The organism is Pseudidiomarina atlantica (genome assembly GCF_000753735.1).
Classification (GTDB): Bacteria; Pseudomonadota; Gammaproteobacteria; order Enterobacterales; family Alteromonadaceae; genus Pseudidiomarina; species Pseudidiomarina atlantica.
The window spans coordinates 229,703-286,074 of record NZ_JPIN01000005.1 but is presented as its reverse complement, the minus strand read 5'-3'; the positions used below and the strand labels follow the sequence as shown (position 1 = coordinate 286,074).

Below are 56,372 nucleotides of genomic sequence, written 5' to 3'. Positions count from 1 at the left end.
TTTTGGACAACTCGGTTGAAAAACACCGAAATGTGTCGGCTACACCGTGGGGCGTTCGGATTTTTCTTCTTGGATGCGCAAATATATTTCTTTGCGGTGTACGCCGACGTCGCGCGGCGCGATTACGCCGATTCGAACTTGGTTACCTTTTACACCAAGGATGGTGACCTTGATATCATCACCGATCATCATGGTTTCGCCGACTCGTCTTGCAAGAATTAACATAATAAGTCCCTTAGTTTAGAGCAAAAACCTAATGTGACGGATTGAATGCAAAAATCCAACTTTTTTTTAAGCTACTTACTAAAATTTTCATTTAATTCAGTTAATTGACCTCTTTTGGAGTCAAAAGATGAAGAAAATATCCTCTTTAGTTCAAACGACACAAAGCAGGGTCATTTGAACGAAAAAAGGAGTCAAATGACTCCTTTTTATTTAAGTTGCCCGTAGTTCTACTACGGGCCTAACCATCTACCGGCTGGGTGTTAGGTACGGCCGCACAATGTATACGCGCACTCCCCCGTACTAGAACCACGGGCTACCAAGCATCAGCGCGCGCTAGCGAGGAAATCGCAGATACGGGCGCAGGCGTGGCCGTCGCCATAAGGATTGTGGGCGCGGGACATGGAGGCATAAGCGTCACCATCAGTCAGCAGCGACGACACCGACGAGACGATGGCATCGACGGCGGTGCCGACCAGGCGCACGGTGCCGGCTTCGACGGCTTCGGGGCGCTCGGTGGTGTCGCGCATGACGAGTACGGGTTTGCCAAGGCCTGGGGCTTCTTCTTGCACGCCGCCGCTGTCGGTTAGGACTAAATGGCAGCCCTGCATGAGCCACACGAACGGCTCGTAGCCGAGCGGCTCAATCAAGTGCACATTGGTCAAGCCGCCGAGTAACGAGCGCACTGGCTTTTGTACATTCGGGTTCAAGTGCACTGGGTAAACGAAGTGCACGTCGGGGTGCGCAACCGCCAATGAACGCAGCGCCGCACAGATATTCTCGAAGCCTTGTCCGAAGTTTTCGCGGCGATGTCCGGTGATCAGCACATAACGCGACGATGACAAATCTATCGACAAACCTGCTGCTGTCAATGCATCGGCAATCGACGCACGTAACGCATCAGAAGAAGCAATCTTCGAGGTGACCCACTGCAACGCATCAATAACCGTGTTGCCGGTGACCAAAATCGACCCTTCATCAACGCCCTCGGTCAGCAAATCACGACGGTTCCGCTCGGTCGGCGCAAAATGCCATTTCGCTAAGCGGCCGGTTAACTGACGATTCGCTTCTTCCGGCCACGGCGAATATAAATCGTGTGTACGCAGGCCTGCCTCGACATGCCCTACCGGGATCCGCGCATAAAAAGCTGCTAACGATGCAGCAAAAGTCGTTGCCGTGTCACCATGCACCAGCACGAGATCGGGTTGAGATTCGGCCAGTACTGAGCGCATGCCCAAAAGCACCGACGAGGTCACGTCGTACAAGTCTTGTCCGGCCTTCATGATATTCAAATCATAATCCGGCGTGATCTCAAATAAGGCCAACACTTGGTCGAGCATCTCGCGATGCTGAGCGGTTACCGCGACGACGACTTCGAAGCGCGCATCCGCTTGCAGGGCTTTCACCAACGGCGCCATTTTGATCGCTTCCGGGCGCGTACCAAAGGCTAATAGAACTTTCATGAGCAACTACCTATTTGAATACAGTTAGACGCGGGTTACGCCACAGAAATCGAGAACCTGACCACTTACGGTTAAGTGCTTAAACTCATTATGTGCAACTAGATACACAACAATGTCGGCGCTCTGCGCAACTTCATGGTAGTCATTCAATACGATACTTTGATGACGCTTCAGGTTTGGCTCAACGGCCAAAGCATCAATCCCTTCGAGCACGAGCGACTGGAATACCGCCAAGGCTGGCGACTCACGCAGATCATCAATGTTCGGTTTAAAGGCTAAGCCCATGCAGGCAACTGACGGAGCACGGCCATGTTCACTTTCGAAAGCTTTGACGTCGGCAAGAATGCGTTCAACCACCCAATCCGTTTTGTAGTCGTTGATTTCACGTGCGGCACGAATGATACGTGCGTCTTCGCCACCGGCATGCACAATAAACCAAGGGTCGACAGCAATACAATGACCGCCAACGCCAGTTCCCGGCTGCAAAATATTTACCCGAGGATGGCGATTCGCCAAGCGAATGAGTTCCCACACATCGATGCCGAATTTGTCACACAAAATCGACAGTTCGTTGGCGAACGCGATGTTCACGTCACGGAAGCTGTTCTCAGTCAGTTTGGCCATTTCTGCAGTGCGCGCGTCGGTGGTCAGGACTTCACCAGAGACAAACGAGCGATAAAAGTCTGCGACAATTTCTGTCGCTTCAGGGGTGATGCCGCCGACGATACGATCGTTCTCAACCAACTCACGCATAATGTGGCCCGGCAACACCCGCTCAGGACAGTGCGCGATATGAAGCGAGTCGATATCAACGCCCTCTTCACGGAGCACTTCTGCGACACGTTCTGTCGTACCTACCGGTGACGTCGATTCCAAGATGACCATGTCGCCGGCTTTCACCACAGGCGCAATGGAGCGCGTGGCCGCTACAACGTAATCAATATTCGGTACGTGGCCGTCATGGAACGGTGTAGGCACAGCCAACACAAACACATCCGCTGGTGCAGGCTTCAGGGCTGCAGTCAGCGTCTTCTCTTTTACTGCTTTTGCCACATAGGCATCAAGCTCAGGCTCAACAATGTGAATATCACCGTTATTGACGGTATTCACTACGTCTTCTGAGACGTCGATACCGAGAACTTGATAACCTTGATTGGCGAGAAGTGCGGCGGTGGGTAGGCCGATGTAACCTAGGCCGATGATGCAAATTTCCTTTGTCATACTACAATCCTTACAACTTTATTTTTGCGCCAACGCCAGTACTTCGCGAATAACAGCGCAGGTCTTTTCAATTTCGGCATCCGTCAACGTCGGATGCACCAAAAACATCAACGACGTCTCACCCAGTTCGTGGGCGACTGGTAATGGTTCAGCCGGACGCCAGCCGGTGCCGTCAAACGCTTTCTCGAGATAGACTTCTGAGCATGATCCTTGGAAGCAAGGTACGCCGCGCGCAACAATCTCGGAGACGATGCGATCACGTGTCCAGCCGTCGGCCAACTGCGATGGTTCAACGAAGCAGTAATGTTTGTAGCAGGCGTGTTCCATGTGGTCTGGTACAGAAGGTGTGCGTACAACAGAAAACGAAGAACAAGCTTCAGTGATGGCTGCAGTGTTTTGCTGACGAGCGGCCGTCCATGCAGGCATACGTTTTAACTGGATGCGGCCGATGACGGCTTGCATTTCGAGCATGCGCCAGTTTGTGCCGAAGCTTTCGTGCAACCAGCGGAAGCCTGGTGGATGCTCGCGCTCGTAAACGGCTTCGTAGCTCTTGCCGTGATCCTTAAAAGACCACATTTTACGCCATAGCGCTTCATCGTTGGTGGTAACCATACCGCCCTCACCGCCGGTGGTCATGATTTTGTCTTGGCAAAATGACCATGCCCCGATGTGGCCTATGCTCCCCACTGAGCGGCCTTTGTAGCGCGCTCCGTGTGCTTGTGCACAGTCTTCGATAACGTACAAGCCGTGCTTTTTGGCCAAGGCCATAATGGCGTCCATTTCGGCAGGACGTCCAGCCAAGTGCACCACAATAATGGCTTTGGTGCGTGGCGTAATGACTGGCTCAATGGTATGCGCTTCGATATTCTGTGTGTCACGATCGATGTCAGCAAAAACCGGCGTAGCACCTGCGTTCACCACGGTAGAAATCGATGCAATAAAGGTACGTGGAGTTACGATAACTTCATCGCCCCCACCTACACCTAAAGCCTGCAATGCGACATCAAGCGCTAAAGTACCGTTACCCAATGCGACTGCATAGGACGCATCAGCCCATGCAGCGAATTCTTTTTCAAGCTCGCGGCATTCAGAGCCAGTCCAATAATTGACGCGATTTGATAAAACAACATCGTGAACAGCCTTGGCTTCTTCATCTGTGAATGACGGCCAGGGAGAAAATGGGGTGTTTAGCATTTACTTCTTCTCTAACGGTTTTGCTGGGTTACCTACAACAACTTCTCCCGGAGCAACACTTTTTGTTACCACGGCTCCCATCCCTATCACCGCGCCTTTACCAATAACTAACGGTTTTTCCGGAGTGCCCTGTTTGATTACCGCCCCTGTACCGATGTATGCATGATCTTCAATATGCACGTTGCCATTACATTTAGCCGAGGGCGCAAACGTAACAAAGTCGCCAATCACGCAATCATGAGCAACATAGCTGTAAATGTTGGCATGGAAGGATTTACCAATTTTGATATTCGAGGTAAGGGTCACGAAGGGGCATAGAATCGCGCCAGGGGCCATGTTAACTGCATCGAGGATGACTGAATTTCCAGCGACAATATTAATCTCTTCAATACTCTCACTGCGTAATTTCTCTGCTAGCTTTTCGCGCACTGTGCTGTTTGCGATGGCAATCGATACTTTTTTGTCATTCGCTTGATATTCGCAAAACTTCGCAAATGACAAAATTGGATAGCCATTTAGCTCTTTGTCATTTGCGCCATCATCGACAAATACACACTCTGCGTCAGGGTACTGAGCTCGTGCTAAAGGCATGACTTCGCGCCCGAAACCACTCGCCCCATATACACCTATTAACTTAGTCATGTTTCGTTCCTTCAAATTTTGACATTGTTGCTTCGCCCTCTGCTGATATGCCTTCACGTACGATTACTTTTTTAACAGTCATAAATAGTATTTTGATATCAAGCCACAACGAACGATTATCGACATACCAGACGTCGAGTTTAAATTTTTCTTCCCAACTGATGGCATTGCGACCGTTCACTTGTGCCCAACCAGTAACACCGGGGCGGACTTCGTGGCGACGTGCTTGCTCTGGGGTATACAAATCGAGATATTCCATCAACAACGGGCGGGGTCCGACGAGGCTCATATCGCCGCGCAATACGTTCCATAGTTCGGGGAGCTCATCGAGACTGGTTGCTCGCAAAAACGCTCCGAATCTTGTTATGCGCTCTGAATCTGGCAACGAATCCCCGTTGTTATCAACAGCATCACGCATAGTTCTAAATTTGACCATTCTAAAAGGCCGGCCATCCTTACCAGGTCGCACTTGCGTAAACAAAATTGGAGAACCCAAGGTTAGTCGCGACATCGCTGCAAGTATGATTAATACTGGTAAACATAAAATCAAAACGCATAGTGAACAAATCAAATCAAAAGCACGTTTCATCATCAAAAGTCATCACCACGAAGATTTGTTGGCTTTAAAATAGAAACTATGCGATTGACGAACTGAGCAATGGTATATTGCTCAGACTCTTTATTCGGATTTTCTACATGAACTTCATCTAGCTGAATTTGCCACAAAACAGTGACGATCTGGTCAACTTCAGGTGCTACCGAAATTCCATGACCATTTTCAGTAATCCATCGAGCAAGACTCGTATCTGGACCGCAAATACCGAGTATTCGACAGTTTGCGATCAGATAGGATGTTGACTTACTTGGAAACGCATATTTCGTTACCTCATCTTTAAGAGGCAAGAGAGCCCATCTATGCTCGGCAACAATTCTACTAGCCTTATCTGGTTGTAAGTAACCCAGATAACTAACTTGCTCATACTTTAACGCAAGTTCTCGAAGCTTATCTGCATTCACCCCCGAACCTACAAAAGTAAATGTCAAATTTCCTCCTTGCTCCAAAAACTTAGCTATGGCCTCAACCAGAGTGGGAATAAGTTGTAACCGACCTGCATTGCCGCAGAAGACTATATCCGATTTTTTTTCTAGGTTAGTAGCAGGCTCACCTAAATCAAAAGCGGGGTTAGTAATAAGATGTATTGGTATCTTTGCCTTTGAACGAAGCCGAATGAAATGAGCCATATCCTCTGATAGAGTTATGATTTCTCGTGCATTTCTGATTGCAATGTTATCGATTTTTCGCAGTAAGCCAAAAAGAAGCTTATTTATAGGGATAATTATGTTAGTAATTTCAGGGTGGATGTCCTGTAAATGATAGGTGTATTCTGCACGAAAGATAAAACAATATAGAAACGCGATAAAAGGCACAACGACAGGTGGATTTGTCGATACATAAACATGTTTGGGACGCGCTCGACACAAAGAAAGAAACACATAAGGGCTAAAAACAAACGCATCCGCTATACGTAAGAGCAAATGACTCGAAGAATTTGAACGACTTTTAGAGCTAAAAAAGCGTATGCCTTTCCCCCTGTTTTTATCTCGTGCCTCCTGCTGAAGATTCAGAGCTGACTGCGCTATAACACAGACACGATAATTCCTGCTCATTTCTTCGGCGAGTCTAAGCTTAGCCTCGCCTAAAATTTTGTTGTCGGGCCAAAACGAACGATTAATAATCGCTAAATCATACTTCTTCTTGAACATCACCAATCATACCTAGAAAAACTATCCATATTCTTCCAATGCGGCGTTAACTTTGCCGTTCCAGTGATCAGACGTACTACGCGCTCAGATGTATTGCGAATCTTATACTCTTCTGGAATCTCACGCTCTGTGCCTGAGAATACATCACGATTTGCAACTGCAATTCGAACGCCTGCGATAAGCGTATCAACATCAAGTCCAGTAAGTGCAATCGCGCCAGTATCCAAAGCTTCTGGACGTTCAATCGAACGACGCAAGGTTACTGCAGGGAAGTTAAGAATTGATGATTCTTCACTGATGGTTCCGCTGTCAGAAATGGCACAAAATGCTTCCATTTGTAGCTTGTTGTAGTCGAAAAAGCCGAAGGGTTTTAAGAATTGAATGCCTTCACTCGAATCCGCAAGTCCGAGTTTCTCAAGGCGATTACGCGTGCGCGGATGGGTCGAAACAACTACAGGGTAGCCATATTCCTGATGGAGCGCATTGAGAGCTTCAACAACTTTGTGCAGGTTCTCTTTGCTATCGACATTCTCTTCACGATGCACACTTACGATAAAGAATTTTTTAGCTTCTAGATTTAACTGTTCAAGCACGTTTGACGCTTCAATTGATGGCAGTACATGCTCCAAGACTTCACGCATCGGTGAGCCAGTTAAATAAATAAAGCGATGCGACAAACCTTCGCTGAGCAAATGACGACGTGCGTGCTCGGTGTAAACCAAGTTAAAGTCAGCAAGGTGGTCAACCAATTTGCGGTTGATCTCTTCTGGTACGTTGGCATCAAAGCTGCGGTTACCTGCTTCCATATGATAGGTTGGCACCTTCATTCGCTTGGCCATCATTGTGGCCACTGCACTATTGGTATCGCCTAATACCAGCACGGCATCTGGTTTTTCTTCGAGGATCACCTGCTCGGTCTTGATTAAAATCTCACCAAGACTTTTACCTAAGCTTGAGGTGTCGACATTCAAGAAATGATCAGGCTGGCGTACGCCAAGCTCTTCAAAAAAAACATCGTTCAGTTCGTAGTCATAATTTTGGCCCGTGTGGACAATTTTATGCTCAACAACTTGGTCTAACGCTGCCATTACGCGCGATAGACGAATGATTTCAGGACGCGTCCCTAAAATCGTCATTACCTTTAGCTTTTTCATGCCGAATTACTCTTAATTAGATGCTTACTGTTGAAGTTCTGGTGGCTGCACAGGCGCTGCATAAGTATCAGGATTTTCGCGGTCAAATATTTCATTGGCCCAGAGCATCACGACCATTTCCTCGTCACCCACGTTAGTAATATCGTGGCTCCAGCCTGGCGCGGTCTCAACGATTTCTGGTGTATCGCCATCAGTAAATAGTTCGTAAAACTCACCTGTGACCATGTGACGAAAACAGAAGCGTGCCTTCCCCTTAATCACCAAGAACTTTTCATTTTTGGTGTGGTGATAATGACCGCCACGCGTAATGCCAGGATGTGCTGTGAAAAACGAAAACTGTCCGGAGTCTTTGGTTTTAAGCATTTCGACAAATACGCCCCGCTCGTCACCATATTTAGGTACTTTGTACGAGAAGCTTTCAGTCGGTAAATAGCTAATATACGTGGCATAGAGCTTACGCATAAAGCCCTCACCAACACGTTCTGTTATCAGCGTATTTCGACTTTCCTTGAACGTTCTCAATGCTTCGGCAACTTCACCAACTGTGCTCGTATATTCAGGTTGAACCTGAGCCATTGATGTACTCGTGCTCGCGCGGTAAACGGCCAGATCAGAGGCCATTTTGATAAACTCAGCGCAGACGTCATCTACATACACCAAACGTACTTCGGCGTTTTCGTCGTTGATTTGTATCGGCAAGTCTCGTGCAACGTTATGGCAAAACGTGGCTACCATCGAATTGTAGTTAGGCTTGCACCACTTACCGAAAACATTAGCTAAGCGATAGTTGCGAACCGGAACGCTGTGGCGTTTCCCATACTCAGTGACTGCTTGTTCCGCTAGATACTTCGACATACCGTAAGGATTGAGTCGATCCGCCTGAATCGAGGAGGCATAAATAACCGGTAAAGCCATACCCGATGATTCAATTCCGGCCAATAGGGCTTTTGTAAGCTCTACATTCCCCTCTTTAAACTCAGCTTCTGTCTCTGGTCGATTGACACCTGCAAGATGCACTATGCAATGAACACCGTCGAGTAACCGTGGTAGATCTTCAACAACGTTGTCTCGGGTGAAGACTACGTATTCGACGTCTTTCATTTCATCGATGTGAGCTCTTAAGTTTTGACCTACAAAACCATTCGCACCGGTGATAAGTAATTTAAGCATGGTAATGCGTTAACCTTCTGGGTTTATATACTCGCCTTTTGCAAAAGCGCGCATAAAATCGAGTTTCATCAATAACTTTTTCATACCCTCGACATTGAGCCGCTCAGTATTGTGAGAGTTGTAGTCTTCAATATGGTCGATACGGGTATCACCCTGGTCAACATATTTCGAGTAATTGAGATCTCGCAAATCAGGGGGTACGCGATAGTATTCACCCATGTCTTCAGCACAAACCATTTCTTCGCGTGACAGTAGCGCTTCAAACAACTTTTCACCGTGGCGCGTACCGAGAATTTGAATCGGATGGTCTTCTTTACCTGCGACCGATAAAACCGCTTTAGCGAGTGTTTCAATAGTCGCGGCTGGCGCTTTCTGCACAAAAATATCACCGTTTGTGCCATGCTCGAATGCGTAGAGAACCAAATCGACAGCGTCATCGAGCGTCATCATGAAGCGTGTCATATTTGGATCGGTAATCGTCAGAGGTTTTCCGGCTCTGAGCTGGTCTACAAACAGAGGAATAACTGACCCTCTGGATGCCATGACGTTTCCGTACCGAGTGCCACAAATAACGGTTTTTGTATCGTCGACATTACGCGATTTAGCAACCATTACCTTTTCCATCATGGCTTTTGAAATACCCATCGCGTTGATTGGATAAACGGCTTTATCGGTGCTCAAGCAAACAACTCGTTTAACACCGTTTTGGATGGCTGCCTCTAAAACGTTTTCCGTTCCAAGTACGTTGGTTTTTACGGCTTCCATTGGGTGGAATTCGCATGATGGAACTTGCTTAAGAGCTGCAGCGTGGTAGATAAAATCAACACCACGCGTTGCATTCAATACACTTTGATAGTCACGAACATCACCGATATAGAATTTAAGCTTCGGATGATTGTATGCCTTGCGCATATCGTCTTGTTTTTTTTCATCGCGGCTGAAAATACGGATTTCAGCGATACCAGTATCGAGAAATCGACGGAGTACTGTATTACCGAAAGAGCCTGTACCACCGGTGATCAAAAGCGTGTTTCCTAAAAACTGCATTTTCATTGACCTATTTAAATTGTTGGATCAAGGATTCATCAAGCTCTTCTAGTGGCTTGTTAAACAAATTTAACTTGGTTTGCAAAACGCGAGGCTCAATCTCCCACCACTGTAGTTCAAGTAATTGTTCTATCGTTCTACTGGTGAATCGTTGACCTATTTTCTTCGCTGGCACTCCACCATAAATCATATAGTCGGGCACATCCTTGGTGACGACACTTCCAGCGGCGATGATTGCTCCATTACCGATTTTCACCCCTCCGATAATAGTAACACTGGAGCCGATCCAAACATCGTGACCGATAACAGTTCGTTTGGGACTCGCATTATACGAGTCCTCTACCACCCAAGACGCTCCAGTACCATTGTTAATAGCGAAAAAAATTGGAGATGTTGAGATGAAATCTTTTGGATGTGTAGGCAAACCTATTTTCACATTGTCTGCAATAGAACAAAACTTTCCAATTTCACAGTTAACAATTCGTGATGACGCACCAATGTAACTAAAGGCACCGATTTTACTGCGTGACAATCGAGTTAGTCGACCCAACTTAACTGGATGCGCAATCTTGCTTCTGCCATCAATTAGAACAAAAAAAGAATTTCGATTAATAAAAAAGAGTCTTCTAAACAAAAAGAATTGAATCACGAAAGTGAACAGTATCCTCACGAGTCCCCCCTCGCTGTTGCTCGTTTTACAGCTTCTTTAATTGTCTCAACGGTCATCATTGGCTGTCGGTACTTCCAGTAAAACTCTTGCGCATTTCTGCCCATTTGTAAAAGTTCGCTCCTGTGTTTCTGTATCCACATGAAAAACTCCTCGATACTGCAAGAGACTTTATCTATGTATATTCCATTTTCTAAGTGCTTAATGTTAAAAATCTCGCCACCGGTAAACGCATCAGTTTGAGTTGCAAACGGAACCCCCATTCCCATCGATGAAAGGACAGAAAGTCCTGCTTGATTTGGAGAAATACAGACTAACGCTCGGTTAAACAAATGCGCAAGCTGACTTCGATCATAAATAGCCCCGTGGAGAATTACCTTGTGACCCAGCTCTTTTTCCTCTACAAAACATTTAACTTTAGAGAATTCATCACCGTCACCTACGATTTCGAAAACTGGAAGATCCTCACACCTTTTTGACGCCTGATAATAAGAATGCAGTAACTCGAGAATTCCTTTTTGCCTATAAAGTGAACCAACGAATAAAATAGAGTTTCGCGAAACGCCAAGTGCTGGCATGATTTGTCCAACATCAGTTGTGTTGTGGCAGACCCAAATTTTACTGGCTGACATTCCAAGATTTAGATGCTTCCTAACGGGATAGTCACTGTACAAAAGAACCCCTGCGCTTCTTTTTGCAAAGAAAATCCGCACAGAATCCCAACGGGATTTACTGTCAAATTTATTTTCATATGAAGCTGTAACACCAATACCCCAAAAAAGAAAAGGAGTCGAAGATATGAGCGAAGTCAACATCAAGCGTAGCCAACGTATGTCGTATAGACCAATAACACAATCAAACTTCTTAACAAAATTGCTCAAATTATCAGTGTGCCATTCAAAAGGACCTATTTTCCGAGTTGGCAAGTAAATGACATTAAAACCGTATTCCCGATCCAGTGAATTGACATCATTTACCGCTACGGTCAGTTCATACTCATCAGAAAGGGCGTTAAAAATACAGAGTCGATAAGACCATATTTTGTTATAAATGATTAGCAACTTTTTCTTTTTCACTGTCACACCGTTCATTGGAGTAATATATTCTATGAATTTACGTTGATTTTTTTGAACACTTAGTCATTGCAAAAGGCTTTTTTCGTAAATATATGCATAAAATGCTTTATCTCTCTTAACATTCTTTTCATTACGAAATGCGTTTTATTAGTAATGACGAAATAACACTGTTGTTCGACCTATATGCATATTGGGTAGTCGCCTAGAAAGCGCTAACCAGTAAACACTTTGCCCCCGCAAATATCAATATTTACGAGAGGTTATCAATCTTAAACCAAACAACCTACAAACGAAATTGATATAGTTGCAACAATATTCAATGGCCTGAGCATCATCCTAAGAATCGTACTAGATATAATGCTTGTCGGTACCTTTCTCATATATCTCGAGGACTAAGCTAATAATCGATGATTACGATATTTTCTATGAATTACCATGAACGAAATGCAGAAAATAAATATGGCCGTATGAAGATATGTTCCACTAAACATTGTCATAACAAACGGATAGAGGAAAAGCGAAAAGATCCAGATTGTATACTGATCCCTATTCTTAAACGTTTTGAGCAATAGAGCTGCTCCCACCATGAGGAATATAAATACGCCAATAATTCCAAATTGTAACCAAATCTCAAGAAATAAGTTGTGTGGGTGGAGTGTCTTATCCCGAAATCCAAAGGGTCCATAACCTATAATCGGTTGCTGCTGTATGTATTCTAACGCCCAACTATAAACCACATCGCGTCCAGAACTCCCTCTTTCTAAATCGATTGCACCATCGTCACCAATAAATTGAGTGGCGCGATCAAAGCCGGCTTGAACGAAATCATTTTCTCCAAATGTGGTTACAAAAATTATTGCAACCACAATAATCGACATTAATTTAAAGACGGTGCTCGTTAACCTTCTTGTGGTCCGAAAGTTCGTCTTGTCAGAAAAAAACAACAACACGCCCATTATAAAATATGCACCCAACAGCAAAAAAGCTCCACGACCTCCTCCGAGGATGCACGCAGTTAGACATCCGATCATTAAACAATAATTAGCTAATCTGTACCAGCTCTGAGAACTAACCCTAAACCTAAGTTGATTCGGTAAATGAAAGTTGTATATCAATAACATACCGAATGCAAAGGCACCGTAGTATGAGAGTGTTTGGTAACTCGCGCCTGCTAGACTTGCTACTCTAATCCCAGCTAAAGAAGGAAGGACTGAAAATGAAATAATACCCACCGACATAACTACGATCAAAATTTCAGATACTCTGATTAAATCTGGGAGTAAGCCAAGTTTAAGTGTTGCTGCGGCGCTTAAAAAACCTGGGAGCCCGAATAAGAGAAAGAAGATAAAAATTTCAGGAAACAATATTGTGTTAAGTGGATCGAATAAAACCCAAATCTTATGCACGGCTAAGAAAATTATTATGATTCCTAGTAGCAATGCTTCACCTTTGAGAACGCCATGCTTTACAGTCGAAAAAATATATATAATTAGACTCGACCCAGCGATTGACATGACATATATTACATAAGCCATGCTCGAATCTGAACTTTCATGTTCCAAGCCTAATAATCCCATTACAGAAAAAAATAACGGCTGCATAAAAATAGACAGCGATAAAATAACTACAACGATTCCATTTACCAAAATCTACCTCATGCGCTTGACAGTTGAGAGCTGTTTAAAGCAATAGAGTAAATGACTTTCATGAAGACAAACTTTTCAATGCAGTCATTTACGTTACACGTATTTATACACGTGATTTCTTAACCGCAGAAGAGTTCTTTGCATCCAGCCCAATCTTAATTTTGAAACTGATCTCACAAAATTTTCACTCTCTTTGTTAGAGCTTATCATTAACAATAAAGCCTCTATTATTTTCGCTTCATTATGAAATGATTTTACATGCTCTCTACATCGAACGCCATCTTCCGCTCCATTTCTTATAAGCATTCTTATGGAATGCTCAAATGATATTGTTTTATTCTTGTGTTTTTTTTCAACAGCTACATCGCAACCATCGACCATATATAAAGGGAGATATCGATTCGATGTATTAGAATAATAACTATATTCGTCCATGCTTGGAATTAAAAATGTCACGATTCCCAGCGCTGCTATTTCAAGCGCAGCTGTTCCTACTCCGTAACTGCAATTTATAGAACTGATAGCAAAGCGCCACAGTTCTTCTTTACAGAGGACTCCATAATACTTAACCTCTGTGTGTTTAGTGGTTCTAATAAAACTTTTTGCCTTACCATCTCCTATAATGTGCAAGACAACTTTGCTCTCGGGACTTTTGCGATTGAAATCTTCTACATCCTCTATTAATAGATTTAATATCTTCACCTTATCAATATCGAGCCTTGAAACCCAAAGTATATTAATTACTCCCCCGTAATCACGAATGGGCTTAGAAATTAGCGGAACATCTATCGGTATAGGAATAAATAGAGGGCGAGCATTAAGGTTGAATGCAAATTCGTTTAATTCATAATTTTTAGCACACAAAAATGAGATACACCTTGCTTTGATGCCTTCTTGTATTATATTCCTTGTTTGACTAATTGTAGGATAAAAGAGCAGATAAGGCATAACTCTACTCAATACAAAGTTTTTATATCTAAACAGAAAACCAAGCGGGAGCTGCCCAATTACATTCGATGGATGCAAATCAAAAAATATGACTTTTTGACAACGTGATAAGTCAATTTTTGTAGCTATGCTATATAAATAGCTAAATGATGTAAGGAGGATAAAATCGTCTTCATTAATGAACCTTTCAGTTTCATTATCGGTCGTACAACATCGATTAACTTTTATTCCGCTTTCGACTAAAACTTTTTCTATATATTCTTTTGTATTGGAAAATATACCTATTTGGTATCCCATTTTATCGAGAATCTTGGCAATCTTTTCAAAGAAAATTTGAGCTCCGCCAATGTGTTGTGACGGATAGTAAATAAATATTTTTTTCATTTTTTAGTCGAGTCGTGCTCTAAACACATTTCAGATTGTTATCAAAACGACTTATTATCCTTTATTGGCCAGTGAATCAACTTGAAAAAGGCAAAAAACTTCGATGCCAACTTACCATTAGATTCTATTTTTCTTAAAACTACTCTTATGCTAAAAAGCGCTGAAATTAGACTCAATAGCGGTGCTAGATAAAAAGAAACAGTTGGGCTAACTGTACTTACCCATAACAAAATAAAGCTAAGCAAGGAGAAATACCCTATCAATTCATATGATAATAGTTGGAATTTAAAGGATATTAGTTTTCGGACTGCTAAGAATGAAACTGCAAAATATATGATATAGCCGAAGAGAAATCCAATGCCGGTAATTTCTATTCCAACACTTGGCAGTAGCAACCAAACAATAGCAACAAATGTCAGACTAAAACAAACCTCAATTAATACAAAAACTCGAGCATGAGCACCAGCAATCACAGCATAGCTTAATGACCAACTAGCAATTTTAAAAATATTTCCTGCGGTCTGCCACTGTAGAAGTTCCACAGCTGGGGTGAAATCTGATGCATAAAGTAACGAAATAACCCACGGAGCCCAACCGATCAGTAAGATAAGTACGGGACCACCAATTGCGAGGCTTAATTGAGCTTGATCGTTAATCAATCTTGTTGCCGTTTCATTATTATAAATAACTTCGCTTAACCTTGGATAATAGTCCGCTCCCATCGCTCCTAGCAAAAAGCCAACATACGTAAATGATACCCCCCAAGATGCAGCAAAATAACCAGCAGCATCGAGACCTAATTCATTTGTTACAAAACCTCTGACCAAGAATACGCACCCTACGGTTGTGAGAGTTCCGACCATGAAAGCTGCCCCCATCCGAGCCATTGGCTTCCAATATGCCCAGGCATCTTTAGTATTCAACGCCAGCTTGTAAGTGTTCCCTCGATTTAGTTTGGTGGTGTAGTAGACTGCGACTACTAGGTTTGTTCCTGCTTGGATTATCAAAAACCAAACGAGTCCGTTCATGCCGATATACCAAACTGCAACTACACCGAAAAATGTGGAAGCACAGGCCCCTATCACCGTGACACGACCAAGCATGGAGATTTCTCTCATTCCTTGTAGCAAGGCGGTGTGAGCTGTCGCCAACAAAGCAAACAACGCAGAACATCCAACTATGCCTATCTCAGTAGAGTATGTATTATCCCCTGTGAACCAGATCGCTATGTACTCTCGCAACAACCAAACAATTACTAATGCAACTGTGCCTTGTATCAAATGTGCTGATAACAACACTCTACAAATTAGATACCTTCTTTCAATATCCTTTCGATTTGCTGCAATTTGACGTACGCCGCTAGAACTCATACCCAAACTAGCACCATTCACAATAATTTGCTGTAGGTTTGTAAATATTCCCAAAAGTCCGATCCCTGCAGGTCCCAACAGAAGGGCTAATATTTTTAACCTTAAAATTGACAAAAGAATATTAACTGACTGAGCAGATCCTATTATCAACATAGAGCGAAGAAGCCCTCTGGAATTTGATGAATCTTGCATCATTATTCAAACTTGTTTAGAGCACTTGCTATGCGTTCAGCTTCTTCAACTGTTAATTGGGGTCCCATTGGGATACTTAAGACTTCTTTATGAATACTCTCTGTAATAGGAAGCTCAATATTTTGGTAATATTTCATAGCTTCCTGCTTGTGCGGTGGAATAGGATAGTGAATCATCGTATTCACTCCCTCCCTCTTTAGATGAGCCTGAATCGCTGTCCTGCTCTTCGAGCGAATCACAAATAAATGCCACACATGAGATTCCTGATTTCCAGAGTATGGTAAGTCTACAAATTGGTTATTAATATTTTGAAGATAATATTGAGCGATTTTTCGGCGGCGCTCAACTTCATCGTTCAAATGTTGTAACTTCACTCTTAAAATAGCAGCTTGCATTTCATCTAATCTGCTATTAATACCTTGATATAAATTTTCATACTTTTTGTGACTCCCATAATTACCGAGCGCGCGAATAGTCTGACTCAAATCATCATCATTCGTCGAAACAGCACCAGCATCACCTAATGCACCCAAGTTCTTTCCTGGATAGAAACTGAAGCCTGCGGCGTGTCCCCAACTACCAGCTTTTCGACCATCTATACTTGCACCATGAGCTTGTGCTGCGTCTTCTAAAAGCAATAAATTAAATTCGTTGGCTAGGTTCATTAATTCCGGCATCGGACACATTTGTCCATATAGATGCACCGCCACGATAGCCTTTGTTTTGTTAGTTATGGCTCGTCTTGTTTTGTGCGGACATAAATTGAAAGTATTTTCACTAGGCTCAACTAAAACTGGTTTCAATCTATTTTCGATAATAGCGAGAATACTAGCGATATACGTGTTCGCCGGCACAATAACCTCATCGCCATCTGTCAACTTACCCATCTCTTTCCAAGCTCTAAGGGTAAGAATAAGTGCATCGAGACCATTTGCGACACCTACGCAATGACGTGTGCCACAATAGGCCGCAAACTCTTGTTCAAAAGCTGTAACTTCACTACCTTGAATGTACCATCCCGAGTCTAAAACTCGTGTCATCGCATCTATTAATTCATGTCGATAAGAGGAATTAATTTGCCTAAGATCTAAAAATGGAATCATTAATCTATATACCTCAAAATTCGCGCTGGATTACCAATTACTATGGCTTTAGGGGGAACGTTCTCGGTCACTACAGCACCAGCTCCGACCATTGCTTCACATCCAATCGTTAATCCCGGAAGAATAGTTGCATTTGCGCCGATACTAGCTTTTTTGCAGACTTTAATTCCTGAAAATTGATCAGGATACTGCTTTGAACGGGGGAATCTATCATTTGTAAATGTTACATTTGGCCCAATAAAAACATCATCTTCAATTTCTGTACCATTCCATAATTGAACTCCTGATTTGACAGTAACTCTATCGCCAATTTTTACATCTCCTTCAATCAGAGTTTGAGCACAAATATTACAGTTTCTACCTATAATGGCACCATTCATTATAACGACAAATTGCCAAATATTTGTGCCATCACCAATTTCACATTCTGCAATGTCTGCTAATGGATGAATAAACATCAAAAACTTACCTGTTTGATAAAGTTATCATAATCACGTACGTAATCTGACTCGTCATAATAGTCATCTGCAAGAACCAGTAAAACGCAATCGTCACTAAAGTCATGCATTTCGTGCCAAACCAATTGGTCTATCATTATGCCTACGGTTGGCTGACTGAGCCAAAATTCGTCACGTATTTTTCCATCATCTAGTACCATTCGGCACTTACCGGCAACACAAATTGCTACTTGTCTCAGCTTCTTGTGTGCATGATAACCTCGACTTTCACCAGAATTAGTTCCGAACAAGTAATAAACACGTTTGACATGAAACGGTATGTTTCTTTCAGACTCTAAAGCAACCAAATCACCTCTTGCATCGCCGAGAGACTTGAAATTAATAAGATTCTTAGTAGTCATTTAGTTTTCACCTACTAGTTCTAACAGATATTGACCATAGCTATTCTTACTTAACCGTTGTCCGATGGCGTATATAGCATTTTTGGTTAACCACCCTTGATTGAACGCAATCTCTTCTAAGCAAGCAACTTTGTACCCCTGCCTCTTTTCCAAAGTCTCCACGAACTGCGCAGCTTCCAGTAGGCTTTCATGTGTTCCTGTATCCAACCATGCGAATCCTCGGCCTAGAACTTCCACGTTCAGGCTTCCGAGTTCTAGATAAGCTTGGTTGACACAGGTTATTTCTAACTCACCTCTCTCTGAAGGCTTCACACGCTTGGCAATTTCTACAACATCGTTGTCGTAAAAATATAGCCCCGTTACCGCATATTGAGACTTAGGGTTTTTAGGCTTTTCTTCAATAGAAATAGCACGTTGATGGTCATCAAACTCAACGACACCAAAACGTTCTGGGTCTCGCACTGGGTATCCAAAAACAGTCGCACCTTTCTCAAGTTGTGCAGCCTTTTTTAACTTTGGACTAAACCCTTGACCATAGAAAATATTGTCACCTAAAACCAAGCAAACGCTATCATCACCAATGAATTCTTCGCCAATAATGAACGCTTGCGCTAAACCATCAGGGCTTGGTTGTTCTGCATAAGAAAGCTGAATACCAAATTGTGATCCATCACCAAGAAGCTTCTTAAAATTAGGTAAATCTTCCGGCGTCGAAATAACCAAAATTTCATGAATACCCGCAAGCATCAGCACCGATAACGGGTAATAGATCATCGGTTTGTCGTAGATCGGGAGTAGCTGCTTCGACACCCCCATGGTAATCGGATAAAGGCGTGTACCTGAGCCACCCGCCAAGACGATTCCTTTCATACGCTTTCTCCAGATAAGGCACCTAAACGTTCACGTTGATAACTGCCGTCTTGTACATGCTGACACCATTCTTGATTGGTAAGATACCATTCAACGGTCTTCCGAATCCCGGATTCAAACGTTTCTTCTGGCGTCCAATTCAATTCATTTTTAATCTTTGTCGCATCAATGGCATAACGCAGATCATGTCCTGGTCGGTCTGTTACGAAGGTAATCAAGTCTTCATAGGCATTAACGCCACTTGGCTTATTGGGCACCAATTCTTCGAGTAAGCTACAAATGGTGCGTACAACCTCGATGTTCTGCTTTTCGTTGTGACCGCCAATATTGTAGGTTTCTCCAACTTGACCCTCGGTAATTACCTTGTAAAGCGCCCGCGCGTGGTCTTCGACAAATAGCCAATCGCGTACTTGATTGCCCTTGCCATAAACCGGCAACGGTTTGCCATCAAGTGCGTTGAGTATCATTAATGGGATCAATTTCTCGGGGAAGTGATACGGCCCATAGTTGTTTGAGCAGTTCGTTACAAGCGTAGGTAAGCCGTACGTTCGCTGCCACGCTCTGACTAAGTGATCAGAGCTCGCTTTGCTCGCTGAGTAAGGAGAACTGGGTGCGTATGCTGTAGTTTCGGTAAACAGGGCATCGGTATCATCGAGATCACCGTAAACTTCATCGGTGGAAATATGATGAAAACGGAACTTAGCTTTCCGTTGCTCATCGAGCTGCGCCCAATATTTGCGAGCGACTTCTAGCAAGGTGTAGGTACCGATGATATTCGTCTCGATAAACGCAGCAGGTCCGTCAATAGACCGGTCCACGTGGCTTTCTGCTGCCAAATGCATCACTGCATCGGGTTGATGCTCGTTAAACACACGCTCAAGCGCAACAGTATCGCAAATATCGACTTGTTCGAATGCGTAACGCCCAGAGTTCGCAACATCACTCAAGCTTTCAAGGTTACCTGCGTAGGTAAGTTTATCGACATTAACAACGCTATCGTTTGTGTTCTGAATGATGTGCCGGATGACGGCGGAGCCGATGAAACCGGCACCACCAGTAACTAGTATTTTCATAGTTGGAGTTCTACTACCTTGTTAAAACTTTAGTGAAATGAGATTTCACCCAGCGCGATTGTAGGAGTTTTTATAGTGCGCTGGGGTTGGAGATATTTATATCGGATCGTCGGTGTTGCCCCGTACCAAAGGTACGAGCTACCGTTAGGCGTTATCGGATTTGTACGAATACCCGTAACTATACCCATATCCATAGCCATAATACCCACTAGCACGGCGCTCAACACCATTTAGAATCACACCACGAATATCCACACCATTCTGCGCAAAGCGCTTCACAGTGGCTTCTACTTCTTTCGCTGGGGTGTCGCCAAAGCGCGCGACCAGTAATGACGTACCTGAGTAACGACCGATAATGGCAGCGTCAGTCACCGCCAAAATCGGTGGCGTATCAATCAATACGTAGTCGTAGTATTCGTTTAGTTTGCCGAGCATTTTTTCCATGCGTGGGTGCATGAGTAGCTCCGATGGGTTCGGTGCAGCGGTACCACGTGGAATAAAGTGTAGGTTCGGTACTTTGGTTTTCTGAATAATGGTCGACAGGTTGTTTTTGTCAACGACGCCGCCGTCTGGGGTTTTATCCACGCTTGCCAAAAAGTCTGACAAGCCATAGTTGTTCTCGCCACCTAACTGGGCGTGCATGTAGCCACGGCGAATGTCACCGTCAATCACTAAGACTTTTTGCCCTGCCTGTGCCAGTACTGCGGCAAAGTTGGCGGTCACGAAACTTTTACCGACGCCTGGCGACGGGCCAGAAATCATAATCACTTTGTTTTGCGCTTCCAGCATGGCGAAGTGCAAACTAGTGCGTAAGCCACGTAAGGCTTCAATAGCGAGGTCCGACGGATCTTCCAGCGCCAAGAACGGAATATCACGCGTCGTAGCGTTCTTGCTCATCATTTTGGCAAGCTTACTGTTCATATCTTCTTGTACCGGCGACAATGGCACCGAGGCATATACGTTAATGCCAATTTCTTCGAGCTGCTCTGGCGATTCAATACCGCGATTGAGTGCTGCCATCAAGAATACATAGCCGACGCTCACCATGCCACCCAGCATGGTAGCGAGCACCACAATCAGGCTTTTCTTCGGCGCGACTGGCTGCGGATTGATTACTGCTTCGTCAAGAATACGTACGTTCCCCACGGTACCGGCTTTCAGTACGTTCAGCTCTTGCATACGATTCAACAGTTGCACGTAAATCTCTTGCGAAACTTCGACGTCACGCGCTAAGCGCAAAACTTCTTGCTGAGTTTCGGGCAAGTCGCCAACTTGGGCGTTGATTTGCTCTTGCTCTTGCAACAACTGCGCTTTTTGCTCAAGTAACGACTGGTAGGTCGGGTGCTCGCGCGTATAAAGGCGCGACAGCTCTTTCTCTTTTAGTTCTAGTTCGTTGAGGCGCTTTTCGATTTCGACCACGCGTTCCAATAACGATGCGGTTTCGATAGACAAATCCACCGATTGGCTCTGCAAACGGTAGCTATTGAGCTTGTCTTCGGCCTGCGTCAAATTCTGTCGCACGCTAGGCAACTCACGTTCAATAAATTGCAAGCTGTTCTCTGCTTCGGCGGCGTTACGACGAATATTTTGCAGCATGTATTCCTGCGCAATGGCTTGCAGAACTTGTTGCGCATAGGCGCGGTCAGGGTGTTGAATGCTGGCTGACAAAATACCGGTTTGCTTGCCACGCTCGCTGACCGACAAAGAGCCTTGCACGCTACGAATCACACCTAGGCGATTGGCTTTCACCAAGGTAAATTCTTGCGTATCGGTTAACACTGCATCGGCAATATTTAAGCTAAAACCCTTTTCAGAAGCCAAACTTCCGATGGTACCAGTAAGTAATTGCTCACCTTCGGCATCAAATAATTCGTACGCGGTGCCGTTGTCAGCAAACTCAAGCGTCAGCGGTTGTCCCTCATATCTACTTGGCACCACAAACTGACTCAGCACAACTTCGTCTCTACCCGCACTGCGACGCGCCAACCAACCGCCAATCACCGGCATGTAGTTCGGAGTGACTTTATTGGTCAACTGCAGCTGATCAACCACCGAGCCAATCACCATGCGCGACTTCATAATTTCGATTTCGGTGGCGGCTTCGCTGTCGCTGGTAAACATTTCACCGAACTCTTCGCCTAGCGCAGGCAAGCCGCTCGATTTCTTCTCGACCTGTAGCAAGGCATCAGCTTGGTAAATCGGCGTCGAGAGCACGGCGTACAATACGCCAAACACCATAAATACGAATGTGACACCGATGATCAGCCAGCGCTTGTCAATCAACAAGCCAAACAGCCGGCCGAGATCGATCTCGTCGCTGTCGCGCTCGCTGCGGATAGGAGGAGTTGGCGTGTTCACAGTTTGCTTTTCCATTCGTTACAGCTCTTCTCGATGAGTTCAAAAACGTGTTGATAAACTTCGTCACTACGACGATACGGGTCTGGAATTTCTTTACCCTGCTTGGCTGGAGCCAACCAATGGCCGAGCAGCATGGTCTTCGCCATGGCTTCGGGGTAACGTTTGCCAATGTACTGGCGGTGCTCTTGTTCCATTACGAGGATTAAGTCGTGCTGGTTTACTAATTCGCGCGTCAGTTGCTGTGCCTCGTGGCTGCCGAACTCATGGCCATTTTGTTTGGCGATCTGACGCGCTTTGGCGTCCATGTCCCAGCCCTTACCTTCGCTGTGTAGCATCGCGGTAATACCGGCGCTATCGATCTGTTTTGCAGGCAGCGCGTGTTGCAGCAGGAATTTGGCTGTGGGGCTGCGGCAGATGTTGCCGAGGCAGACGACGAGGATTCTGTTAAACATAGAGTCGTTTTTCGTTAATCGTTATTCGTTAGGGGGTGCGCGCACGCACTATCGCGTCGTTATTCGCTGTCCGTGCGGTACGCAAAATACCCACCCCGAATAACGAACAACGAATAACGAGTAACGATTTTAGTTGCTTATATCATCCGAGAAACGGCCGATGCTGTACAGGCCGGTGATCGACGGTAACAACTGGTTGATCACGCGGTTCCAGCGGCTGACTGGCGCAGCGGTGACGTACACGATATCGCGTTGCTGTAGCTCGAACTGCTCGGCCATGACTAAGGCAATGGCGTTATCGGCGTTCAGGCGATAGACCTGGGCGATTTTGCCTGAATCTGGCTCGGCTTCACGAATCACGAAAATGCCTGAGGCATCGGCGGTTGCTTCAAACAGGCCACCGGCGTCAGCTAGGGCTTCGGCTAGGGTAATGCCGCTTTGGCCAATCATGTACGATTTTGGCTGACGCACTTCGCCGAGTACGAAGACTTTGTTGTCGTCGTTGCGAGCTACGTGCACTACGTCGTTTGGTTGCAGCAAGATGTTCTGGTCGGTGTTGCCCGACTGGTACAGCTCGCGCATGTTGAAGGTTTGCGTGGTGTTACCGCGGGTCAAGGTCACTTGATTCCAGTTCGCGGCTTCGTTCATGCCACCGGCGGCGCTCACGGCTTCAATCAGGGTCATGGGTACGTTGGTCACCGGCACTGTGCCCGGCTGCTGCACCGCGCCCGTTACGTACACGCGCTGGCTACGGAAGGCCGCAACGGTCACGTCCACTTGCGGGCTTTCGATGTACTTGGCGAGGCGCTTGGTGATTTCGTCGCGGATTTCGGTCACACGCTTACCGGCCACTTCGACGGTGCCGATGTACGGGTAGAAAATGGTGCCATCGCTGTGTACCCAGTTACCCGCCTCTTCGGCGCTTCGCATGGAACCGGCTGGAATGGTCAGCTCTGGGTGATTCCACACGGTCACGTTAAGAATATCGCCACGGCCAACAATGTAGTCGTAGCTGTTGCGCGCTTGCTCAAGCGCGCTATTGAATTCTGGCTTGGTCGGTGCGGTTTGCAGCTCAGCCAATAGCATTGGCGAGATGTTGTACACGTCGACCAGCTTCATCAGCTCAGCTTCGCTGAACTCTTGCTCGTAGGCGTTGCGGTTGTCGTCGCTAAATAAGCCGCCGCTGCTGTCGTCTGGAATATGGCCGCCAGGGGCTAAGGCACAGCCACCTAGCGTGAGTGCCAGCAGTGCGACTGCGGTCAATTTGGTGTGCATGTTGTTCATGTTGTTGTTCCCCACTTAATCCTTGCCAACCGCGAAGCCACGCGCTTCGGTGGTGTCGTACAGGTTTACGCTTCGGTTCAGCATCTGCCCGCCGTCGCGAGTGATTGGATTCCAGCCGATGGTGCCGCGCGACAAGGTGTTGCGCACAAAGAACAGATCGAATGGAATGCTGATGTAGAAGCCTTTGGTAAAGCCGCCCTCGCCGTACTCCTCGCGAGAAACGTTGGTAAATGCGGCGTAAGCGCCGGCGCGCACGCCCGAATCAAATTGATGCGAGACGTCTACTTGCACGCCTTCATCGCCAGCTAAGAAGCGTCCAGCTTGTAACTTGATCAGCGTGTCCGCTATCAGTTTCGGCTGCCAGTACAAGCTGGCGTGGCCGGTTAACACGTCGTAGTCTTCAAAGCTGAAGCTGTTGTCTGGATCGCGTTGCTGCACATAGTTCAGGTCAAACCCAACCGCCCAGCGCGAATTCAATGGGCGGTAGAGGATTTCGCCACCGACGCCACCAAACATGCGCTCAAGATAACCGCCATAAAGGCTGTAATACCAGTTGGTGTCGGCTTGGTCGATGTAGGTTAGCTGGGCGTTTTGCAACCACAAGTCTTGGTTGTCAGCGTATTCCCGAATGCGGGTGCGCACGCGCGGCAATGGATTCGGCATGTCGTCAATCAGGTAGTTGAACTCATCGTAGTTGTTGATGATGTTCAAACCGACGGTGCCGTTCAGTTTCAGCTTGTTCGAGAAGTTGTAGTGGCCGTTAGCCATCAACGCCAGTTGGTAGATGTAGAAGTTTTCGGCGCCGCCGAAGGCTTGAGACAGGCTTGGCGTCAAATTGTATCCGTACCGGCGATTGGTGCCAACGCCTGTCGCGTACGCTGCGCTGTTCGTCGTTCGTACGCTGCGCTGTTCGTCGTTCGGGGTGTTGTATGCGCGATCGGTGGTGCGGTACACATTGCTAAGGGTGATGGCGTCATCTTCTTCGCGGTAGAAGCGTTCGGCGCGGGCGGCGGATTTGTAGTACGGTGCGTTGATGTTGTACTGCACGATGTCGACTCCGTCATTGGTTTCGGCAATCGCATAACGCTGGATGTTCTCGGGCAGCTCATTACTTAAAATCCGGGCGGCTTTTGCGACGGCTTCTTCGCGGTCGCGATAGCGCGTTTGCTCGGCGTACAAAGTGACTTCTTGTTCATTCGCCTGCACTTCTTGCACGCGGAAGCCGGTTTCGTTCAGCAAGTCTTGGCTTAAGCGCTGTAAGTCTACGTCGTTGAAGTTGCCAGCAGTGCTGTAGCGCGCGTCTCTGAGCGGTGGCTCGGTTTTCACCTGATACGCGGTGGCAAGGTTATAGCGGAAGCTAAATCCAAAGGTCATGGTGTTGCCGCGCTGATAACCCAGCTTCAAATTCAAGAAATCGTTGAGCTCGTACTCGGCACCGAAGTTCCAGAAGCTGTCTTGCACGATGACGCGTGGATTCTCTGGGTCAATCGGATTCGGGTTGCGTTCGCGGCTGTAATCGTTCGGGTCGTATTCGGCTTTAATACGCAGGCCATCAAGTGGCGTCTGCCATTCCACACCACCAAAGGTTGCCGCAGGGCCTTTGAACATTTTGTCCCATTCGACGTCACCGCCACCTGGGGTGCTGCCGCGCTTACGCACACAGAACTCGTCGGTGATTTCGCAGAACGGGTTGTAGGCGTTGTCGCGTACGCCCAGGTAGCCAAAGCCGAGGCCTAAATGGAAGTCGAAGGTGCCTAAATGTTCCGTGGTCAATGCTTTGCTGGCGACAAAGTATTCACCACCGAACAATCCGGTGCCGCCTAAGTCTCGTAATCCGACCGCGACTTCAGGTAACCACTTGGATTCTTCATAAAGGCGGAATTTTAAGTCGAAGCCTTTATCTTTTAGGGTTTGGTCGCCACTGAATTCTTCGACGTCACTGTAGAAGTTGTAACGCAAGTCGGTGTAACGCGCGGTCGCTTCCAGCCAGTCGAACACTTGCAAAGTGATGCTGGTGCGGCGGTAATCGTCAGTGTCGGAATAACCGATCGTAATGTGCCCTTCACTATTCATCCGCGCAGTTGGCGTTTGCAACAAGCCGACGCCACCGAAATCGCTGGTGGTGTATGGGTCGGGATCGCTTGAGTTCGCAAAGTAAGCATCTTGCGCGTTGGCTTGCACGCTGTAAGTTGCAACTATGGCAGCAATGGTTAGCGCAAGGTGTTTTTGTTTAACCATCATTGCGTCCCTGCCTGTTGCTCGGCTTGCGCGGCGCGCGAATAATCCCAGTGCTGCAAAAACATCGCCAGTTGGCTGTTGATGCTCCGAAAGCCCGGCGGCAACAAGTCTTGCTGAATGCCGGTAAAGACAATGCCCGGCTGGCCATCGGTCAACTGCTCGTGCGGCAATAACTGGCGGATATCGCCATTCGGTTGAATCAACCAACGCTCGCTTTGCGTGGCGTCGAGGCCACTCACGCCTAATTCATTGCGCTGTGCTGCGGCGACCACAATTTGATAGTCGGCTTCGGCGTCATAGCCGTTCAGCATCGGATTCTCTGCCAAGGTCAAACGCATCTGCGCCGGGTCAATGCCGTGCACGTAACTGGCGCGCAGCGGCCACTGCTGAAATTGTTGCACCAACTGGTCGGCGGCGTTGGCCAGCTCGGTGTGTTGGTCATGGCGATAAGTTTCGGCGAGCATGCGTAAATGCTTGAGCATACCGGCATGGCGCTTGGCAAAGCGTTCATCGAGATTGTCGCTGTGAATGCGCAGACCTGGCCAATAGCTATCGGGGTAGAATTCTTGCGGCATCGCTTCGACGAATTGACGCAAGCGCGGTGCTTGGCCGTTGCTGAGCGTCTGCACCGGTAGATTCAAGCGCGTGGTCTGCGGTGCGGTTGAAGGCTCATTCGGCTGCGCTAGATTGACCATTTCGAGTTCGACATATCCCAGTGCTGGGCTGACCCACTGGCGACTGCTGATCACGTACTTACCGTCGCTGCTGAGGCGATAGCTATTATTGAATTCGTAGGTTGCTCGTGGCTCACCTAAGTCAGAACCTGCGACATATTCTGTCGCAAGTCCGGTTTCGCTGATATCACGCCCACTGCGCGTCAAAGTCGATCGCAATTGTAAGCTGACGATTTCGTGCTGCGGTTTGAGTGGGTTGAAATTGCGAACGGGGCGTTCAATTTGGATGCTGCGTTGCCATTCGCGGTCGCAGTCATTTTGCTGAGACTGCTGTTGATGCAGATAACAGGCTAATGGGTCGTTACTGAGGTTATCAGTGTGGATGCGGTTCTCGCCTTCGAGGCGACTGGTGCGGATCACCCGCCCTTGCCACAAGGTCAAGGCTTCGTTGCTTGCCGAAACCCAATATTGCCCATGCGGCTGGGTGGCGGCTAAGCCAAGAATAGTACGTGGTGCATCGCCTATCTGCACGTAGGTGACCGGAAAGCGGACCTGCTGCAAAGTGGCTAAATCTGGGGCTTCGGCTGCGTCAGCAAACAAAAACTGCAACGACTCGGTCGCTGCAGTTGTTCTTGAGTCTTCTTGTGAGCTGAAAACCGAACAGCCCGACAGCCCAAGCAGGGCTGCCGTGATTAACAATCCACGCATTGGAGTGCGTGTCACTCGGCTAGGTTTTAGTTAGCTGGAGCGTTGGTAACTGTTACTACGTTGTCGTCGTCATCGCTAGCTACAACTACAACGATCATGCCGATGGCTGCGGCTGCGGCAACAGCGGCTGCGTAAGTCATTTGTACGCCACCGATGCTTACCATTTGGTCAGCTGCCATTTCGTCTTGCATTACTGGGGCTGGAGCTGGTTTTGGTTCTGGCTTCGGCTCTGGGTTAGCTGCTGCAGTTGCGCTGAATGCGAAAGCTGCTGCGGCTGCGATTGCGGTGAATTTGTTCATGGGTAACTCCTTGTTACGAGATTGTATGGTCAAATAGTAGCCCGTAGTTCTACTACGGGTCAAATTATCATTCGGATATTTACATTTGTGGGACAACCATCACCGTCCAGGCACGCTACCGCCCCTAGGGTTGCCGCTCCTAAATGCGCCCGCGCCTGCGGTTAAACTGATTTTATGCGCGAATTATCGCACTTATGGGTACAAGACTCCACGTTTGCTTAACGTTTTTCTAGCGTCTTATGTCTGACAGCTCAAATTCTGCGCGAATCTGCTTATTCAAGAAGTCGAGCAGAACGATGCAACGTGACGGTCCATCAAGTTTGATGATCTCGGCGAACAGCCCAGCGAATGGGCCTGCAGCGATTTCGACTTTATCACCCACCTGCGGCACAGCCTGTCGCATAGCCTCTTGTACTGCCGGCGACTGGTCGTCAATGTTTAACATTTGCGTAACAAGTGCATCTGAAATCCGAGCAGGTGCGTCACCAAATTTGACGATTTTGCTCACACCAAAGGTACTACGGATTCTATGAAAGTTTTGTGAATAATCCCCAGCCTTTACGAAAATATAACCTGGGAACATGGGTTCGGTGACGGGTGTGCGTTTGCCGCGCCGAATTCGCTCGAGGTTGAGCATCGGCAGCGCTACTTCCAGCGCTTGATTTTCGAGGTTGGCTCGTGCCCGTAGCTCCTGCTTCGGTTTGGTCTGCACAAGATACCAACTATGCGGCGTCGGTTCTGACATTCGAATCCCTGAATCTACTAATGACTGCGTACGCAGCTATTGTGCATCAACGCGCAAGCGCGTTCAACCGTTGGTTATATGCGCGTGGTGAAGGGTTGGATGGCTAGGTAGTGGATTTGGCGCAACATGCGCAATTCGCCGGGCGAGGCGCCGGCAGCTTCAACTTCAGCGATAAGCGTCAAGGAGTGCTCGCCAATGCTCGCAGCGAGCCGGTCGATTTCGCGCGCAGCAATAGCGCGAGAAAGTCCCAGCTTTTCGCCCGCCGCAAGTAAATCGGCGCGGGTCACATCACCGAAGTAACGCGCGTTCCCCAGCGGCTGCGAGAGCTCAGCGTGCTCATGCTCTCCCACCCGCTCGTAAATCACCGTTGATAGCAAATCATAATGCGGAAGCAAGCCAATCCCCCGTGGCGAATAGCTGAACGACAGATTCTTCAAATGCGCATCGCCATTACCCACGAAGTAGTTGAAGACTAACCACCGATACAATGCCAGCGCCGTTGCCGCTTTCGCTCGACTCGCTTCAACTAATATGCGCAGGGTTGCAACCGTACTATCACGATATTTACGATAGGCGGCCATACCTAACAACTGGCAGGCGTCGAGCACATGTACGCGCTGCTGTTGCGGAAACTTACCGCTACGGTCAAAGCGGCGCACTAGGTAGCAGGCCTCAGGCACATAGCGCACCGGCTCGACATGCGCTACGTTTAGGCCACAGCGGTCAGCTAACGTCATGGTGAACCACTCGTTACGCACGGTGAACCAATAATCGTCGCGGCGTTCATGTTCTGGCTTGAGAATATGAGTCGACGGCGTTTGTCCGATGGGTTCGTAGAGTTGTCCGTCGGCATCTAACACCACCAACATCTTATGCTGCGCGCCAGCAAGCGACATACGTTTGCGTTCGCGCTTATTCATTGGCGCGCGCGGCAACTCCCGAATCCGTTGACTGAGTTCAGCGTGAGAGAGTTTTGCAACTGACGCCGCGGCGAATGTTTCGCCCTCGTGCAAAAGCGTGATTGCACCGGCGGATTCGCCGCCAACCAGCTCCAGTAGTGCAAAAGCATCGTCGACACTTACGCGTGCCTCTTTAGCGAGCAGGGCGCGTGCCATTTCCTCCGGGAGCAGATTATCGAAAAACCATTGCACTGGGCGCTCGCTGCCGCTGTCGATAATGGGTTCGGCTTGCAATGGTAGACTCGGCGCTAAGGCATAGTTATACGCGTGGTTGAGCCATCTATCGGTGTATTCGAGTCGCCATAAGCCGTTGTTTTCAAATAAATTGGCGACGTGATCGGTGTTAATCAACACCTGCAGTTTGCGCTCAGTCGTCATGACTGCTTATCTCGTCTGGAATATCCAAATACACTTGGATGCCCAAGGCATCGAGCATTTGTAAGGCTTTCTCGAGATGCACAGTAGGTTTACCATTTTCGAATTGGCTGACAAAAGTGATGCCACAATTGGCAAAGGCACCTGCCGTGGTTTGATCAAGCTGCTGCGCTTTGCGCACGCGCCGCGCCCACTCACCTATGGCTTTTGCATCAGCGACCTGTACTTTCATGACTGGCTCCAAATTTATGCGATTGCATGAATTTAGTTAGGCTTCTGCCGTATGTCAAGGTTGTTTATGCGAACGCGTTAATTTAGTGATGGGAAGGCCGAGTCTTTCTGGTTTTTATGCGATCACATAAATGTAGCCCGTAATTGTACGAGCGTCATTCATAGTCGTATTGTTTTTTGGAGACTTTCCACGAGAGGGTGCTGAAGAAGACGCCGGTGATGACGTAATAAAAGATGATCTTCACTTTCTGCATGAAGGCGAAGTCGGCTGGGAATTTCAGCACCCAGTGCAGCAATACCGACGATTTGTATTTGCGGAAGAAGCGTTGCAGCTGGCTGTCGAGTGCGGTGCGCGTATCGGCCGGTTTGGCTTTGAGCGCTTTCAGTGCCGAATCCGCGACGCAAACTTTGTCGCGGAAGCGACGCAGCATGGGCCCTGAACGTTGGTCGTGCGACAAGCTGGTGTCATGCAACTCGTAAATATAAAAGTAGCTATTCACATAATGCACGTCGCGCGCGTGACCGAGCGCGGTGGTAAACAGCATCAAGTCTTCGGCGTTGCACACCCGTGGTGGCAAATCGATGTCGGCAAAAGCTGCTGCCAGCGTACGGCGGCTGTAGAGTTTGCCCGGCGTGCCGAGCAGGTTCTTATTGCATTGCTTGAAAAAATCGAGCGCTGGCATGGCGTTCACCAGATCCTGATGCGCCTTTGGCAAAATATTGCGACGCTCCGACACCCCTGCCCGCCGCGAAATAATATCGCTGACCAGAATGTCGATGTCGTGAGTGGTTAATAGATTGACCAGCAGCTGGCCAAACACATCCGGGAAAATCGCATCGCCGCAGTCGACGAACACTATATAAGTGCCGCTGGCGTGACTAAAACCGTATTTTCGGGCGTGATACGGACCTTCGTTGGCTTTGCGCAAATACTGCACGTCGACTTTTTTGCCTTGCAGCATGGCCTCTACGCGTGCTGCATTGGTGTCAGGGCCACCGTCGTCGACAATGATGATTTCGATCGGTAACTCACTGACCACCGCAGCAATAGACTCCAAGGTCACCGCCAAGCTGTCAACGTCATCGTAAATAGGCACGATGAACGAGAAGTATTTTTCGTCAGCTGCTGGCGTACTCATTCAGGCGTTTCCGTCGTCTGTTCGGTGGCGGCGGCAAAAGCCTGCTGTAAAAACTCCAGCGCCTGGTGTTTATGGCGTGCGCGAATCAACTCTAGTGCGTCCCAATCGATGTCTTCGTTTAATTTTTTGTAGATAGTATCACAATCATTTGCGTTGCTAACGCTGATCAAACGTTGTTGTTGCGAAAATAAATTTAACAAAGTGGTAAAACGGTCTAAACCGCGGTCTTCATTGCCTATCGCGATAAACTTTTTGTGCATAAGCAAGGCAAACACGCAGCCATGAAAGGAGTCAGTGATCACGTACTCCGCCGCGGAAAATGTCGCAAGCCACTCAGGAATGCTCGGCAACGCCTTGCCCGGCGCGGGCATCACCGCAAATAAGGGCTGCCCACTTTGGGTGGCGATGCGCTCGGCGAGGGTTTGCACTGCGGGGTGCGGGTCGAGCAGGTAGCTGGCGATGTAAGGGGGTTGCTGTTTGCGGTCGGCGTTGTTTATCAGCCGCTGGTAATCGGCGGCGTCGAGTAGCAGCGTCGGGTCGAGCACCAGCTGCGCTTGGTGGTAATCGAGCTGCTCGCGGCAAAGCGCCAGCGCCGAGCTTTCGCGCACTGACACCGCGCTGAATTGCGCTAGCCACTTGGCGTATTGCCCACGCTGCTGCGCCGGCACGTCAAAAGTATTGACGCCAAAGGATGCGGCATAGCTGATGCGCGGCAAAGCGCTGTCGAAACCGACGAAATAATCGGGCAAATGTGGTGAATAGCGTGGCCGCCAGACTTGGTCGCTGCCCACCACTATGGCGTCAAACTGCTGCTCGCGTAGGTACGCCTGCAACGCCTGCGAGCTCTTGAGTGGCGGTGACAGGCGCAACTGCTGCGCCCGAAACGCCAGTAACTGCTGGTTTTGCGCCTGATACAAGGCCGCGCGGGTGGCATAGGGGGAGCGCCCGCGGGCATAGGCCCACAACTGTCGTAACGCCAAGCGCAAGCGCAACGGCCACGACGGCTGCGCGCGGCGATCCAAGGTTTCTACCTGGTGCCCTAGCTGTTGCAGCACCTGTTGTAGCGCATAAGCTTGCAGCAGTCCGCCAAAATTATGGCCTAAGGGTTGGGTAAGAATCGCCAGTTTCATGATTTAGGCTGCGTCCTTTGCTGCAAAAATGTGCGTAACGCCTGCACGCAGTTGCGGCGTTCACGGGCTTCGAGCCCTAGCAGCCATACGCTGCCAAAGGTACATAGTGCCGCCAAGCCAGAAAAGCTCAGCACGCTCCACCAACTGGCGGCGCTGCTGTAGTTTGCGCTTAAGCCCCAGCATAACGCCACCGCTACCACGCAGACCAGCACAATGCGGCCGAGCGCTTGGCGGCAAAATAAGCGAAACGAGAATGCCATGATGCGTTTCAGCATAAAGATACGGGCAATACTGGCGCACAGGGTCAGCACAATCGCGACCACAAATACCGATGCCGCGCCGTAACCGAGGCTCAACACCACGTACGCCACCGGCAAATTAAGCAGTAAGATGCCCCCCACTACCATTTGGTAGCCGCGGATCTTGCCCGTCGCCTGTGCCGCTGTCATTAGGGGCTTCGACAGGCTATCGAGCAGCAGATTCACCAGCATCAGTTGTAAGAACACCGCCGCGTAGGCTGGCGGCTCCACTAGCCACAGCTGCAACACTTGCTCGGTGCGCAACAACAGCGGCAGCGCTAACATCAGCAACAAGAAAAAGTTGTACTTGCTGCCGTAGTGCATGAGTTTTTCGGTGTAATCGCGATCGTCGCTGGCGTAGGATTTGATCAGCTGCGGGTTCATCGCTAACTGCAAATTGCTGACAAACTGATTCAACGCCCCCGAGGCTTGGCTTCCGATACTTTTTGCGGCGTTAATGGCCGGACCAAAGAACACATTGAGCAACAGGTTGCTGCCATGACTGGCGAACACCGAGGCGGCATTGCCCCACAGAGTCCAGCCCGAGAACGCCAGCATGCGCCAAAACAGCGCGCTTTGCCAATGGGGGCGATAGCGCTGCTGCGGAAATTGCACCGCCACGTAGGCAATGTACAAGGCGCCGGTCAGCAGGGTCACCAGCAAATACAGCGCACCATAGGCGACCAGTGGGTCATAAGGTTGATGCGGTAGTAGTAAAACAATCACCAATTTCAAAGCGACATCGAGCATGCTGATCCAGGCGAAAGCACGCATGCGTTCGTGCGCGATCAGCATGGCGTGGTTCGGTACCACCAAAATGTTTACCGCAAAGGCGGCGAGCGACAACCAAAACAGTTGCAGCAGGGCATCACCGCGTGCCGCATCGTAGGTCAGCAACGCTGGGATCAGCACATAGCCGAGCACGCCAATCAGCGCGCTCAACAGCACGGCAAACAGCAGGTGTATGTTGACGCTCATGCTGAACAATTGCTGTAGCTGCGGCCGCGCTTGGCCTAGCTCATAGGCGAGAAAACGCTGGCTGGTGCTCGACAATGAACTTTGTAAAAAGCCCGCGAACAGAATGAAGCTGGCGACCACGTGGTAAAGGCCGTAATCGTCGGTGCCAAGGGTGGCGAGTAGCACCCGCGCGGTGTAGAGCGCCACCAGCAGGGTAAACAGCATGCGCAGGTAGAGAAACCCGGTATTTTTGATGATGGTGTGGGTGCGCGCAGACATGAGCTTAAGGCTGCGACGCGCCGTCGTGCACAATGAGAATGTCAGCCACCGGTTTGCGCGGTGAATTGGCAATCACGCAGTTGGGGCTGGCGTAGCCGAAGGCGATCAACATGATCACGGTTTCGTCGTCGTTAATCAGCTGTAGTTTACGCAATTCGAGATCTTGCTTGAGCGATGCCGCCCAGTTCAGTGGGCAGGTCGCGACCTGATGCGCGTGCGCCGCGAGTAACAGCGACATGGCGAACATGCCACCGTCGGTGTACGCCTGCGCCCGCTCGGCGGGTAAGCTGAACGCGCGTAACGACGAAGTCACGATGCCTACCTGCGGGGCGTCATGGCCAAAGCCAGTGTTGCCATTTTGCAGCGCCAGGGCTTGGTCTTTGGCGGCGCCGCTTAAAATATGCAGCTTCCAATGCTGACGGTTACAGACCGACGGCGTTTTTAGCGCGATGGCGACTATCGCTTCCAGCACTGCCTGCGGCACCGGCTGCTGCGCTTGGAATTGGCGCACGCTGGTGCGGCTGTTAAAAAACTGCGCGAACTGCTCGGGCTTTAATTGGTGCTGCGGGAGTGCTTGAGTGCCGACTTGGCGGGCGGTGCTGTGCGCAAGGTCAGCGGCTGGCAGTTGCGCGATAAGTTGGTCAAACCATGCCGCAGTCGCAATCCCCTGCTGTTGGTGATGCTGCTGATAGGCGGCGAAGGCCCCCACGCCCCAATAGTAATAGGCGTCTTTGCCAAACTGCTGTTGGTAGTGCAGCAGGTTGTGTAATAAGCGTTCGAGTATCGGCTGGCCGTAATGCGGTTTGACTTGCGCGAAGCTCAGCCCCTTTTCGATGCGGTGTTTGTCTTGCAGCAGCCACGCGCCAAGTTCGTCTTGCTGGGTCTTGCGCGCCGTTGCCGGCACATAATGGCGGCGAAATCGGCGGTAGTCATACAGGTAAATGCGCACTAACAGCACGGCGTTGCGCAGCGGCGTTGCGCGCAACCACAAGGGTCGCAGCCATGCCTTCAAGGATGCCATCACCAGCGTAGCTCCCAGCTGGCAATGACATTGCCGAAGCTGTCATCGCGGCCGTCAACGTAGGTGTCTTGCCAAGCTTGCAGGCCAAGCTCGATCAGGCTGCGGTTCCCCAATGGGAAGAACACCACAGCTTCAAATTGCTGGATGCGCTCGATGCCGGGCCGATATTCAGGCAGCAACTGCCAACGCGGCGCCATGCCGTAGCTGTTGTGGTGCCGGCGTACACGCGTATCCTGAATGCGGAAATCATAACCCATGCCATTATTGGCAAAGGTCGCATAACCGATGGTCAATAAACTGCGTAAATCGCTACGGTCATATTCGGCATAGACCCGCGACAATTTCGCCGGCTCGGCAAAACTCCAGTCCAAACCTAGCATGTGGCCATTACCTGCGCGTTCTTCAACGTCATGCTCGCTGATACTGCCATAAAACGCAATTTGGTACGGCAAGGTCAGCCGCGCATCAAACACCCAATTATCCGAGCTATCAGCAAGATCCGACGCCGTGTAATGCAGCCCTAGCTCCAAGCGTTCATGGGCCCGCCAACCGAGCCGCGCGCCATAGGCAGTTTCGCGCTGCCACAGTTGGGCGGCCGGGTCGAGTAAGAGTTCTTCTTCGCTCTCGCCCCAAAAGGCGGTAAAGCTGACATCGCGCCACGCCGATTGTGCATCCGGCGCATAGATCGCACGAGCACCACGCAGCGGTAAGGTACTGACCGTATGCAATCCGTCTTGCGCCGAACCCGGCGACCACCAGGTTTGCAATTGGTCAATTGACAGTGCCCAATCACCCGCCATTCCGGCGGCATAACTGCCCTGCCACGAGAGATTGTCGGTGCGCACCCGCGGATTCAGGCTCAGCGAACTGTCACGATAGGTCACCCGCACCCGCGCCGCCGCCACTTCACCGACCCGCTCATGGGTCAAGGCCGCTGAGGCTTTGCCTTCCATCGGCCGTTGCAAACTCGGTTGCGCACCGGTATCGGTCACGCCGGCCACGCGCACCCCGGTGTAGGAACCGCGCTTGTGGTACTCGAGCAGCGCCACCAATTTGTAGTAGGCAACTTGCTGGAGTTCGGTGAGTTGCTCAGGGTTAATGGCTTCAAGGTCGGTCAGCAGCGGTCGCCACATCACCGGCAAGGTGGTTACCGGGGCACTGAGTAGACCCGCGTCCGCCAGCACTTGCAATGAATGGCGAACATGCAATTCTTCGGCATCGAGCCAAGGCGTTGCGACAGCTGGTGTCGCAAGTTGCGCAAAAAACACGCAGGCGGCTGCCCATAGCACCCGCATTATTTGAACTCGCGCTCGTGGAACCACAGGTTGAATGCCCATTTCTCGCCTTTGATCACTGGCATGCCAGCATGCAGGCTCTTCTTGTGCACATCGGTAGTGCCGCGCACGACATTTTCGAAAAACAGCAGGCGGCCGGGTTTTGCCGCGACGTTCAAGTCGAGTTTCGGAAAGTAAGTCGAACCGCCCTTCTCGGGCGCATCAATATAGCCCAGCACGGTAATCAAGCGTTGCCCGCCACGAGCGGTGCAGCGCTTGCCGCGTTCGGTGCTCATGTCATAGGCGTCGAAGTGTGCGCGATATTCTTGTTGCTCGCCATAATGAATCACCTGAAAACTCTCGGCGTTCTCCAGCGGCAAGCCGACTTCTTTGGCAATGCGCATGCCCAAATAGGTCACCACCATATCGTGGGTGTGCTGGATCCAACAGAGGCTGTTGGTGCGCGCGTTACTCAGCACCCCCTCTTTGTCGGAGCTCACTTTGGCACGCGCCATTTGCGCGGCGGCACATTTTTTCAAATGCGCGCCTTCAGACGCGGTAAAAAAGTCGTCCATGATGTAAACCGTCGGGTCCTGACACAAAATATGCGTAGTTGGGTTATCCATCAGAGCCTCTGCAAAATAGCCTGCGTACTGTCATCAAAAGCGTCGCTGCCGGTGCCGGTTTTGATTACTTCCAGCACTTCATTAGCGATTTTCTTGCCAAGCTCAACGCCCGGCTGGTCAAACGAATTAATCTTCCAGATCACGCCTTGGGTAAACACTTTGTGCTCATAGGCGGCAATCAGTGCGCCGAACGCTTGTGGCGTGAGCTCTTGCAGCAACAATAGGTTCGATGGGTGTTGGCCAGGGTAAGTCTTACCGTCGCCAAACCACATCAAGCGGCGATGTGCGAGGCAGTTCGCCACCGACAAGGTCTGCTGCTCGGCAAACTCGGCTTGGGTTGCTGCGTCAAATTCTGTCGCAGCGCGTTGCAACACCAGCACGAAATCGGCGGCAAAGTTGTCATAGCCTTGATGCAAATGCTGATAAAACGCGTGCTGACCGTTAGGCCCAAAGCCACCCCAAATAATTGGCCCGGTCGGATAATCGATCGGCTTACCGTTGCGATCTTGTTGCTTGCCGTTGCTTTCCATGTCGAGCTGCTGCAAGTAATCGGGCAGTTTCCGTAAGCGACCATCGTAGGGCAACACAGCAAGGTTGTTGATGCCGCGCTGCTCGCGGTTGTACACGCCAGTAAGCGCCATCAATAACGGAATGTTTTCATGCAGTTCGGCTTCGCCAAAATGCGCGTCCATGGCTTTGGCGCCATCGAGCATGCGGGCGAATTGGTTGGCGCCGACGGTGAGCGCGATTGGTAAGCCAATGGCGGACCACAACGAATAGCGGCCGCCCACAGATTCAGCAAAGCTCAATTGTTGCGCAGGTGGAATGCCAAAGTTGGTCATGCCTTCGATGTTGCTCGACACGCCAATCACGTGCTTTTCGAGCCACTGCTGTTCGCTCAGTTCGCGCGCCGCCCAGGCTTTGAGGGTGCGAATATTGGCAAGGGTATCGATGGTGCTAAAGCTTTTTGACGCCATGATCACCAAAGTGGTGGCTGGGTTTAGCTGTGGCAACAAAGTGTACAGCTGGCTGCCATCCATCGAGCTGGCGAAATGCACTTTTAATGGGTGCGCGGTGTTGTCGTCGGCGAACTCTTGCAAGGCTTCGCTGCCAAGCAATGGGCCCAAGTCGGAGCCACCTACACCTACGTTGATGACGTCGGTGACCACTTGCCCAGTCGCGCCCAGCCATTTGCCACTACGCAAGGTGCGGACGATTTCCGAAAAGCGGTTACGACCACCGTTGGCCGCCACCACCGAATGGCGACTACGGTTGAGCACGTGGGTCACTTGTCGGCCTTCGCTCGGGTTCTCGTAAGTCCCTTTCAACAACTGTGCACGCAGTTCAGCGAAATCGCGCGGCAAGCGTTCGTTCGCGAATTGTTGGAGTTGGTCACGCGTCAGCCCCTGATAGGTGAGGTCCAGCGCCAGGTGTTGCGTTGTTATCATCATAATGCAGCCAATGCAGCTAGGGCGACGCCGACCTGATACATGATCTGGGTGGCAGTGGTCCATAGCTCAACGTTGTTCATGTATTGGGTGTCCATTGGTACGACAATGGTGTCACCCGGCTCGATTTGGTTGACGGCGCCCGACGAGAACCATGAGCGGCGCTCTGGCACCACTACACGGCCGTTGGCTTTGACAATATAGATGCGCTCATCGTCAGCTTTCTGGCGTAACCCACCCGCGCGCTGCAGGTACTCTTCGAGCGATACGCCCTGCTCGTACTGGTACGAACTTGCTAGCTGTACTTCGCCGATAATAGATACGGTATTCTGCACGGTTGGCACAAACAGGCGGTCGCCGTCTTTCAATTGAATGTCGGTCAAGCGTTCGCCGTCACCGATCACGGTTTCTAGATCGATAACCAAGCGGCCGACCGCTTCGATATTGGTCAGGTCGCGCAACAGCTGGTTCATTTCGCCGTAAGCGACGGAAGCACCGCTGTCGGTAATGACATTCGAGGCAATTTCACGACGCAGTTGCTGCGCCAGCTCGCTTAAACGCTTGCGTTCCGCTTCACGCAGATCGTCACGGGTAAAAATTGCCCCGCGTACGAACGCATATTCGGTCAACCCACCGGCGCGGTCGAGCAAGCCTTGTAGCGTCTCACCACGGCGAATGGTGTAAGTGCCGGGGAAGCGCACTTCGCCTTCAAGGCGCACTTGCAAGGTGTTTTGCCACTGTGGAATCGACAAGATTTGCAGTCGATCGCGGCCTTGCACTGGCACCTGCAAGTCACCGCTTAACACCTCGGCCAAGTTGAACGGCACGTAGCGCGCTTCGGCTTCACCATTGCTGATTTCCGTACGCGTCAGCTCAGCGCGGGCTAAATAGGCTGATTCTTTCAAACCGCCGGCGGCGACAATCACTTGCTTTGCACTGGCGCCTTCAACCAGCGGATAAATGCCCGGATGCCGCACTTCGCCGTCAATGTACACCAACGGCAAGGTGCCGGTGGCGCTGAATTGGTTGCGCAATTGATACAAAATCGGTTGCAGCAAATTGTGCCGTGAGAACTTGGCGTAATAGTCCGCATCGCGCTCTTCGCCGTTATCGCCAATGGCGAACAAGCTGTCGAGTTGATTATCCAATTCTTCAGAGCGATCCGGGGTGGTACGGTCCAGCAGCTCGTTAAAACCAAGGTCGTCCACGATCAGCTTTTGCAGATACTGCTTACGGTAAATCTCTAGCACCCGTTCGCGCTCTTCACGCGCTCGGTCGCTTTCAGAGCGTAACCACGCACTCAATTGATTTTCTTCGGCAGCGGCCGCTTCGTAGCGACTGAACACCACCACTTGGTCACGCGGTTGCAGCGCTAGGTTATGCTCACTAACGCCACGCACGGCTTGCGCGACATCAAATTGCAGTACTTTGATGGTGCGGCGGTCATCACTCGAGCGCACCACAATACCGTAGGTCAAATCGGTAATCGGTAACAGCGCACCTTCAACGGAGGGGATCACGTCTTTAATGCGCAGGTTGTCGTGCCATTCGTACATACCCGGACGCACCGCAGCACCAACCAGCATCACGCTGTCGACGGTTTCTTCGGCAACAGGGAAAACGGTAATGGCGTCACCACCACGCAGTTTGCGCTGCACGTCGGTACGGGTTAAGTCAATGGTTTGCACGCGGCGTGAGCCGTCGCTGATGCGTTGCAGCTGCACTGACTTGCGATAGGCCGTGGGCAGCAAGCCACCGGCAAAACTCAAGGCGTCGGCCAAGGTCTCATCGGGGAGCATTTCATAAATGGCTGGGCGCAGAACTTCGCCGGCAATGCTGACCATGTCGCCACGGGTGGGAATAAACACCACGTCGCCCGCTTGCAAGCGGTAGTCGTTTGAGGCATCGCCTTCGGTCAGCAGTTTATATAAATCGAAGGTCACCACGGTCTCGCCGTTGCGCTTCAGTTGCACGTTGCGCAACGAGGCGATGTCTGACACCCCACCCGAGACGAACAGCGCTTGGCTTATGGTGGTCAGTGAGCTGACGGTGTAGGCACCTGGTTTGTAGGCTTCGCCGACCACGAAAATTTGCATGCTGCGCAATTCGCCCATGCTGACCGCCGCTTCCATACCTATCATGCGCTCGCGTACGGTGCTCTTGATCAGTTCGCGGGCTTCGTCGTAGCGTAAGCCAGCCACACTCAGCGGGCCAAGGTTTTCAATGGTGACGCGACCTTCGTTGTCGATCACGGCATCGATGGTGCGGGTTTCTTTACCGTACAGTTGAATGCGTAATTCATCGCCTACCCCTAACAAGTAGTTCGATGGCACAGGTGCGTTCGCCATCGGCGCAAAGGTGCTGGGCTCGCCTTGGAATAGGTTGTAACCAAAGGGTTGCAGTTCTTTGTCGTCTTCGGCAAGCCGTTCGGCCAGTTCACCGGGGCTGAGTTCATTCAGCGGGCGCGTATCGATAACGTCGCGGTCTTGCATGGTGTCGGCGGCGCGTTCGCTTTCCGGTTGACCGCTGGTTGGGCTGCTACTCGAGCTCTGCATCATGCGCTCGATGTCGGCTAAATTGACGCCAAACTGGCGCGCAATGGCTTCTTGTTGCGCGCGCGGAAGTTTCTGAATTTGTGCGATTTGTTGCGGAGTGAGACTGGATAAATCTTGCGCCTGTGCGCTAGGTGCTGCGGCACCCACTAATAGACACGCCAGCCCGGCTGCCGCTAGCGTATGTTGCAACCATGCTTTCACGCTATTTCCCCTGTTGGTGTTGTTATTCTGTTGCTTCGTCGGTGCTTTCGATATCGCGTTGTTGACGTACCCACGACACGATGCGCCAAATGTTTTTGAGCATTACTAGGTAGAGTACAAAAATTGCGATGAAAATGCTAAGCACAATTGGCTCGGGTAGTTGTAACCATTCGAAAACCAAGCCCAGCGCTAGTTTGAAGCAGGCGATAGCGGTGATGATACCCAGTGTTTGCCGCGAGGTGAAACCCGCGCGCATGAAGATGTGATGCAAATGTTCGCGATCCGGACGAAACGGCGATTGGCCTTTCATAACACGCCGCGCCATGATGGCGAACATGTCCATAAGGGGGACGGCAATCAGCCACAACACGGCGACTGGGCGCACGGCTTCAACGTTCGGCTGAATGGCAAACCAACTTTCGAGTAAGCGCTCGGGGTGGGTCAGCATGACCAGCATCCATACCACTACGAAGCCGACCAGCATGGAGCCGGCGTCACCCATGAAGATTTTACGAATCGGGCGTAAGCGAAAGCCCATATTGCGAATTTGGTAGGGAATCATCGCGCCAAACAAGATAGCGGCGACCATGACCGGCAATTGTTGCTGGTGCATAAAAGCCAGCGCCGCAATACCGGCGAAGGCCACCATGGCTAGTGCACCGAGCAAACCATCGATGCCATCAATCATATTGTAGGCGTTCATGGCGGCGACAATGGCGAGTAAGGTGAACGGCATTGCCATGGCACCCAGTTCAACCGTACCGGTACCGAATAAGTTACCCAGTTGCACGATTTGTACGTCGGCGCCAAATACCACCACCGCAGCGGCCAGCATTTGGGCGATAAAGCGTACGCCGGGATCAATATCGTAGCGGTCGTCGAGGGCGCCAATCAGCACCATGAAGCTTGCGGACACCAGGAATAAGCGAATGTCGACTTCGAGCGGCAGCAGCGCCACCATCATAATGAGCATGGTGCCATACACCGCCAGCCCACCTACTAACGGAACTGGCGCAGCGTGTTGCTTGCGCGCACAAGGATGATCAACCAGCGCAGTCTTCCACGCCATCGGGATCAGGACATTGCACAACACGCTCGAAAGCGCGGTCGCTGCAAGCAGCACCACCCAAATACTCATAACTTCTAGATTTCCCGTCTAATTCAGTTTTTCTTTAATTTTTCGACATCGCTTAATCGTTGTTATAAATGTCGCGAGTATAGACCTTGTCGGAGACATCGGCTAACTCATCAGACATGCGATTGCTGACGATTATATCTGATCTGTTTTTAAAATCACAAAAATCTTTAACAACTTCACAACCGTTAAACATTGTTTCCGTAACGGTCGGCTCGAATACGATGACCTTAATGCCGCGCGCTTGCAAGCGCTGCATCACTCCTTGCACCGCACTTGCGCGAAAATTGTCCGAACCTTGCTTCATTACTAACCGATACACACCGACGCACTGCGGCTCGCGTTGCATGATCGCTTCCGCAATACAGTCTTTGCGCATGCGATTGGCATCGACAATAGCACCAATGATCACCTGCGGCACCTTGTCATAGTTGGCCAACAACTGGCGCGTATCCTTGGGTAAGCAATAACCACCATAGCCGAAGCTCGGGTTGTTGTAATGCCCCCCAATACGGGGGTCCAAGCACACGCCGTCAATCAATTGCCGCGCATTTAAGCCATGATGCATAGCGAACGAATCCAGTTCGTTAAAAAACGCCACCCGCATCGCTAAGTAGGTATTAGCGAATAATTTTATCGCTTCCGCCTCAGTCGGTTCAGTATATTGCACCGGTACATCGGACTTCAGTGCGCCACTACGTAAAAATTCTGCAAAGATGCGTGCCGCCTCGTGCTGTTCACCCACGACAATGCGCGATGGGTATAAATTATCGTACAGCGCGCGCCCTTCACGTAAAAACTCGGGCGCGAAAAACACCCGCTCGGTGGCCAACTTGGCGCGTATTTTCTTGATGTACCCAACAGGGATGGTTGAACGCACCACAATGTGACAGCGAGGATTGCTGGCCAGTGTTTGCGCGATGACGCTATCGACGCTACTGGTGTTGAAATAGTTGGTCTCTGGGTCGTAATCGGTGGGGGTGGCGATGATCACCCAGTCGGCCTCGGCGAGGATGTTTGGGTCGGTGGTTGCACTTAACTGCAGCGGCTTGTCGCGTAAGTAAGTGCTTATTTCGCTGTCTTCGATCGGGCTTTGCTTGGCGTTGACTGCCGCTACCTTAGTGGCATCAATATCGAGTGCCACCACCTGATGTTGTTGCGCCAGCAGCACCGCATTCGACAATCCTACGTAGCCAAGCCCAACCACGGTAATTTTTTGACACATCTTTTTGTCTCGATTTTGTCTCGATTGCGTAAAAACGATGTAAATCATCCGTAACCTTCAGGTAAGCTTATACCGCACTTAGATTGCAGTTTTTTGTCACGCTCGATAGAATCGCCGCATCTTCTCGAGCTTAACTTGAGCTTTCAAACGATATGAATCAGCAATTGACGACCGACGTTACCGTTGGCGGTATTCAAGTAACGCCGTTTGCTTCGATGGCGCAGGCTGTGAATGCAGTCATCGCACCGGCCGGCGACGTGCACTACGGTTTCGGTATTGCCATCAACCCTGAAAAAGTGGTGTTGGCACAACAAGACGAAACCGTTCGCGCCACCTTGCAAAGTGCGACACTGCGCTTTGCTGATGGCACTGGCGTGGTGCGCACCCTGCGTAAAAAAGGTGTGGCCAATACCCGTATTCCTGGCTGTGAATTCTGGGAAGCCTTGATGCTGCGCGCCGCGGAGTTACAAGTGCCGGTCATGCTGATTGGTGCTAAGCCGGCGGTAAACCAGCTTGCCGCCGCGAAATTACGCGAGCTTGGCACGCCAGTAGTGGCCGCCATCGATGGCTACTTTGCCGACGAACAAGTGCTGGTCGATGCGCTGCACGCACAGCAGCCACGCATCGTTACCGTGGCCATGGGGTCGCCCAAACAAGAGCAGCTGATCGAACGTTTACGCAAGCTTTACCCTGACGCGTTTTATCTTGGCGTCGGCGGTACGTACGATGTCTTTACGGGCGCCGCCAAACGCGCCCCGAAGCTTTGGTGTAAGCTGCATTTGGAGTGGCTGTATCGTTTGCTGTCACAACCGACGCGCATCGGTCGTCAATTACGACTGTTGACCTATTTGCGCCTTCATTTATTACAACGACTCTAGAATCATGACAAAAAAAATCCTCGTCGTTTTTGGTACGCGCCCTGAAGCCATAAAAATGGCACCGCTGGTGCAACAGTTGCAGCAACAGACCGCATGGGATGTGCGGCTGTGCGTGACCGCCCAGCATCGACAAATGCTTGACCAAGTGCTCGAGTTATTTCAGTTGACGCCCGATTACGATTTGAACTTGATGCGCCCCAACCAAAGCTTGAACCAATTGGCGGCACGGGTGTTGACCGAACTGGAGCCGGTACTGGCTGAATTCAAACCCGACGTGGTTTGCGTGCATGGCGATACCTTAACGACTTTGACCACTGCCCTCGCCGCTTACTTTCAGCAAATTCCGGTGGCGCACATCGAAGCGGGTTTACGCACCGGCAATATTTATTCGCCGTGGCCTGAAGAAGCGAACCGACGCCTGACCGCAGGCATTACCCGCTGGCATTTTGCCCCGACCGCGAAAGCGCGCGAGCATTTGTTGGCGGAGTCGATTCCGTCTGACCAGATCCATGTGACCGGCAATACCGTGATTGACGCGTTGTTGACGGTAAGTGAGCAATTACAACAGGATAGCGACAAACAAGCCGCGTACGCACAACTGTTCGCCGAGTTACAGTTTGACGCGCAGCACCCCATGCTGCTGGTGACTGGGCACCGCCGCGAAAGTTTTGGCGCTGGCTTTGAGCGCATTTGCGCAGCCCTCGCCGAGCTTGCGCAACAACGCCCCGAATTACAAATCGTTTACCCGGTGCATTTGAATCCGAATGTACAGGAGCCAGTAAATCGCCATTTGCGCGACCTGCCGAATGTGCATTTGTTAGCGCCGCAAGATTATGAACCCTTCGTGTACTTAATGAACCAAGCTACGGTGATTCTGACCGACAGCGGTGGTATTCAAGAAGAAGCGCCATCGCTTGGTAAACCGGTGTTGGTGATGCGTGACACCACCGAACGGCCAGAAGCCGTCGATGCGGGTACGGTCAAGTTGGTGGGAACCGACAGCGCCGCCATTGTCCGTGAGGTTGGGCGTTTGCTGGATGATCCCGCGGCCTATCAGGCCATGAGTCGTGCACATAATCCGTACGGCGATGGCAAGGCCTGCCAACGCATTATTGATGTTTTACAAAAGGAATTGGTATGAAGTCGTCTCCACGCATTGCCGTTATCGGCCTCGGCTACATTGGGCTACCGACTGCTGCTGTGTTCGCCAAACAAGGCGTGCCGGTACATGGCGTCGACGTCAATGAAAAAGCGGTGGCAACAATTAACGCTGGGCAAATTCATATTGTCGAACCGGGGCTTGCCGATGTGGTAAAAACCGCCGTTGCCGAAGGTCATCTGCGCGCCAGTACCACAGCCGTCGCAGCCGATGCTTTTATTATTGCCGTGCCAACGCCGTTTTTGCCGGACCGCAGTGCCGATTTAAAATTTATTCGCAGTGCGGCCGAAACCATCGCACCTGTGTTGGCAGCCGGTAACTTGATTATTTTGGAGTCGACCTCGCCGGTGGGCACCACCGAGCAGCTCGAACAATGGTTGGCGGAACTGCGTCCTGACCTGAGCTTTCCTGCGACCGCTGGCGATGCCGCCGAGGTGCAATTGGCCTACTGCCCTGAGCGCGTGTTACCGGGCAAGATCATGCAAGAGCTGGTCGACAACGACCGCGTGATTGGTGGTTTGTCGTCGCGCGCTAGTGCCATGGCGGCTGATTTGTACCGCCTGTTTTTGAAAGGCGACTGTATTCTTACCAACGCCCGTACCGCTGAAATGGCAAAACTGACCGAAAACAGCTTCCGCGACGTCAATATTGCCTTTGCCAATGAGCTGTCGCTGATTTGCGACCACTTAGGCATTAACGTGTGGGAGTTAATTCGACTGGCGAATCACCATCCGCGGGTGGACATTTTACAGCCAGGCCCTGGTGTTGGCGGCCATTGTATTGCTGTTGACCCGTGGTTCATTGTCGCCTCGGCACCGGAGCAGGCACGTTTGATCCGCACTGCTCGCGAGGTCAACGATGGCAAACCCGACTGGGTCGTGGCGCAGGTGCAACAAGCGGTTGCCGCCACCGGCGCTGCGCAAGACGTGACCATTGCTTGTTTGGGCTTGGCTTTTAAAGCCAATATCGATGATCTACGCGAAAGCCCGGCCTTAGCTATCGCGCGGCAGTTGGCAAGCAGCCACGCCGGTACCACCTTGGTGGTCGAACCCAATATTGCACAAGACGCGACACCGGTGCCGGGTGCTGAGCTGTGCTCGCTTAATGATGCCTTGGCAGCCGCTGATGTAGTGGTGTTGCTGGTGGACCACGAACCTTTCAAAGCCATCACCCGTGGCCAGCTTGAAGGCAAACGCTGGGTCGATACCCGCGGCTTGATCGACGGATGATTCACTTAGTTGCGACTGCGGTCAAACACGGCAAGGGCGGTATCAGTACCGCACTGGTGAGTTTTTGCGAAAGCCCACAGTTGCAACAACATGGCTTGAATGTCATTGAGTCCCACCGCGGCACCAGCGGTAAGCTTGCCGCCTACCGTGCTGCTGCCGCGCGGCTGCGCAACGAAGTACAAGCCGGCGATATTGTTTGGCTGCATTGTGCGCGCTGGTTGTCGATGCTGCGTAAGTACTTACTTGCACGCGTGGCTAAGCGTCGTGGTGCAGTTGTCGTTTTGCAGTTTCACTCAGCGGCCACCGCTGACTATTTGACCTCGGCGTGGCGGCGCTGGCTCTTGCGGCGTATGCTGGCCGTTGCCGACGGCATTTGTGTACTGACGCCGTGGTGGCGAGACCTCTTGATTGACCGCTTAGGCGTTGCACCTGAGCGCGTACACGTGGTGCCAAACACCCTTGATGCACAATTTCTGGCGGCGGCACCGGCTGCGCGCTTAGGCGCAGATGAACCGGTACGCTTGCTGTGCATGACCCGCTTAGTGCCGGGCAAAAATGTGCATAGCGTCATCGGCGCACTGTTGCAGCTGCCTGAGCATTATCAGCTGAGCATTGCGGGCGAAGGCGCCGACCTGACCTTGTTGCAAGGTTTGGTGACGCGCTTCGGCTTGCAGTCGCGGGTGACGTTTTTAGGCTGGGTCGATTACGCCGACAAAATCGCGGTGCTGCAACAGCATCACCTGTTTGTCTTGCCATCGGCCTTTGACGCCTTCGGCATGGGCTTTATCGAAGCCATGGCGGTCGGCTTGCCGGTGGTCGCCCTCGCCCACGGGCCAACGCCGGACGTGGTGCCCCATCAACAGGCCGGCTACTTAGTCGAACGCGGCGATTCACACGATTTGGCCGACGCCATTCGCTATTGCACCGAGCACCACGCGCAACTCAGCACTCAAGCCCGCGCTTATGCCCAGCAGCAGTTCGCGGTGGAACCTGTGGTCGCCGACTTGCAGCGTTTTTTTGCCGCCTGCGCGGCACGCGCCAGTGCCGGGTCTAATTAGTTGAAACGGCGCGCGCCATCATGGCACAATGCAAACGCGGTTTTTACCAACATTGCCGCGCGTACCACCCGCGCAAACGAGGCCAAGCATAAATGACAACAACTCCTGCTGTCGCGCGTACAGTTAAAGCTTTTTTGCAGCAGGCATTGCCGCCGCTTATCGCTACAGGTGGCCCCGGCGCATCGCGCGTCATTCTCTTTTCCGCAAGTATCTTATTTTTTAGTGCCGACTTAACTGCCGCTTTCGGTGGTGACTTCTTTTTGTTGATGTTGCTTAACACCGCTTTCGCGCAATCTTTTGGTTTTTTCCTGCTCAAACCTGACTTTCAAGGCAACCACCGCAGTATTTACCGTCAGTCATTGCAAGGATTAGCCCTTTCTGGGCTCCTGTGCGTCGCACTGTGGGCTTTTGGCTTACTTTTCTCGTTAGGGTATAGCCTCGTCATTTTAGTGTTGCTACACCTCTACTACGTGTTGCGCTATCGGTTTATAGCGCTGCATCGCTTCGGTCCGTTGGCGCTGGCCGAATTGCTGATCTCATTGGCTTGTTTGCTAGGTCCTTGGTGGGTCAGCCAAGCGGCGACAACGGTCAACCAGCACGATTTGTATTTGATCTACGCACTGGCATTAGCGCTAGGGCTTGCGGTGTTGTTGCTCAGTCATCAACGTCTGCCTGCGGCATCGAGCAGCAATGGCTTACGGCCGTCGCTGCGTGAAGTTCGCAACATTGCGGTATCGACCACTGGCGGCATCTTCGCGGTGTTTATTTTACCTGCGGCCATCAAGCAAATCGCCGCTGCCGAAATTGTCAGTGTGGTCGCGCTCGCAGTGTCCTGTATTTCGATTAGTATTTTATTGCCGCGTACCTATGGCAATACCATTTTGACGCAACTAGCGAACCCTGCTACCCGCGCCGAACAGTTGCGCAGCATTGGCACCCGCTATCAAGCTTTGGTGGTGGCCGGTGTAGTCGTGGCCTATGTGTTGACGCTGGCCTATTTAGCCGTAATGGGCATTGCGGTAATGGAGATCTGGTGGTTGCCGCTGATGATCGCGCTGTTGATTTTGGCGGCGCAAAGCAGCTTTGTGAAGCTTACCTATTTGAGTCTGCAAAATGAGGACGGCTACGTTGCCCGCCTGAATTTACTCACCTTACTTGGCAACGCGGCCTACATCGGTATTGCCTTGTACGCCGTCGGTACTACTTTCGCGCTGATGATTGCGCTCGCTGCCGCGGTGGTTAACTTTGTCTTGCGCAACTTCTTTGCGCAGCGCTACGCTCAGCGCGTGCTTGCGCATTAGGCGCGATAACGCGCCTTAACAAACTGTGCCAGCGGCCCGCCCAGACGATCTGCCACCAGCACTAAGCAATACAAAATCAAGGCATACACTACCAAGGGGTCAAGTACACCGGTGTGAATGCCGATGGTCAGCAAGCCAAACACTAGCACAAAGGGCAAGTCTTTCATGCGGTCGGTGGATTCAAAGTAGCGTTGCGAGCCTAACGCCATAAAAAAGCCCAACAGCAAACAACACACAATGCTGCCCCAATAACCAAACTCGATTAAAAACTGCCCTAGCAGTGACGATGTCGTGCTCGATTCCTGCCAATTGGTACGGCCGAGCCAATACGACAGCAAAGTACGGCTATGGATCTGTTCTCCGGGCAGCACGGTGGCAAATCCTGACAAAGTGAAAGCACCATACTGCGGACCAATGCTCGGCAGCATTTGGTGAATGCCTAAAATCACCGACGAGCCCTCGGCGAAGACCAAAATAAAGGGGGCCAATAAGAACAGTTCCGGCGGTAGGTCTAAGTTGCCAAGCAAAGTGATAAGCGCTTGCGGATCTTCTTGGAAGCGGATGAGCGGATACAGTGAAGCTACGGCAAATAGCAACAACACACCCAGAATTTTCATCCGCCTTGAGATAACAAATCGCTGGTATTTTAGGTTCAAGAAGATGAAACACAAAATAGTGATGACTAATGGTGTGCGATAGCCCATCGTCAATAAGATGAAAAACGTCAGTGCGGTCGCCGGCAGTACATGCCGACGTTCGAGCGTGACATAAAGATACGGATACAGTACCCAAATCACCCCGATAATATAGGTGAAATAGCCGGGCACCGCTGAGCGGTCACCGATATTCAGCACCGGCACGCCGTACAGCGCAATTAAGGCAACATAGGCAAGCACGCCAATGGCATACAAGCTCAGCACGATAAGTTTAAGATAGAAATTGGCCGGTTGCTTAAGCGTTGCTTGTAATTCGGCGGCAAATGCCTTGTCGTTTGGTTTGCTTTGAGGAGCTAAGCTACGGCGGTAATGCACCAATAAATTGGCCATTAGCACCCCGACCAGCAATGCCGATACCGCCAGGCTGTAATAGTTCAGCTGCCACGGCGTCATGTTGTTGGCAAACAACCAACCGATGTAATAGTACGCGGCAAAGAGGACGATGAAGGCGCCGATCATGCGGTTTTGGCGCCGTGCAATGAGCAGCGCACAGACAATCACACTAACGGCAAAAATGCCTTCAAGCATCTTTACTGCCCGCTACGTAAACCCGTACCAATACAATAAACAGCCCGAGTAGGCCCCCTAAAAAGGTGATACCGACCACCATAAGCGCTCGCTTCGGACTTGATTTTTCTTCTGGTAAATAAGCGGAGTCGCGGATCTCAAAGCCGTAATAATCACGCACTTTGGTGAGCATCAGCTTTTGATATTGTTCTTGCAGCACTTGCGATAAGGTAGTGCGCACTTCAACAATTTCCGCCTTGGCATAGTTTTCGTTAATAAAGGCGATACTGCGCTCGGCTTCGGCAAGGTCTTGCGCCCGCAGGTATTCACTCAGGGCTCGTGTAAGTTGCTGCGCCCACTGTTGCGCCAGCGCTGGTTTGTAATGGGTTACCGATAAGGTGATCAAATCGGTTTTTTTGTCTTGCCCAACCGACATCATTTCGCGAAAACGTTCGTACAATTCTTCGTCGGTTGGTGCCACGGTTTTTAATGGCTCTGGCTCACGCACCCACTGTTGCGCTTGGGCGTCGTAGATATCTTCGTCGTAAATGAAACTATCCGTACCGATGTCCCATTCTTCGACGGCGAAAATCTCGACCGCAATGTCTTGTTCTTGGATAAAGGATTTGATGAAGTCACGTGAGTTCAGGGTATCGATAATACGATTAACGTCGCTGCCACCTAGTGACACTCCAGCCAGACTCGCTAAGCCACCAAATTGCCCGGCTAGTGCGCCTAAACCAAAGTTGGATTCTTCTTCAACGGCGGCCAATTTCACTTGCGATGAGTACTTGTTCGGTAGTGACAGTGCAACAACTATTGCCAGCACGGCAAATACGCTGGTGAAGATTGCAAGAAACCAAAAGTTGCTTCGAATCAGCCGTATAAACGCCATTAAGTCGCTTTTGTTGCTACTCACATGCTTTCCTTAATTGTTCAATTGTTAGTTATTTATGCGTTCCATCTTAGCAAAAAAAAACGCTCCCGAAGGAGCGTTTTATCATAACGATTTTGTTATCGATTACTAGCTTAAAGCTCTTATTAATCGATGATGTCGTTGTTGCGATACAAGTCCATATCGGTACGTACTGAGTCGTTTTGTACCCAGCCACGGTCAGAACCGTTGACGTTGTATGCAGAGTAGATAGACACGTTAGTTGGGTAGTCCGCTACGTTCACAGTCAGTGACAAGAAACGAGTGCGATCCAACATACCAGCGTTGAACAATGCAGAGCGGATTTCGCCAGCAATTGCAGTTACGCCTGGGTTAGCTAAAGCGTCAAGTTCGAAAGTAGTGGTGTCACCATTTTCTTCCATAACTTCAACCCAGATGATGCGGTCTACGTTGTTGTTCTCAGGAGCTGGACCGTCGAAGTCATTCGGACCACCGACAACTGCGTCGTCGAAGCCTGGATCACGTGAGTTGTTGGTCACGTAGATGATCTGGCTGATTGGTACGATTTCGCCTGCTTCAGACTGTGCGCTGTAAGGCATATATGGGATGTGCGTTACAGAACCGTTAACAGTCCACTCACCAGCGTAAAGACCTGACAAGCTAGTTTCACCGTAAGCAGGTGACTCTAACAATACGCCGTCTTCTGGGAAGTTCACGTTGTCAGTTGCACCACCGTCAGTGTACTGCGTAGTAGTGTGCGTCCAGTTGACGTTTGCAGAGATAGTGAATTCACCGTCTTGCTTAGGATTCTGTGCAGAATCCATAGTCGCAACTAGGTCGAACAACAAACCTGTAGGTACGTCAACGCTTGCACAACGGAAGTTCAATACTGAAGCCGTGTGGCTGATATAAGCACAGCTGTTACCACTGAAGACTGCTTCGAGACCCGCTGGGTTAGCGCTGTCGATCCAACCAAACATGTTGTCACCAGACAAGGTGAATTCGATTTGCTCTTCAACATCGCTGTCAACTTGAACTACGAAGTCCCATTCGCCGGCGTTATCGTCAGCTAAGGTACCTGTGTCAGGGTTGTCGGTGGTACGAACCCAGAACAAGCTTGAAGATGAGGTATCTTGGTTACCGTGCGATGCGCCCGGAGTACGGAAGGTACGACGGAAATCCCATACGTCTAACTCGCCTTCGAACTCTTCTTCTACGTCAAGGTAGAACTGTGGACCCATTTTGAACAACTGAGTGTTGTCAGTCATAGGAGCTGACACAGTGTCAAACGGCCATGGGTTAGTGTTGGTTGGCCAAGGCTGGTCGTCCAAACGTGAGAATGTGTCAAACATTACACCGTTTTGAGCAACAACCACTGGCGCGTCAAAGTTGAAGCGACCGAAGTCAAGGTTGATACCGTAAGTGGTGTCGTTTGAGTTCGTGTTCTCGTCACCAAAGATGTTGGTTACACGGTAGATAAGAACAGTGTTACCAGCGTCGTCAGCAGTTTCAGCTACGAAATCAAGAGTGATACCCTTGTTTACGTCTTCTGCGTCTGCGTCGTCGTTGTAGCTACCAGCTGCTGCTGGGATTACACCGTTGCCCGCGAAGTCGCCTTCGTCGAACTGCTCACCGAAACCAACAGTCAATTGGTCAGGTGCGCCGTCGATGTAAGCACCATCTTCAAGACGCAAGTAAATGTAATCGCCTTCTTTGTACTCATCGTTCAAAGTTAAGACGATATTTTTCGACAAGATTTGCTCCATGGTAGACATGAATTCATCTGTCGCATACGTAGTGTCAGTGAGAGAGACGTCTGCAGCCATCGCTCCCGTGCTAGCGCCGGCGATTGCCAAAGCTACTAGCGAACGTTTAAACATGTTTGTCATGATGTTCTCCAATTTCATGAAATAAGAGATTCCAGCATTCCTGTGCCTTCTTCTCTGTAGTTATCAAATTGACCGCGTTATTCAAACTTGGTCGCTTCGATTTGCTATGAACTTTCGCGCTTTTTCAAGTTGCAGGTCCCAGGTCCAAGGTGATTAGGCTTGCCTGAGAACACTCTACGAAGAGCTAGAGTCCAAATTTTTTTCGCAAACTCCAAACCGGAGTTCCCCAAAAAGCTTTGCTGTTGAGTTTGTTAATTATGGTTATAAGCACGTCCATAGCTCAACAATTTTGCAAAGTTGAAAGCAAGATTAGTCGTTAACCGAGATAGTTGTCAAGCCATCTGCGATAGTTTTTCTGATTTCTTCCCACTGTTCTGTCCGCTCAATAATTCGCGGTGTGATAAAAATCACCAATTCGGTTTTTTCTTTTGATTCACTCTCCGATTTAAACAAGTTACCCAACACTGGAATATCGCCCATAATCGGAACCTTGCTGTCGCCACTCGAGGTGTTCTCAGAAATCAGACCGCCCAGCAAAATGGTTTGTCCGCTTTGCGCAATCACCTCGGTAGTGATGGTGCGTTCGAAGATACTCGGATTTCCCGCCACAGACGGCCCTGTTGGCGACGTGTTCGAGATCGTTTGATTAATTTGTAACACTACCAGGCCTTGCGCATTAATGGTTGGTGTGACACTTAATTGCACGCCGGTTTTACGATAGGTGACCGACTGCGTTTGGCTTTGCAGGTCTTCGGTAAAGGTGGTCGAGCCCACCGTCGGGATATCGTTGCCAACGTTGATGCTGGCTGCAACGCCATCGCGTACCACCAGCGTTGGGTTCGAAATCACGTTGACCAAATTGGTGCTCTGCTGCAAGCGCGCGATAAAGCGATCGAAGCCGTCGACCCAGTTCAGCGCAAATCCGCCGAGGTCATTGACGCCAAATGAGCCCAGCGTACCGCCGCTGTACTCGCCGTTACGGAAGGCAAACTCGAAGCCCTGCGAGAATTCATCCGTCATAGTGACTTCGGCAATGGTGGCGTCGAGTACAATTTGTTTTGGCATGACATCGAGGCGTTTGATCACCGGTAGCAGCGCTTTGTAATCGCCACCTGTGGTGTAGAAAATAATCGAGTTGGAGCGCTCGTCGACGGTCATGGTCATGTTGCCATTGCTACTGGTGGTGGCACTGGCTTGCCCGGTGCCGCCCTGCGCTGACTGGGTATCACGCGAATTATTACCGCCGGTGTAGGAACCGCCGATCAATGAACCAATCGATGCACCAAGGTCAGACGCCCGCGCATAGCGTGGGTGGTAAATGTAATAGCCTTTTTCTGGTCCTTGGCTAGGCTGATCGATTTGTTGCGTCCAATAGCGTGCTCGTTCCAGCACTTCTTCGTTGGAGGCGAACATGGCCACGGCCCCTAGCTGATTGACGGGGACCGTATGCACAGCGACGCCCATGCCAGCTTGGCGACCGACGCTAATACCTTCGGCTTCCATCAGTTCTTTGAGCTGGTCGATATAATCCATTGGCGCCAAGTAAGTCAGCTCCACCATGGCGATATTACGTCCGCGGTTAGCTGGCACATCGAGCAAGTAGATTAAATCAAGCAAGCGAATGATTTCAGCGCGTGAGCCTTCGGCAAAAAAGGCGTTTTGCGTCATATCGGCCGACAAACTGACGCTGGTCAGGTTGCGTAAGGTGCGCTCCAGCGAGGTTTTTAGACCGTATTTGAGCGGAATGACCTGCAAAATATTTTGCGCGGTATCGGGCACGTCGGCATAACGACGACCGAAGCCAATGACCACGTCGGCACGCTCATTGGTGCGCGGGAAAATATAATAGGTGTTATCGCGCAGCGCGACATCGAGGCCATTGTCGATGAGTAATTGCCGCGACAACCGGAACAGCTCGCGTGAGCTGACGGCTTTGGATAAGTTCAAGGTGACGTTCTTACGTAACTCTTCCTTTACAGCAATCACGTAATTAGTTTCGAGGGCTTTACCAAATACTGTCTCAATGAAGTTGCGCATGGGCAATTCGTTGGCACTAATGGTATGCGTGTCGTTGTCGCTAAATTCCATGGCGGGGTCACGATCACTGCGCTTTAGATAGTTTTCATAATCAAGCGAGCGCAAGCGTTGGAAACCCTGACTTTCGATGGTATCAGATGCTTCACTGAGGTTTTCATCGATAGGCTCGGCCGCGTTTTGCATGCGATCTGGATTGACCGTGATCGGTTCAGGATTGAAGCTACAACCCCACAGGCTGCCTGCTGTTAATGCAGCGATAACGATTTTAGTTGTTGCGCGACCCATCATTCCCATAGTCCCCTTGCTGCTAATAGTCGAACACCGGTACCGTGACTTGCTCGCCTTCGGCATTCACGAATACCACACTATCAGCGGTTATTTTGCTCACTTTATAGTTGTCTATTTCGAAACCTTCGTCCACTTCAGTAAGCTCGAGTGAACGATTATTAATTTGCTGCGCTTCGAGCAACGCCAACTGCGCCCCAGTGGCGCTCGATGTGTAGGTGGCACGCACCCGCACCCGAGTTTCGCCTAAATTCACGCCACCTGGCAATAATTCTGCTTGCGGCTGCGAAACGCTTTGCTCTTGTGCGGCTTGCGCTGCTGCGCTCCGTTGCTGCTCGATCCATTGTTGCAAGGCTGCGTTCATACTTGGCGCTTGCGTTGCATAGTCGCTGGCATTGAACTGCGGCACCGCCGGCGGGTTAGCTTCGGAGCTGACCCATACGCGCTGACTGAAATCAATCAGCGCAAGGAGCGCAACGCATGCAGCGGTGAGCTTAACGCTCAGCGGTAAGGCCTTCAGCGCTATCATGACTGCCCTCCCGTTGCCTGTACCGCAACATTAAGCATTAACGTCAGCCGGTAGCCACCGCGACCGCGGCGCCCGGCATTGCGTAAATCCATACTTTCATAGGCGATGGTCGGCATCTGTTCAAGCAGCGCAAAATGCGCGCTAACGATGTTGGCAAGGTCGCCACTGATGGTGACTTTACCGCGCATCATGGCCAAACTGCCGCCGCTTTG

Annotated in this window: 50 protein-coding genes (1 of these 50 cut by a window edge); 5 read left to right on the top strand and 45 right to left on the bottom strand. The window is 50.2% G+C overall.

All coding sequences use genetic code 11. The features are described from left to right. Positions 1–39 precede the first annotated feature (39 nt). The 39 genes from csrA to IDAT_RS05735 all read right to left on the bottom strand — a co-directional run bounded on the left by csrA (position 40) and on the right by IDAT_RS05735 (position 43,677). On the bottom strand, positions 40–225 hold the full coding sequence (csrA, locus tag IDAT_RS05925) for a carbon storage regulator CsrA (protein ID WP_034731773.1): 186 nt from the start codon (positions 223–225) through the stop codon (positions 40–42). Between the two features lie 323 nt (positions 226–548). Next, positions 549–1,685 (bottom strand): non-hydrolyzing UDP-N-acetylglucosamine 2-epimerase, encoded by a 1,137-nt coding sequence (gene wecB, locus IDAT_RS05920; RefSeq protein WP_034731770.1) that lies wholly within the window; start codon positions 1,683–1,685, stop codon positions 549–551. Between the two features lie 24 nt (positions 1,686–1,709). Next, positions 1,710–2,906 carry a UDP-N-acetyl-D-mannosamine dehydrogenase gene (gene wecC / locus IDAT_RS05915; protein WP_034731769.1) on the bottom strand — a complete coding sequence of 399 codons (1,197 nt, stop codon included), beginning with the start codon at positions 2,904–2,906 and terminating at the stop codon, positions 1,710–1,712. An 18-nt stretch (positions 2,907–2,924) separates the two neighbouring features. Beyond that, the gene (locus IDAT_RS05910; RefSeq protein WP_034731768.1) at positions 2,925–4,100 is read right to left on the bottom strand and encodes a DegT/DnrJ/EryC1/StrS family aminotransferase; all 1,176 of its coding nucleotides are present in this window, start codon (positions 4,098–4,100) and stop codon (positions 2,925–2,927) included. Next, a complete protein-coding gene (locus IDAT_RS05905; protein ID WP_034731767.1) occupies positions 4,101–4,742 on the bottom strand; it encodes an acetyltransferase in 642 nt (213 codons plus the stop codon). It lies immediately after the preceding gene. Then, on the bottom strand, positions 4,735–5,331 hold the full coding sequence (locus IDAT_RS05900) for a sugar transferase (RefSeq protein ID WP_034731863.1): 597 nt from the start codon (positions 5,329–5,331) through the stop codon (positions 4,735–4,737). Before IDAT_RS05900 ends, IDAT_RS05905 begins: the two co-directional genes overlap by 8 nt. A gap of 2 nt (positions 5,332–5,333) precedes the next feature. Further along, entirely contained in the window at positions 5,334–6,506 is a 1,173-nt protein-coding gene (locus IDAT_RS05895) for a glycosyltransferase family protein (protein WP_051986607.1), read from the bottom strand. Continuing rightward, entirely contained in the window at positions 6,506–7,660 is a 1,155-nt protein-coding gene (gene wecB, locus IDAT_RS05890; protein WP_034731765.1) for a non-hydrolyzing UDP-N-acetylglucosamine 2-epimerase, read from the bottom strand. The genes IDAT_RS05895 and wecB (IDAT_RS05890) overlap by 1 nt, the downstream gene beginning before the upstream one ends. 24 nt (positions 7,661–7,684) lie before the next feature. Further along, positions 7,685–8,830 carry a UDP-2-acetamido-2,6-beta-L-arabino-hexul-4-ose reductase gene (gene wbjC / locus IDAT_RS05885; RefSeq protein WP_034731764.1) on the bottom strand — a complete coding sequence of 382 codons (1,146 nt, stop codon included), beginning with the start codon at positions 8,828–8,830 and terminating at the stop codon, positions 7,685–7,687. Positions 8,831–8,839: 9 nt separating this feature from the next. Further along, on the bottom strand, positions 8,840–9,877 hold the full coding sequence (locus IDAT_RS05880; RefSeq protein ID WP_034731762.1) for a polysaccharide biosynthesis protein: 1,038 nt from the start codon (positions 9,875–9,877) through the stop codon (positions 8,840–8,842). A gap of 10 nt (positions 9,878–9,887) precedes the next feature. Continuing rightward, positions 9,888–10,526: a CatB-related O-acetyltransferase gene (locus IDAT_RS05875; RefSeq protein ID WP_051986610.1), complete on the bottom strand. Its 639-nt coding sequence runs from the start codon at positions 10,524–10,526 to the stop codon at positions 9,888–9,890. Between the two features lie 17 nt (positions 10,527–10,543). After that, a complete protein-coding gene (locus tag IDAT_RS05870; protein WP_162178391.1) occupies positions 10,544–11,620 on the bottom strand; it encodes a glycosyltransferase in 1,077 nt (358 codons plus the stop codon). Between the two features lie 392 nt (positions 11,621–12,012). Then, on the bottom strand, positions 12,013–13,266 hold the full coding sequence (locus IDAT_RS05865; RefSeq protein WP_156099486.1) for an O-antigen ligase family protein: 1,254 nt from the start codon (positions 13,264–13,266) through the stop codon (positions 12,013–12,015). Positions 13,267–13,359: 93 nt separating this feature from the next. Beyond that, the gene (locus IDAT_RS05860) at positions 13,360–14,598 is read right to left on the bottom strand and encodes a glycosyltransferase family protein (RefSeq protein WP_034731756.1); all 1,239 of its coding nucleotides are present in this window, start codon (positions 14,596–14,598) and stop codon (positions 13,360–13,362) included. A 41-nt stretch (positions 14,599–14,639) separates the two neighbouring features. Continuing rightward, entirely contained in the window at positions 14,640–16,163 is a 1,524-nt protein-coding gene (locus tag IDAT_RS05855) for an O-antigen translocase (protein WP_051986605.1), read from the bottom strand. Then, complete coding sequence (locus IDAT_RS05850; RefSeq protein WP_034731751.1) at positions 16,163–17,263, bottom strand: DegT/DnrJ/EryC1/StrS family aminotransferase; 1,101 nt, start codon at positions 17,261–17,263, stop codon at positions 16,163–16,165. Before IDAT_RS05850 ends, IDAT_RS05855 begins: the two co-directional genes overlap by 1 nt. Beyond that, positions 17,263–17,721, bottom strand: a complete 459-nt coding sequence (locus IDAT_RS05845; protein WP_034731748.1) for an acyltransferase — start codon at positions 17,719–17,721, stop codon at positions 17,263–17,265. The genes IDAT_RS05850 and IDAT_RS05845 overlap by 1 nt, the downstream gene beginning before the upstream one ends. After that, positions 17,721–18,122 carry a sugar 3,4-ketoisomerase gene (locus IDAT_RS05840; RefSeq protein ID WP_034731745.1) on the bottom strand — a complete coding sequence of 134 codons (402 nt, stop codon included), beginning with the start codon at positions 18,120–18,122 and terminating at the stop codon, positions 17,721–17,723. The genes IDAT_RS05845 and IDAT_RS05840 overlap by 1 nt, the downstream gene beginning before the upstream one ends. After that, the gene (gene rfbA / locus IDAT_RS05835) at positions 18,123–18,992 is read right to left on the bottom strand and encodes a glucose-1-phosphate thymidylyltransferase RfbA (protein WP_034731742.1); all 870 of its coding nucleotides are present in this window, start codon (positions 18,990–18,992) and stop codon (positions 18,123–18,125) included. Continuing rightward, positions 18,989–20,065, bottom strand: a complete 1,077-nt coding sequence (rfbB, locus tag IDAT_RS05830) for a dTDP-glucose 4,6-dehydratase (RefSeq protein ID WP_034731740.1) — start codon at positions 20,063–20,065, stop codon at positions 18,989–18,991. Before rfbB ends, rfbA begins: the two co-directional genes overlap by 4 nt. Positions 20,066–20,209: 144 nt before the next feature. Further along, the gene (locus tag IDAT_RS05825; RefSeq protein ID WP_051986604.1) at positions 20,210–22,438 is read right to left on the bottom strand and encodes a polysaccharide biosynthesis tyrosine autokinase; all 2,229 of its coding nucleotides are present in this window, start codon (positions 22,436–22,438) and stop codon (positions 20,210–20,212) included. After that, positions 22,420–22,875 (bottom strand): low molecular weight protein-tyrosine-phosphatase, encoded by a 456-nt coding sequence (locus IDAT_RS05820; protein ID WP_034731738.1) that lies wholly within the window; start codon positions 22,873–22,875, stop codon positions 22,420–22,422. The genes IDAT_RS05825 and IDAT_RS05820 overlap by 19 nt, the downstream gene beginning before the upstream one ends. A 129-nt stretch (positions 22,876–23,004) precedes the next feature. Continuing rightward, positions 23,005–24,159, bottom strand: coding sequence for a polysaccharide export protein (locus IDAT_RS05815; protein ID WP_034731735.1), 1,155 nt, complete (start codon positions 24,157–24,159; stop codon positions 23,005–23,007). Between the two features lie 15 nt (positions 24,160–24,174). After that, positions 24,175–26,400 carry a YjbH domain-containing protein gene (locus IDAT_RS05810; RefSeq protein ID WP_034731731.1) on the bottom strand — a complete coding sequence of 742 codons (2,226 nt, stop codon included), beginning with the start codon at positions 26,398–26,400 and terminating at the stop codon, positions 24,175–24,177. Then, positions 26,397–27,779 carry a YjbF family lipoprotein gene (locus IDAT_RS05805; RefSeq protein ID WP_034731723.1) on the bottom strand — a complete coding sequence of 461 codons (1,383 nt, stop codon included), beginning with the start codon at positions 27,777–27,779 and terminating at the stop codon, positions 26,397–26,399. Before IDAT_RS05805 ends, IDAT_RS05810 begins: the two co-directional genes overlap by 4 nt. Positions 27,780–27,805: 26 nt before the next feature. Further along, positions 27,806–28,078, bottom strand: a complete 273-nt coding sequence (locus IDAT_RS05800) for a hypothetical protein (RefSeq protein ID WP_034731722.1) — start codon at positions 28,076–28,078, stop codon at positions 27,806–27,808. Between the two features lie 229 nt (positions 28,079–28,307). Then, positions 28,308–28,823, bottom strand: a complete 516-nt coding sequence (rfaH, locus tag IDAT_RS05795; RefSeq protein ID WP_034731719.1) for a transcription/translation regulatory transformer protein RfaH — start codon at positions 28,821–28,823, stop codon at positions 28,308–28,310. Between the two features lie 74 nt (positions 28,824–28,897). Beyond that, positions 28,898–30,160, bottom strand: coding sequence for a HipA domain-containing protein (locus tag IDAT_RS05790; protein ID WP_034731716.1), 1,263 nt, complete (start codon positions 30,158–30,160; stop codon positions 28,898–28,900). Next, complete coding sequence (locus IDAT_RS05785; protein ID WP_034731714.1) at positions 30,150–30,389, bottom strand: helix-turn-helix domain-containing protein; 240 nt, start codon at positions 30,387–30,389, stop codon at positions 30,150–30,152. The genes IDAT_RS05790 and IDAT_RS05785 overlap by 11 nt, the downstream gene beginning before the upstream one ends. A 154-nt stretch (positions 30,390–30,543) precedes the next feature. Next, positions 30,544–31,527, bottom strand: a complete 984-nt coding sequence (locus IDAT_RS12990; RefSeq protein ID WP_051986603.1) for a glycosyltransferase family 2 protein — start codon at positions 31,525–31,527, stop codon at positions 30,544–30,546. Beyond that, a complete protein-coding gene (locus IDAT_RS05775) occupies positions 31,524–32,657 on the bottom strand; it encodes a polysaccharide pyruvyl transferase family protein (RefSeq protein WP_034731711.1) in 1,134 nt (377 codons plus the stop codon). Before IDAT_RS05775 ends, IDAT_RS12990 begins: the two co-directional genes overlap by 4 nt. Further along, a complete protein-coding gene (locus IDAT_RS05770) occupies positions 32,654–34,192 on the bottom strand; it encodes an MATE family efflux transporter (protein WP_034731708.1) in 1,539 nt (512 codons plus the stop codon). The genes IDAT_RS05775 and IDAT_RS05770 overlap by 4 nt, the downstream gene beginning before the upstream one ends. A gap of 4 nt (positions 34,193–34,196) precedes the next feature. Beyond that, positions 34,197–35,213: a nitroreductase family protein gene (locus tag IDAT_RS12985; protein ID WP_051986602.1), complete on the bottom strand. Its 1,017-nt coding sequence runs from the start codon at positions 35,211–35,213 to the stop codon at positions 34,197–34,199. Then, positions 35,213–36,508, bottom strand: coding sequence for a hypothetical protein (locus tag IDAT_RS05760; RefSeq protein ID WP_034731704.1), 1,296 nt, complete (start codon positions 36,506–36,508; stop codon positions 35,213–35,215). Before IDAT_RS05760 ends, IDAT_RS12985 begins: the two co-directional genes overlap by 1 nt. Then, entirely contained in the window at positions 36,508–37,113 is a 606-nt protein-coding gene (locus IDAT_RS05755) for a 2OG-Fe(II) oxygenase (RefSeq protein ID WP_034731701.1), read from the bottom strand. The genes IDAT_RS05760 and IDAT_RS05755 overlap by 1 nt, the downstream gene beginning before the upstream one ends. Continuing rightward, positions 37,113–38,564, bottom strand: a complete 1,452-nt coding sequence (gene pgi / locus IDAT_RS05750) for a glucose-6-phosphate isomerase (RefSeq protein WP_034731698.1) — start codon at positions 38,562–38,564, stop codon at positions 37,113–37,115. Before pgi ends, IDAT_RS05755 begins: the two co-directional genes overlap by 1 nt. Continuing rightward, a complete protein-coding gene (locus tag IDAT_RS05745; protein WP_244441604.1) occupies positions 38,561–41,317 on the bottom strand; it encodes an SLBB domain-containing protein in 2,757 nt (918 codons plus the stop codon). The genes pgi and IDAT_RS05745 overlap by 4 nt, the downstream gene beginning before the upstream one ends. Positions 41,318–41,339: 22 nt before the next feature. Then, positions 41,340–42,455, bottom strand: a complete 1,116-nt coding sequence (wecA, locus tag IDAT_RS05740; protein ID WP_034731693.1) for a UDP-N-acetylglucosamine--undecaprenyl-phosphate N-acetylglucosaminephosphotransferase — start codon at positions 42,453–42,455, stop codon at positions 41,340–41,342. A gap of 52 nt (positions 42,456–42,507) precedes the next feature. Further along, complete coding sequence (locus IDAT_RS05735; protein ID WP_034731846.1) at positions 42,508–43,677, bottom strand: nucleotide sugar dehydrogenase; 1,170 nt, start codon at positions 43,675–43,677, stop codon at positions 42,508–42,510. Positions 43,678–43,829: 152 nt separating this feature from the next. On the opposite strand from IDAT_RS05735, the gene IDAT_RS05730 reads away from it, so the two are divergent. From IDAT_RS05730 to IDAT_RS05710, 5 genes are all read left to right on the top strand, one after another. Further along, positions 43,830–44,555 (top strand): WecB/TagA/CpsF family glycosyltransferase, encoded by a 726-nt coding sequence (locus IDAT_RS05730; RefSeq protein ID WP_034731691.1) that lies wholly within the window; start codon positions 43,830–43,832, stop codon positions 44,553–44,555. 4 nt (positions 44,556–44,559) lie between these two features. Continuing rightward, on the top strand, positions 44,560–45,696 hold the full coding sequence (wecB, locus tag IDAT_RS05725; protein WP_034731688.1) for a non-hydrolyzing UDP-N-acetylglucosamine 2-epimerase: 1,137 nt from the start codon (positions 44,560–44,562) through the stop codon (positions 45,694–45,696). Continuing rightward, positions 45,693–46,943, top strand: coding sequence for a UDP-N-acetyl-D-mannosamine dehydrogenase (wecC, locus tag IDAT_RS05720; protein ID WP_034731684.1), 1,251 nt, complete (start codon positions 45,693–45,695; stop codon positions 46,941–46,943). Before wecB (IDAT_RS05725) ends, wecC (IDAT_RS05720) begins: the two co-directional genes overlap by 4 nt. Next, complete coding sequence (locus tag IDAT_RS05715; RefSeq protein ID WP_034731683.1) at positions 46,940–48,001, top strand: glycosyltransferase family 4 protein; 1,062 nt, start codon at positions 46,940–46,942, stop codon at positions 47,999–48,001. Before wecC (IDAT_RS05720) ends, IDAT_RS05715 begins: the two co-directional genes overlap by 4 nt. 92 nt (positions 48,002–48,093) lie before the next feature. Then, positions 48,094–49,302: a hypothetical protein gene (locus IDAT_RS05710; protein ID WP_034731680.1), complete on the top strand. Its 1,209-nt coding sequence runs from the start codon at positions 48,094–48,096 to the stop codon at positions 49,300–49,302. Here IDAT_RS05710 and IDAT_RS05705 read toward each other — a convergent pair. From IDAT_RS05705 to IDAT_RS05680, 6 genes are all read right to left on the bottom strand, one after another. After that, the gene (locus IDAT_RS05705; protein ID WP_034731677.1) at positions 49,299–50,546 is read right to left on the bottom strand and encodes an oligosaccharide repeat unit polymerase; all 1,248 of its coding nucleotides are present in this window, start codon (positions 50,544–50,546) and stop codon (positions 49,299–49,301) included. The two genes, IDAT_RS05710 and IDAT_RS05705, sit on opposite strands and share 4 nt — an antisense overlap. Beyond that, positions 50,539–51,444, bottom strand: a complete 906-nt coding sequence (locus IDAT_RS05700) for a Wzz/FepE/Etk N-terminal domain-containing protein (protein ID WP_051986601.1) — start codon at positions 51,442–51,444, stop codon at positions 50,539–50,541. Before IDAT_RS05700 ends, IDAT_RS05705 begins: the two co-directional genes overlap by 8 nt. A gap of 122 nt (positions 51,445–51,566) precedes the next feature. Beyond that, entirely contained in the window at positions 51,567–53,309 is a 1,743-nt protein-coding gene (locus IDAT_RS05695; RefSeq protein WP_156099484.1) for a hypothetical protein, read from the bottom strand. A gap of 309 nt (positions 53,310–53,618) precedes the next feature. Further along, the gene (locus IDAT_RS05690) at positions 53,619–55,640 is read right to left on the bottom strand and encodes a secretin N-terminal domain-containing protein (RefSeq protein WP_162178390.1); all 2,022 of its coding nucleotides are present in this window, start codon (positions 55,638–55,640) and stop codon (positions 53,619–53,621) included. 13 nt (positions 55,641–55,653) lie between these two features. Next, entirely contained in the window at positions 55,654–56,160 is a 507-nt protein-coding gene (locus IDAT_RS05685; RefSeq protein ID WP_034731673.1) for a hypothetical protein, read from the bottom strand. Continuing rightward, positions 56,157–56,372: the 3' end of a hypothetical protein gene (locus tag IDAT_RS05680; RefSeq protein WP_034731671.1), read on the bottom strand. 336 nt of this gene lie beyond the right edge of the window; only the last 216 of its 552 coding nucleotides appear in the window; the start codon falls outside the window, past its right edge; the stop codon is at positions 56,157–56,159. The genes IDAT_RS05685 and IDAT_RS05680 overlap by 4 nt, the downstream gene beginning before the upstream one ends.

Bases quoted from the DNA above. Each gene is read 5' to 3' on its own strand.
- IDAT_RS05785 (WP_034731714.1), bottom strand. From the start codon at position 30,389: ATGAAAGTACAGGTCGCTGATGCAAAAGCCATAGGTGAGTGGGCGCGG.
- wecB (WP_034731770.1), bottom strand. From the start codon at position 1,685: ATGAAAGTTCTATTAGCCTTTGGTACGCGCCCGGAAGCGATCAAAATG.
- IDAT_RS05790 (WP_034731716.1), bottom strand. From the start codon at position 30,160: ATGACGACTGAGCGCAAACTGCAGGTGTTGATTAACACCGATCACGTC.
- IDAT_RS05855 (WP_051986605.1), bottom strand. From the start codon at position 16,163: ATGATGCAAGATTCATCAAATTCCAGAGGGCTTCTTCGCTCTATGTTG.
- wecA (WP_034731693.1), bottom strand. From the start codon at position 42,455: ATGAGTATTTGGGTGGTGCTGCTTGCAGCGACCGCGCTTTCGAGCGTG.
- wecB (WP_034731765.1), bottom strand. From the start codon at position 7,660: ATGAAAAAGCTAAAGGTAATGACGATTTTAGGGACGCGTCCTGAAATC.
- rfbA (WP_034731742.1), bottom strand. From the start codon at position 18,992: ATGAAAGGAATCGTCTTGGCGGGTGGCTCAGGTACACGCCTTTATCCG.
- IDAT_RS05760 (WP_034731704.1), bottom strand. From the start codon at position 36,508: ATGCGGGTGCTATGGGCAGCCGCCTGCGTGTTTTTTGCGCAACTTGCG.
- IDAT_RS05690 (WP_162178390.1), bottom strand. From the start codon at position 55,640: ATGGGAATGATGGGTCGCGCAACAACTAAAATCGTTATCGCTGCATTA.
- IDAT_RS05850 (WP_034731751.1), bottom strand. From the start codon at position 17,263: ATGATTCCATTTTTAGATCTTAGGCAAATTAATTCCTCTTATCGACAT.
- IDAT_RS05695 (WP_156099484.1), bottom strand. From the start codon at position 53,309: ATGACAAACATGTTTAAACGTTCGCTAGTAGCTTTGGCAATCGCCGGC.
- IDAT_RS05820 (WP_034731738.1), bottom strand. From the start codon at position 22,875: ATGTTTAACAGAATCCTCGTCGTCTGCCTCGGCAACATCTGCCGCAGC.
- IDAT_RS05775 (WP_034731711.1), bottom strand. From the start codon at position 32,657: ATGAAACTGGCGATTCTTACCCAACCCTTAGGCCATAATTTTGGCGGA.
- IDAT_RS05815 (WP_034731735.1), bottom strand. From the start codon at position 24,159: ATGAACAACATGCACACCAAATTGACCGCAGTCGCACTGCTGGCACTC.
- IDAT_RS05800 (WP_034731722.1), bottom strand. From the start codon at position 28,078: ATGAACAAATTCACCGCAATCGCAGCCGCAGCAGCTTTCGCATTCAGC.
- IDAT_RS05710 (WP_034731680.1), top strand. From the start codon at position 48,094: ATGACAACAACTCCTGCTGTCGCGCGTACAGTTAAAGCTTTTTTGCAG.
- IDAT_RS05860 (WP_034731756.1), bottom strand. From the start codon at position 14,598: ATGAAAAAAATATTTATTTACTATCCGTCACAACACATTGGCGGAGCT.
- IDAT_RS05735 (WP_034731846.1), bottom strand. From the start codon at position 43,677: ATGTGTCAAAAAATTACCGTGGTTGGGCTTGGCTACGTAGGATTGTCG.
- wecC (WP_034731684.1), top strand. From the start codon at position 45,693: ATGAAGTCGTCTCCACGCATTGCCGTTATCGGCCTCGGCTACATTGGG.
- IDAT_RS05900 (WP_034731863.1), bottom strand. From the start codon at position 5,331: ATGAAACGTGCTTTTGATTTGATTTGTTCACTATGCGTTTTGATTTTA.
- wbjC (WP_034731764.1), bottom strand. From the start codon at position 8,830: ATGCTTAAATTACTTATCACCGGTGCGAATGGTTTTGTAGGTCAAAAC.
- wecB (WP_034731688.1), top strand. From the start codon at position 44,560: ATGACAAAAAAAATCCTCGTCGTTTTTGGTACGCGCCCTGAAGCCATA.
- IDAT_RS12985 (WP_051986602.1), bottom strand. From the start codon at position 35,213: ATGGCATCCTTGAAGGCATGGCTGCGACCCTTGTGGTTGCGCGCAACG.
- rfbB (WP_034731740.1), bottom strand. From the start codon at position 20,065: ATGAAAATACTAGTTACTGGTGGTGCCGGTTTCATCGGCTCCGCCGTC.
- IDAT_RS05895 (WP_051986607.1), bottom strand. From the start codon at position 6,506: ATGTTCAAGAAGAAGTATGATTTAGCGATTATTAATCGTTCGTTTTGG.
- IDAT_RS05730 (WP_034731691.1), top strand. From the start codon at position 43,830: ATGAATCAGCAATTGACGACCGACGTTACCGTTGGCGGTATTCAAGTA.
- IDAT_RS05770 (WP_034731708.1), bottom strand. From the start codon at position 34,192: ATGTCTGCGCGCACCCACACCATCATCAAAAATACCGGGTTTCTCTAC.
- IDAT_RS05840 (WP_034731745.1), bottom strand. From the start codon at position 18,122: ATGACTACTAAGAATCTTATTAATTTCAAGTCTCTCGGCGATGCAAGA.
- IDAT_RS05905 (WP_034731767.1), bottom strand. From the start codon at position 4,742: ATGACTAAGTTAATAGGTGTATATGGGGCGAGTGGTTTCGGGCGCGAA.
- IDAT_RS05805 (WP_034731723.1), bottom strand. From the start codon at position 27,779: ATGCGTGGATTGTTAATCACGGCAGCCCTGCTTGGGCTGTCGGGCTGT.
- rfaH (WP_034731719.1), bottom strand. From the start codon at position 28,823: ATGTCAGAACCGACGCCGCATAGTTGGTATCTTGTGCAGACCAAACCG.
- IDAT_RS05705 (WP_034731677.1), bottom strand. From the start codon at position 50,546: ATGCTTGAAGGCATTTTTGCCGTTAGTGTGATTGTCTGTGCGCTGCTC.
- IDAT_RS05910 (WP_034731768.1), bottom strand. From the start codon at position 4,100: ATGCTAAACACCCCATTTTCTCCCTGGCCGTCATTCACAGATGAAGAA.
- IDAT_RS05715 (WP_034731683.1), top strand. From the start codon at position 46,940: ATGATTCACTTAGTTGCGACTGCGGTCAAACACGGCAAGGGCGGTATC.
- IDAT_RS12990 (WP_051986603.1), bottom strand. From the start codon at position 31,527: ATGAGTACGCCAGCAGCTGACGAAAAATACTTCTCGTTCATCGTGCCT.
- IDAT_RS05845 (WP_034731748.1), bottom strand. From the start codon at position 17,721: ATGTTTATTCATCCATTAGCAGACATTGCAGAATGTGAAATTGGTGAT.
- IDAT_RS05825 (WP_051986604.1), bottom strand. From the start codon at position 22,438: ATGGAAAAGCAAACTGTGAACACGCCAACTCCTCCTATCCGCAGCGAG.
- IDAT_RS05880 (WP_034731762.1), bottom strand. From the start codon at position 9,877: ATGCAGTTTTTAGGAAACACGCTTTTGATCACCGGTGGTACAGGCTCT.
- IDAT_RS05755 (WP_034731701.1), bottom strand. From the start codon at position 37,113: ATGGATAACCCAACTACGCATATTTTGTGTCAGGACCCGACGGTTTAC.
- wecC (WP_034731769.1), bottom strand. From the start codon at position 2,906: ATGACAAAGGAAATTTGCATCATCGGCCTAGGTTACATCGGCCTACCC.
- csrA (WP_034731773.1), bottom strand. From the start codon at position 225: ATGTTAATTCTTGCAAGACGAGTCGGCGAAACCATGATGATCGGTGAT.
- pgi (WP_034731698.1), bottom strand. From the start codon at position 38,564: ATGATGATAACAACGCAACACCTGGCGCTGGACCTCACCTATCAGGGG.
- IDAT_RS05810 (WP_034731731.1), bottom strand. From the start codon at position 26,400: ATGATGGTTAAACAAAAACACCTTGCGCTAACCATTGCTGCCATAGTT.
- IDAT_RS05685 (WP_034731673.1), bottom strand. From the start codon at position 56,160: ATGATAGCGCTGAAGGCCTTACCGCTGAGCGTTAAGCTCACCGCTGCA.